The organism is Paenirhodobacter huangdaonensis, assembly GCF_004022465.1.
In the GTDB taxonomy this organism is placed as follows: domain Bacteria; phylum Pseudomonadota; class Alphaproteobacteria; order Rhodobacterales; family Rhodobacteraceae; genus Rhodobacter; species Rhodobacter huangdaonensis.
In genome coordinates, this window is sequence record NZ_SAVA01000002.1 from 1 (window position 1) to 56,640 (window position 56,640).

Consider the following 56,640-nt stretch of genomic DNA (forward strand, 5'->3'; position numbering starts at 1 on the left):
GCTCAGCTCAACGCCGATCCGGCGGTGCACGGCATCCTCGTGCAGCTGCCGCTGCCGGGGCATCTGAACAGCGATCTGGTGATCAACGCCATCGACCCCGCGAAGGACGTCGACGGCTTTCACATCTCGAATGTGGGGCTTCTGGGCACCGGGCAGAAGGCGATGGTGCCCTGCACGCCGCTCGGCTGCCTGATGATGCTGCGCGACCATCTGGGCAGCCTCAGCGGCCTCGATGCCGTGGTCGTCGGCCGCTCGAACATCGTCGGCAAGCCGATGGCGCAGCTGCTTCTGGGCGACAGCTGCACGGTGACGATCGCGCATTCGCGCACGCAGGATCTGGGCGCGGTCTGCCGCCGCGCCGACATTCTCGTCGCCGCCGTGGGCCGGCCCGAGATGATCCCGGGCGCTTGGGTGAAGCCGGGCGCCACGGTGATCGACGTCGGCATCAACCGCATCGAGCGCGACGGCAAGACGAAGCTGGTGGGCGATGTCGATTTCGCCTCTGCGTCGCAGGTCGCGGGGGCGATCACCCCGGTGCCGGGCGGCGTCGGGCCGATGACCATCGCCTGTCTGCTCGCCAATACGCTGACCGCCTGCTGCCGTGCCAACGGCCTGCCCGAACCCGAGGGGCTCACCGCCTGAGCTCCTTTCCCGCGCCCCGGCGCGCAACCGGCCACCGGCCGACCCAACAGACAAACCGACGGGAGACCGACATGACCAAATACTGCCTGACCGTGGCCTGCCCCACGACCCGCGGCATCGTCGCCGCGATCGCGACCTATCTCGCCGAGAACGGCTGCAACATCACCGACAGCTCGCAGTTCGACGATATCCAGACCGGCAAGTTCTTCATGCGGGTGAGCTTCGTCTCCGAGGCGGGGCTTGACCTCGGCGCGCTCGAGACCGGCTTTGGCCCGACCGCCAAGGCCTTCGGCATGGTGGCGAAATTCCATGACGAGGCCGAGAAGATGAAGGTCATCATCATGGTCAGCCGCTTTGGCCATTGCCTGAACGACCTGCTCTACCGCTGGCGCATCGGCGCGCTGCCGATCGACATCGTGGCGGTGATCTCGAACCACATGGACTATCAGAAGGTGGTGGTGAACCACGACATCCCGTTCCACTGCATCAAGGTGACGAAGGAGAACAAGGCGGCGGCCGAGGCCGAGCAGATGCGCGTCGTGCATGAGAGCGGCGCTGAGCTGATCGTTCTGGCGCGCTACATGCAGATCCTGTCGGACCAGATGTGCAAGGAGATGTCGGGGCGGATCATCAACATCCACCACTCGTTCCTGCCGAGCTTCAAGGGCGCCAACCCCTACAAGCAGGCCTATGAGCGCGGCGTGAAGCTGATCGGGGCGACCTCGCATTACGTGACCGCCGACCTCGACGAGGGCCCGATCATCGAGCAGGACACGATCCGCGTCACCCATGCGCAATCGGCCGATGACTATGTCTCGCTCGGCCGCGATGTCGAAAGCCAGGTGCTGGCGCGGGCGATCCACGCCCATATCCATCGCCGCGTGTTCCTCAATGGCAACAAGACCGTGGTGTTCCCGGCCAGCCCCGGCTCCTACGCCTCGGAACGGATGGGGTGAGCCGCGGTCCCGGCGCGCTGCGCCGGGATTGAACGCTCCGGTGGAACGTTCAAAGCGGCGAACGCCCGGAGCGCAAGCGCAGGGCCGGGTGTTTCGGGCGAACGCCGGATCTGCCGCAAGCCCAGCCTTTCGCTTCCAATTGCCCCAAATATCCCGGGGGTGAATGGCCGCAGGCCAGAGGGGGCAGCGCCCCCTTTCTCCGCCGGGCGAGGGGGCGGCCGGGGCGGGGGGGGGGGCCCCCCCCCCCCCGCGCCTTCGGCGCTCACCCCCGGGATATTTGAAGCAATTGGAAGCGGGGAGGTGTTGCGGGAGAGTTGCGGGGCGCGTTTCGCGTCTGGATTTTCCTTGGGCAAAGCGGCTATTCTTTGACCGTCCCGTGCGGGACTGTTCAAGGGAATTTGCAAGTGCCGCCTTCTTCCGGACGTCTTCTTTCCGCGCCGCAAAGCGAGCCTGTCGTCGGGGCGACGGTGCAATATGTCATCGACACGCTGACGACGCGGATCGTTTCGGGAGAATACGGGGTCGATGAACGTCTGCCGTCCGAACGGGCGCTGGCGCAGGATCTGGGGGTGGCGCGCAACACCGTGCGCGAGGCGCTCGATCAGCTCGAGGAGCGCGGCATGATCCGGCGCCGGGCAGGGTCGGGGTCTTTCGTCACCTGGGACCCCTCGGGCACGCAGGCGGCGGTCTCGACCGTCGCGGCCGAGACCGGGCCCTTGCAGCTGCAGGTGGTGCGCGGGATCTTCGAGCCCGAGATGGTGCGGCTTGCGATCATCAACATGCCGCCGCGCGCGATCGAGGCGCTTGGCGAGACGCTGTCGCAGATGGAGGCGGTGCAGGCCGATGCCGGCGCCTTCGTGCGGCTCGAGGAAGAATTCCACCGCCAGATCGCGGCGGGCACCGGCAACCCGCTGCTGATCGCCTGCTACAACCTGGTGATCGACGCGCGCCGGCAGAGCTTTCGCGGCGCGATGTATCGCCGGCATCTGACGCCCAATCGCATCGCCTCCTATCAGCGCGGCTACAATGCGCTGTTCAACGCCATCGCCGCGCGCGACATCGAGGCGGCGAGCGAGTTCATGAAGCTCACGCTGATCGAGGATCAGAAGCTGCTGATGCAGGAAGACTGATCTGCCGGCGCCGCGGCGCCGGGCGCAGGCGCTGGTGCCAGAGCTGGCCGAGCGCGCCAAGGTGATGCGTGAGACGGGGCCCATGCGCCTCGAGCCAGCCCAGAACCGAACCGAATTCGACGATCTTCGCGCGCCCGCCCGCGATCCGCACCACCGGCCAGTCGCCCACCAGCGCATTGTCGATGCCGAAGATCTCGGCCCCCCACCAGCGCGCCGGGCCGAAGGCGTGCGGCATGATCTGCGAGCGCTTCATCGCGGCGAGCACCGAGACCGGGGCGGTCGTCTCGGCGCTTTCGACGGCGGCGTGCCACAGATCGAGGATCGAGGCATATTCCCAGCTCACCGCCGACCAGCTGCCCGGAAAGCGCGCGTCATAGGCGGCGAAGAAGGCCTCGGGGCGGTGGAAGAAGAAGGCGGTGTCGGCCAGTGCCGGGTCGTCGAAATCCGGGAACTGGAAGGTATAGCGTGCCATGAAGGCGGCCGAGGTGCGCGCGATCATCCGCGGATAGTCGTCGGCGGTGCAGGCGAGGATCTCGCCGGTGAAGCCCTGGGCGTGGGCCGCCTCGGTCAGGGCATGGATCATCGGCGGCGCCGATGAGCACCAGCACAGCACGTCGGGCTCTTCGGCCAGCATCGCGCGCACGATGCCCGCGGCGTCGGTCTCGGCCGGCGCATAGTGCAGCTCCTTCACCCGGGCGTGGCCCGCGGCCTCGAAGGCGGCGCGATAGACAGCGAGCGAGGGCAGGCCGAGGCTGTCGGTCTGGCTGCACAGGGCGACGCGGCGTGCCGCGGGGCGGTTCTTCGCCAGCCACTCGACCCCGGTCACGTTGAAGAGGGGATGCACCTCGGCAGGCGCGATCAGATAGGGGGTGTCGGGCGAGAGGTCGGAGGGCAGCAGCGTCGCCACCAGCGTCCGCGCCTTCATCAGCCAGGGCAGGGCGGGGGCGAAGCTGTCGCCGCCAAGGGTCAGGATCAGCCGGCAGTCGAGCCGTTCGACAAGCTCATGCGCGGCGGCGCGGGTGGCGGCGGCGCCGGTCGCGCTGTCGCGTGCCACGATCTCGATCGGGTGCCGGCGCCCGCCCACCATCAGCCCGCCGCGCGCATTCAGCCCCTCGGCCCAGAGCCGGCAGCCGTCGAGCCCCGGCCGGCCCCAGGATTCCTCGGGGCCCGAGAGCGGCGTGAGGAAACCGATCCGCACCGGCGCGCGGGTCTTCACCCCGAGTCGGGGCAGGGAACCAGTTACCAGAAGGCGCTGCGCGAGTGTCGGGCTGCTCATAATTTGATCTATAGCCCTTTTTCGGCAGGCTGGAATGCGGAAAAATACGGTGAAGCAATATTCCACACAGGAAAAATTGTTGACCCAAAAGATTTTTGCCCGCCTCATTGGTCCATGCCGAAGGAACCAGTTTTGAAATCTGGTCCATACCGGATCGAACAGGGAGACTGACATGACCAAACGCGTTGCCATCATCGGCGCCGGACCCTCGGGCCTTGCCCAGCTCCGGGCCTTCCAATCCGCCGCGCAGAAGGGGGCCGAGATCCCCGAGATCGTCTGCTTCGAGAAGCAGGAGACCTGGGGGGGTTGTGGAACTACAGCTGGCGCACCGGCACCGACAAGAACGGCGAGCCGATCCACGGCTCGATGTATCGCTACCTCTGGACCAATGGTCCGAAGGAGGGGCTCGAATTCGCCGACTATTCCTTCGAGGAACATTTCGGCAAGCAGATCGCCTCCTACCCGCCGCGCGCCGTGATGGTCGACTATATCGAGGGCCGGGTGAACAAGGCCGGCGTGCGCGGCTGGATCCGCTTCAACTCGGTCGTGCGCTGGATCGAGTTCGACGAGGAGGCCGGGGATTTCACCGTCACCGTGCACGACATGGAGCGCGACCATGTCTACAAGGAGCGCTTCGACCATGTGATCGTCGCTTCGGGGCATTTCTCCTCGCCGAACGTGCCGGAATATCCCGGGTTCGACCAGTTCTACGGCCGCATCGTGCATGCCCATGACTTCCGCGATGCACGCGAATTCGAAGGGCAGGACGTGCTTGTCGTCGGCTCCTCCTACTCGGCCGAGGACATCGGCTCGCAATGCTGGAAATACGGCGCGAAGAGCGTCACCTCGTGCTACCGCAGCGCGCCGATGGGCTTCAAATGGCCGGCGAACTGGGAAGAGAAGCAGGGCCTTGTCCGGGTCGAGGGCAAGACCGCCTTCTTCAGGGACGGCTCGTCGAAGCATGTCGATGCGATCATCCTGTGCACCGGCTACCGGCACTATTTCCCGTTCCTGCCCGACAGCCTGCGGCTGAAGACGGCGAACCGGCTTGCCACCGCCGATCTCTACAAGGGCGTCGTCTACGTCAACAATCCGAAGATGTTCTACCTCGGCATGCAGGACCAGTGGTTCACCTTCAACATGTTCGACGCCCAGGCCTGGTATGTGCGCGACATCATCCTGGGCCGGATCGCGGTGCCCGCCGACAAGCAGGCGCTGATCGCCGATGTGGCCGAGCGCGAAGAGCGCGAGGAGGTCTCGGACGATGTCAAATATGCGATCAAATACCAGGGCGACTACGTCAAGGAACTGATCGCCGAGACGGATTATCCGAGCTTCGACGTCGACGGTGCCTGCGAGGCCTTCTTCGAGTGGAAGCACCACAAGGCCGACAACATCATGACCTTCCGCAACCATGCTTACAGGTCGGTGATCACCGGCACGATGGCGCCCACCCACCACACGCCGTGGAAAGATGCGCTCGACGATTCGATGGAAGCCTATCTCGCGAACTGAGTTGTGTCCCCCTGGGCGGGGGCTTCGGGCCTCCCGCCTCCTTTTCCTGACGACAAGGACAGACCATGGTGCTTCTGCCCGCCGACACGCTCTTCCGCCCCGGCCCGCCCGCGCCCTCGCGTGCGCGCCGGCCGCAGGCCTTTCGGACCGGCCCGGCCGAGGAACGGCACACCGTGCCCGGCCGTGGCGCGCTCGTGCTCGAGATCCGGGCGGGCGACCGGCTCGAGGTGATCAACGACGAGGGCGGGCAGCGCTGCGAGCTGCTGGCTGCGCATCCCGACGGGCGGGTCGATTGCGGCCTGCTGGGCTGGGCGGGCGATTGCGCGGCGGACGGGCTGCGCGACCTGCTCGCCTCGGGCGAGCCCTCGCTTGCCCGGCTGCGCCGCGCGCTTGTGCGCCGGGGCATCGACCTGAGCCTTGCCCGCGCCATCGGGCTGTTCGGCGCCGGTGCGCGGGCGGGCGAGGCCGTGGGCTTCATCGCGCAGGGGGAGGGCTTTGCGCTTGCCGCCGCCCCCGGCCCGGCGATGGATTTCGAGCGTCAGGACACGGCAACCCCGCTGACGGTGAAGATCACCCGCGCCACGCCGCGCGCTGCCGGCCGCTTCGCGCTGCCCGATCCGCTCGCCGATCCGCTCCTTGATCTGCGGGTGAAATCGGCGACCGCCGAGGCCTATGTGGTGAAGGCCGGCGAATTCCTCCAGATCCTCGACGTCGACGGCCGCCAATGCACCGATTTCCAGTGCTTTGACGCGCGCAAGCTCGACCGCGGCATCATCAACCCGCTCGATGTCACCACCACCCGCACGCTGATGGGGCATGCCTATCCGACCCCGGGGCTGCACGCGAAATACTACGATCAGGATTTCACCCCGCTCGTCGAGGTGATCCAGGACACCTGCGGGCGCCATGACGCCTTCGCTATGGCCTGTTCGTCGAAATATTACGACGACATCGGCTATCCGGGGCACGCGAACTGCTCGGACAATTTCAACACCGCGCTCGCTGGCCATGGCGTTCCCGCCCGCGCGGGCTGGATGGCGGCGAATTTCTTCTTCAACACCGGGATTGACGCACATGGCGTGCTCGTCGCCGACGAGCCCTGGTCGCGGCCCGGGGATTACGTGCTGATGCGCGCGCTCACCGATCTCGTCTGCGTTTCCTCGGCCTGCCCGGACGACACTTCCTCGGCCAATGGCTGGGATCTCACTGACATCCATGTGCGCAGCTATGGCGCGGGCGAGCGGTTCTCGCGCGCTTCGGCCTGGCGCGCCACCCCCGACGCGGAGCCGATCATGACGCGTGAAAGCGCCTTCCACGACAATTTCGCCGCGCTGACCCGCGATTTCGTCGACTATCGCGGCTTCTGGCTGCCGAATGCCTTCCCCGAATGCGATGCGGTCGAGAGCTACTGGGCCGCGCGCGAGGGCGTGGTCGCGATGGATCTGTCCGCGCTGCGCAAGTTCGAGGTGACCGGCCCCGATGCCGAGGCGCTGCTGAACTGGGTGCTCACCCGCGATGTGACGAAGCTCGGCCATGGTCAGGTCGTCTATTCGGCGATGTGCTATCCGCATGGCGGCATGATCGACGACGGCACGCTGTTCCGTCTGGGGGCGCAGAACTTCCGCTGGATCGGCGGCTCGGACGAGGGCGGGGTGTGGATGCGCGAGGAGGCGGCGCGGCTGGGCCTCAACGTGATGATCCGCTCTTCGACCGATCAGATGCACAATCTCGCGGTGCAGGGGCCGCGCTCGCGCGCGCTGATGTGCGAGATCATCTGGACCGCGCCGCATCAGCCCGCCTTGGCCGATCTCGGCTGGTTCCGCTTCACCGTGGGCCGCATCGGCGGGCCCGAGGGTGTGCCGGTCGTCGTCTCGCGCACCGGCTATACCGGCGAGCTTGGCTACGAGATCTTCTGTCATCCGAAGGACGGCAAGGCGGTGTTCGAGGCGGTCTTCGGTGCCGGCGCCAAATACGGCATCAAGCCGATGGGGCTTGCCGGGCTCGACCTGTGCCGGATCGAGGCGGGGCTCGTCTTTGCGGGCTACGACTTTTCCGATCAGACCGACCCGTTCGAGGCCGGCATCGGCTTCACCGTGCCCTTGAAATCGAAAACCGCCGATTTCGTCGGGCGCGAGGCGCTGATCCGGCGCAAGGAAACGCCCGCGCGCAAATTCGTCGGCCTCGAGATCGAGGGCCAGGACCCGGTCTTTCACGGCGATTGCCTGCGGATCGGGCGGGCGCAGGTGGGCGAGGTCTGCTCGGCGATGCACAGCCCGCGCACCAATCAGTGGATCGCGCTCGCCCGCCTCGACGTGGCGCATGCCGAGCCCGGCACAGCGGTCGAGGTCGGCAAGCTCGACGGCCATCTGAAGCGGATCGCGGCGCGCGTCGCGCCCTTCCCGCATTACGACCCGAAAAAGGAACGTCCGCGCTCGTGAGGGGGTGGCGGGCCGGGTGGGGAGACCCGGCCGAAGGCCCCGGGAAACCGGGTGGGGAGGCAAGAAAACGGGGCGAAAACAGCCCCCTTCCACTCAACAGGGAGTTTGGACGTGGAACAGAACATGGCTTCCGCAGCGCCGATGGCGCGCGGGGCGGAGGGAACACCCTCCGCGGGGACGCTCAAGCGTGCCCTTGACTGGAAAGGCGCCTTCTGGGTCGCGGCCGGTGTGCCGCCGCTCGTGCTCTTCTCGATCGGCGGCATCGCCGGCGTCGCGGGCAAGGCCGCCTTCGTCGTCTGGATGGTCTCGATGGTGATGGGCTTTCTGCAAAGCTTCACCTATGCCGAGATGGCCGGCATGTTCGGCAACAAGTCGGGCGGTGCCTCGGTCTATGGCGCGACCGCCTGGCTGCGCTATTCGAAACTGATCGCGCCGCTTTCGGTGTGGTGCAATTGGTTCGCCTGGTCGCCGGTGCTGTCGCTCGGCTGCGCGATCGCGGCGGGCTACATCCTGAACGCGCTCTTCCCGATCCCGCTCGCGGAAAGCCAGCCGGTGATCGACTGGGTCGCGGCGCATCTGTCGCAATACAGCGCCTCGACGCAGGCGGTCATCGACTACATCGCCGCCAACCCGGGCGTGGCACCCGAGGCCGCGATCCAGGCCGTCGCCTCGGCCGATGGCATCGCCGCGCTGACGCCCGCCTTCCGCGTCTGGGAAGCCTTCGGCATTCCGGTTCCGGGGCTTGGCACGCTGCATTTCAACTCGACCTTCGTGATCGGCGTGGTGCTGATGCTGATGATCTTCGCGATCCAGCACCGCGGCATCGCCTCGACGGCGAAATCGCAAAAGATCATGGCGGTGGTCGTGCTGATCCCGCTGCTTCTGGCGGGACTGGTGCCGATCCTGACCGGCGCCATCGACTGGATGAACGTCACCTCGATCGTGCCGCCGACCGCCGCCTATTCCGGCACCGATGGCAGCTGGTCGGTGGGCGGCTGGACGCTGATCCTCGGCGCGCTCTATATCGCGGCCTGGTCGACCTACGGGTTCGAGACGGCGGTGTGCTATACCGCCGAGTTCAAGAATCCCCATCGCGACACGTTCCGCGCGATCTTCTTCTCGGGCCTTCTCTGCGTCGTCTTCTTCTTCATCATCCCCTTCGCCTTCCAGGGCGTGCTGGGGCAGGAGGGCATGCTCGCTCCCGGGATCATCGACGGCACGGGCGTCGGCGAAGTGCTTGGCCAGATGGTCGGCGCGGGGCCGCTGGTCGCGCATCTCTTCGTGATCCTGATGATCATGGCGCTCTTCTTGGCGATCATGACCGCGATGGCGGGCTCGTCGCGCACGCTCTATCAGGGCGCCCGGGACGGCTGGCTGCCGAAATATCTGACGCATGTGAACGATCACGGCGCGCCGACCGGGGCGATGTGGACGGATCTCGTCTTCAACGTCTTCCTGCTGGCGCTCGCCTCGGACGCGACGGGCTACTTCTACGTCCTCGCGATCTCGAATGTCGGCTACATCATGTTCAACTTCCTGAACCTGAACGCCGGCTGGATCCACCGCATCGACAGCCCCCATCTGCCGCGGCCGTGGAAGGCGCCGACGGTGCTGATCGGGTTCAACACGCTGCTCGCCTTCGTCAATGCGCTCTTCCTCGGCGCCGGTGCCAAGGTCTGGGGCTATTCGAACGCGCTCTGGTCTGGGGTGATCTTCGCCGCGCTGATCCTGCCGGTCTTCGCCTTCCGCCATTACGTGCAGGACAAGGGCCACTTCCCGCGCGAGGCGATGGAAGACCTCGGCCTCACCGATCACGGCGATCTCGGGCCGCGTCGCGCCGGCATCTGGCCCTATCTCGCGCTGATCGCGGGCGTGGCGGTGGTGCTCTGGGCGAACTGGTTCTTCCAGCTGCCGGCCTGAGCCATGCAATCCCCTGCCGCGGCACTCGCGGCGGGGCCCTTCAACGACTGACGAACCCTCAGGGAGACAGGGAATGACCGCATCTTGGAGATTTTCGACGCTGGCCGACCGGCACCGCGCGCTGGGCTCGGCGCTGGAAGACTGGAGCGGCATGGGCACCGCCTGGTCCTATGACGGCGATCCGCTCACCGAATACATGGCGATCCGCACGAAGGCCGGGCTGATGGATGTCTCGGGGCTGAAGAAGGTCCATATCACCGGGCCGGCGGCCAGCCATGTGATCGACCGCGCCACCACGCGCAACGTCGAAAAGCTGATGCCGGGCCGCGCCGTTTATGCCTGCATGCTCAACGATGCGGGCAAGTTCGTCGATGACTGCGTGATCTACCGCACCGCGCCGAACGCCTTCATGGTGGTGCATGGCTCGGGCCAGGGCTTCGAGCAGCTGACCATGGCCGCGACCGGCCGCGACGTCTCGATCCGCTTTGACGACAATCTGCATGACCTGTCGCTGCAAGGCCCGCTCGCCGTCGATTTCCTCGAGAAATACGTGCCGGGCATCCGCAGCCTGAATTATTTCAGCCATATGCCGACCTCGCTTTTCGGCGTGCCGGCGCTGATCGCGCGCACCGGCTATACCGGCGAGCGCGGATACGAGCTTTTCGTGCGGGGCCAGGATGCGCCGATGATCTGGGACCGCATCCTCGAAGAGGGCGCGGCGATGGGCATCATCCCCTGCCGCTTCACCACGCTGGATCTCTTGCGGACGGAAAGCTATCTGCTGTTCTTCCCCTACGACAATTCCGAGATGTATCCGTTCGAGAACGAGCCCTGCGGCGACACGCTGTGGGAGCTGGGTCTCGATTTCACCGTCTCGCCCGGCAAGACCGGCTTCCGCGGCGCGGAAGAGCATTACCGTCTGAAGGGCAAGGAACGCTTCAAGATCTGGGGCCTCAAGCTCGAGGGCAAGGTGCCGCCCGAGAACGGCGCGCCGGTGCTGAAGGACGGGGTGAAGGTCGGCGTCGTGACGCAGGCGATGTATTCGCCGCTGAACGACTGGACCGTCGCCATCGCCCGCCTGCCGGTCGAGTGCGCGGTCGAGGGCATGCCCCTCACCGTCGCAAGCGCCGAGGCCGGCACGATCGGCGCCACCACCTCGCCGATGCCCTTCTTCGACATCGAGAAGAAGCGCCGCACCGCCAAGGGCTGAGATTGACCGGGGCAGGGGCGGCATCAGATCGCCCCGCCCAGACCCAACAGGAACCATGCCATGCCGCGCACCGAATTCTCCCCTTCGATCCTGTCGCGCCCGGTCTATCCCGGGCTCATCCCGCAGGGCGCCACCCCGGCGATCATGCTCGCCGAGGGGCAGGGCGCCGGGGCGATCCTTGACCTCGCCGCGCTCGATGCCTCGGTGATGGATCTTGCGCATCTGATCTACATTCCCGCCGGGTCCGATGCCGGGCCGCGCCTCGCCGCACTGGGTGCGAAGATGTATCGCGAGGCGCCAAGCTACCCCGCCGCGCTCGAACGCTATCGCAAGGCGCTGGCCGATGCCCGAATGGGCACGACGCTCTATCTGGCCGGCTCGGAAGGGATGATCGGTCAGGCGATGGCCGAGGCGCTTGCCGCCGGCCTGCCGCCCGAAGCGATCCAGACCGAGCATCGCGGCGCCGTCGCGCGGCGGATGCAATGCGTGCATTGCAAGGGCGTGACCGAGAATGTCACGACCGACCCCTTCCTGTGCAGCCATTGCGGGCTGACGCTTTATGTGCGCGACCATTTCTCGCGCCGCCTCGGCGCCTTTCAGGGCGTCTGCGTCGATGCCGAAACCCCCGGCATCGTGCCCGAAGTGCAGGAGATCAAACCATGACCAGCCGCATGCTGCGCGTGAGCGCGATCGAGACACTCTCCCCCCTCGTCACCCGGTTCCGGTTTGAGGACCCCGAGGGCGCCACGCTGCCGCTTTTCTCCGGCGGCGCGCATGTCGTGGTGGAGATGCCCGATGCGGGCGTGCTGCGCCGCAACGCCTATTCGCTGATCTCCGATCCGATGGACGGGAGCGGCTATGAGATCGCCGTGCGCCGCGAAGACGGCGGCCGCGGCGGCTCGAAGTTCATGCACACGCAGGTGGCGGAGGGCGATCTGATGCGCCTCTCCGCGCCGGTGAACCTCTTCTCGCTCGATCTGCGGGCGCGGAAACATGTGATGATCGCGGGCGGCATCGGCATCACGCCGTTTCTGGCGCAGCTCAAGCAGCTCGCCCGCCTGCAGCAGCCCTTCGAGCTGCATTATGCCGCGCGCTCGCGCGCCGAGGCGGCGGGGCTTGCGCTGCTGCCCGCCACGCCGCAGGTGCATGTGCATATCTCGGAAGAGGGCAACCGGATGGATCTGGGCGCCATTCTCGGCCTGCAGCCGCTCGGCACCCATGTCTATTGCTGCGGCCCCGAGGGGCTGATCGAGGCGGTGGCCGAGACCGGCGCGCGCCTTGGCTGGCCGAAGACGGCGCTGCATTCGGAGGTCTTCATGGCGCCGCCCCCTGGCGCGCCCTTCGCGGTCACGCTGGCGAAGTCCGGCAAGGTGGTCACCGTCGGCGCGCATCAAAGCCTGCTCGAGGCGCTCGAACAGGCCGAGGTCGAGGTGCAGTGGATGTGCCGCGGCGGCGCCTGCGGGCGCTGCGAGACCGGGGTGAGCGCCTGCCACGGCACGATCGAGCACCACGACCACTGGCTGAGCGACGACGAGCACGCGAGCCAGAAGAAAATCATGCCCTGCGTCTCGCGCTTCACCGGCGAAACCCTCGTTCTCGACCTCTAGGAGGCACGGATGACCATCCAGTTCCACGACGAAACCTTCCGCGACGACTACACCTTCCACAACTCGCCCGAGGGGATCCGGCGCTTTCCGTTCCCCTTCGATGCGGACAGCTACATGTATTCGGTCAACCTCGAACCCCACGCGGGCGGCAAGGCCGGATCGCCCTTCGAGAAGCGCTTCGACGTCGACGAGCACTACGTTGCCGAGATGCGCGACCGCGCGATCACCCTCGCCGAGGACCCGCTGCGCTGCCAGTCGCTGCCGCATATGGAGCTCGCCGGCTGGGATTTCCTCGAACTCGTGATGGTCTCGAAGGCCGAGGATTACCCCGAGCTTTTCACGCTCAACCGCGATGGCGACCGCTGGCACTGGATCAACCGCCCGCTGGGGATCGAGCAGCGCTTCACCTTCCTCGATGCGACAACGCTGCCCTGCGGGCCGATGGAATACATCACCCGCCAGACCCAGGGCGATCATGCGCTCCTCGATCAGCGCGACGGCAACCTCTGGATGGATGCCGGCATGGTGACGAGCCAGGCCGACTGGTCGCTCGATTTCGACATCGGCATGAACTTCTTCGAGTGGCACGCGCCGGTGCCGAAGGCGCATGAGATGGGCGTGTTCCAGCGCGCGCTGAAGTTCCTTCTGAACCTGCAGCAGGGCGCACCCTCGCGGCGGCTGAACTGGACGATGACGGTGAACCCGCGGCTCGACACGAGCCCTGAGAACTATCACAAATGGGGCCCGGAAAAGCGCACGATCACCCCGGCCACGGTGGGGGACAAGCAATATCTGCGCGTCGAGCTGCAGACGCTGTGGCGGCTGCCGCGCTCGAACGCGATCGCCTTCCCGATCCGCTGCTATCTGTGCGCGCTCGAGGATCTCGTGACGGTGCCGAAATGGGGCCGCCGGCTGCACCGGGTGCTGCGCGACCTGCCCGACGAGCTGGCCAATTACAAGGGCTTCGCGGTGAACCGGCCGGTGATCGTCGATTACCTCGCGCGGTTCGACGACGGCGCCGAGACATCGCCGGGCATCTTTCCCGACTGACAGGGCAGGGCCCCGCCGCCCGGCCGTGGAGTTTTTGCCACGCTCTTTCGCAACCGCAGAAAGAACCTCTCTGCGGTGCAGAAAAGCTCGGGCGGGCCGGCCGGAATCCTGCTATGACTTTGGCGCAGCTGAACTCATGGAGGCGCCATGTTCTCGCTCAAGGGACAGAAGATTCTCGTTGTCGGCATCGCCAACGACCATTCCATCGCCTATGGCTGTGCCCGGGCCTTCCGCGAGCAGGGCGCGGATCTTGCCATCACCTGGCTCAACGCCAAGGCCGAGCCGCATGTCCGGCCGCTCGCCGAATCGCTCGGCGCCGAGATCATGATGCCGCTCGACGTCACCGAGCCGGGCGAGCTGGAGGCGGTCTATGCCGAGATCGGCAGCCGCTGGGGCAGGATCGACACGATCCTGCACTCGATCGCCTTCGCGCCAAAGGCCGATCTGCATGGCCGCGTCATCGACTGCTCGGCCGAGGGCTTCGGCAAGGCGATGGACATCTCGGTGCATTCCTTCCTGCGGATGATCCGTCTGGCCGAGCCGCTGATGCCCGGGGGCGGCACCTGCCTGTCGGTGTCGTTCTTCGGCTCGTCGCGCGTCGTGCAGCATTACAACATCATGGGGCCGGTGAAGGCCGCGCTCGAAAGCACGGTGCGCTATGCCGCGGCGGAACTCGGCGAGAAGGGCATCCGCGTGCATGCGCTCTCGCCCGGGCCGCTGGCCACCCGCGCTGCCTCGGGCATCGACCAGTTCGACAGCCTGCTCGCCGAGGCGACGGCGCGCGCCCCGACCCATGTGCTGACCACGATCGACGACGTCGGCGCGATGGCGGCCTTCCTTGCCTCGGCCGAGGCGAAGAACCTCACCGGCGGCGTGCACGACATCGACGGCGGCTATTCGATCACCGCCTGAGGGCGGCGCCCCGGCCTCGACCGGCATCGGGCCTGCCCGGTGCCGGTTTTGCATTTCCGCCCCATCCCCGGGGTTGTCCCCAGATATCGTGGCGGGACGACGACTTATCCACGACAAATTGCTTTACAGGGGGCGGAACAGGCCGCACGATATCTTGTAGGGATCGTGCGCTGCCACGCCGATCCTTGTGGATAGATCGAGTCCTAGGGAAACATCCCGGGGTCTGCACGAAACGCGTGGGGGTATGGGCATGGCACTGATCGAGGACTATCTCGGCGTCGAGGACATCCACCCGATCGACGTGGTGGAAACGCTGGCCGAGGCCCATGCGTGGGATTTCGACCGCATCGCCGACGACCAGATCGCGATGATGGTCGAGGGGCAATGGCGCAGCTATTCGCTCACCCTCGCCTGGTCCGAGCAGGACGAGGTGCTGCGGCTGCTGAGCACCTTCGAGATCGACCCGCCGGCGGCGCGCGAGGGCGCGCTTTACGACCTGCTCAACCGCATCAACGACCAATGCTGGACCGGCGCCTTCACCTTCTGGCGCGAGCAGAAGCTGATGGTCTGGCGCTATGGCCTTGTCCTTGCCGGCGGCCAGATCGCCGGCCCGGCGCAGATCGACCGGATGATCGGCGCCGCAGTCAGCGTCTCGGAACGGTTCTACCCGGCGATGCAGCTTGCCTGCTGGGGCGACGAAACCCCCGAGGCGGCGCTGAAGGTCGCCATTGCAGAGGCTTACGGCCGCGCCTAAAGTTTCCGCCGCAAAGGGGAAACGCGATGGACTTTTCGACGATTGAGGCGCGCGGTCTGGTTCTTCTGGGCTGCGGCAAGATGGGCTCGGCGTTGCTCGCCGGCTGGCTGCGCGGCGGGCTGAGCCCGAGCGCGGTGCATGTGATCGACCCGCACCCGTCCGACTGGCTGATGGGCACGGGCGTGGCGGTGAACGGGCTGCTGCCCGAGGCGCCGGCGGTGGTGCTGGTCGCGGTCAAGCCGCAGATGATGGGGGCGGCGCTGCCGCAGCTGACGGCCATGGGCGGCGGGCGCACGCTCTTCGTCTCGATCGCCGCGGGCACCACGATCGCCACCTTCGAAGGGGTTCTGGGCGCCGGCACCCGGCTTGTCCGCGCGATGCCGAACACGCCCGCCGCGATCGGCCGCGGCATCACCGCGATCGTCGGTAATGCGCAGGCGAGTGCTGCCGATCTCGACATGGCCGAGGGGCTGTTGTCGGCGGTCGGTCAGGTGGTGCGGCTCGATGCCGAAAGCCAGATCGACGCGGTGACGGCGGTCTCGGGTTCGGGCCCGGCCTATGTCTTCCACCTGATCGAGGCGCTCGCCGCCGCGGCCGAGGCCGAGGGGCTGTCGCCCGAGCTGTCGCTGCGGCTGGCGAAAGCCACAGTCGGCGGCGCCGGCCAGCTGGCCGAAGATGCGGCCGAAAGCCCGGCGCAGCTGCGCATCAACGTGACGAGCCCCGGCGGCACCACCGCCGCCGCGCTCGCCGTGCTGATGGATGCCGAGACCGGCTTCCCGGCGCTTCTGAAACGCGCGGTCAAGGCCGCCGCCGACCGCGGACGGGAGCTTGGCAAGTGACGATCAGTTTCGACGAGTTTCTCAAGGTCGACATCCGTGTCGGCCGGATCACCGCCGCCGAGACCTTCCCGCAGGCGCGCAAGCCCGCCTACAAGCTGACCATCGACTTCGGCCCCGAGATCGGCACCAAGCGCTCCTCGGCGCAGATCACCACACATTACACGCCCGAGGAACTGATCGGCCGGCAGGTGATGGCGGTGGTGAACTTCCCGCCGCGCCAGATCGGCCCCTTCATGTCCGAGGTGCTGACGCTCGGCGTGCCCGACGCGAGTGGCGAGGTGGTGCTGATCGGCCCCGGTCAGGACGTGCCGGTGGGCGGGAGGCTCTTCTGATGAAGCTGCTCGTCACCCGTGCCCTCACCCCGGCTGTCGAGGCGCGGGTGCGCGCGGAGTTTCCCGACGCGACCTTCCGCAACGGCGCCGCGCCGATGACCGAGGCGGAGGCGGCCGAGGCGCTCGCCAGCTATGACGCACTGCTGGTGACGCTGGGCGATCAGGTCCGCGGTGCGGCCTTCGCCGGTCCGCTGCGCGCGAAGATCGTGGCGAATTTCGGCGTGGGCTACAACCATATCGACGCGGCGGCTGCGAAGGCGCATGGCATCACCGTGACGAATACCCCCGGTGCCGTCACCGACGCCACCGCCGACATCGCGCTGACGCTGCTCCTGATGAGTGCGCGCCGCGCCGGGGCAGGCGAGCGCTTCGTGCGCTCGGGCGCCTGGACCGGCTGGACGCCCACCCAGTTCCTCGGCCATCACGTCAGCGGCAAGCGCGTCGGCATCGTCGGGCTCGGGCGGATCGGCACCGCGATCGCGCGGCGCTGCCATTACGGCTTCGGCATGGAGGTGGTGTTCCACAACCGCTCGACCGTCGCCGATCCGGGGCTGCCGGCGCAGCAGGTGTCGCTTCACGAGCTGCTGGCAATCTCTGATTTCGTGGTGATCGCGGTGCCGGCGACGCCGCAGACGCATCACCTGATCGGCGCGGCGGAACTCGCGCGGATGCAGCCCCACGCGCATCTCGTCAACATCGCCCGCGGCGACATCGTCGACGAGGCGGCGCTGATCGCGGCGCTCGAGGCCGGCCAGATCGCCGGCGCGGGCCTTGATGTCTTCGAGCGCGAGCCTTTCGTGCCCGCGGCGCTGCGCGCGCTCGATTGCGTGACGCTGCTGCCGCATCTGGGCACCGCGGCGCTTGAGGTGCGCGATGCCATGGGCTTCATGGCGCTTGCCAACCTGACCGCCTTCCGTGACGGCAAGGTGCCGCCGAACGCGGTCTGACCCTTGACCCCCGGCGCGGTTCGAAAGACTGTGCCGCGACTTTCGAGAGGACCAGATGTTCACCCCTGCGATCACCGGAACCGGGGTCTTCACCCCGCCTGAGACCATCACCAACGACGAGCTGGTCGCCGCCTTCAACGCCTATGCCGACCGTTACAACGCCGAGCACGCGGCCGAGATCGCGGCGGGCACGCTTGCGGCCAAGGACCATTCCTCGTCCGAGTTCATCCACAAGGCCTCGGGCATCGAGAGCCGTTATGTGATGGACAAGACCGGCGTTCTCGATCCCGCGCGGATGTATCCGCAGCTGCGTCAGCGCAGCGACGACGAACCCGGGATCATGGCCGAGATCGCGCTCGAGGCCTGCGCCAGGGCCCTTGCCGCCGCCGGGCGCGAGGGGAGCGAGGTCGATCTGGTGATCTGCGCCGCCTCGAACATGGAGCGTGCCTATCCGGCGGTGGCGATCGAGATCCAGAAGCTTCTGGGCGCCTCGGGCTTTGCCTTCGACATGAACGTCGCCTGTTCCTCGGCCACCTTCGGCATTCAGGCCGCGGCCGACATGATCCGCACCGGCTCGGTGCGGCGCGCGCTGGTGGTGAACCCCGAGATCACCTCGGGCCATCTCGAATGGCGTGACCGCGACTGCCACTTCATCTTCGGCGATGTCTGCACGGCAACACTGATCGAGCGGCGCGCGGACGCGAAGGCCGGCGGCTTCGAGATCCGCTCGAGCCGCTGCGCCACGGAATTCTCGAACAACATCCGCAACAACAACGGCTTCCTGCGCCGCACCCGGCCCGACGGGCTCGCCGACCGGCGCGACATGCAGTTCATGCAGGAGGGCCGCAAGGTCTTCAAGGAAGTGCTGCCGATGGTCTGTGCCCATATCCTCGGCCATCTGGCGGAGGAAGGGCTCGCGCCCACCGCCCTGCGCCGGCTCTGGCTGCATCAGGCGAACAAGACGATGAACGATTTCATCGGCCGCAAGGTGCTTGGCCGCGAGCCTGAACCGGGCGAGCAGCCGAACATCTTGCAGGAATACGCCAATACCTCCTCGGCCGGCTCGATCATCGCCTTCGACCGCTTCTCGGGCGATTTCGCGCCGGGCGAGACGGGGCTGATCTGCTCCTTCGGGGCGGGCTATTCCGTCGGTTCGGTGATCGTCGAGAAGTTCTGAGACCGGCGCGCGGGCCGCGGGCGGGGATGCCTCCGGCGGGAGTATTTGCACCAGGAAAAGCCAGGGGCCAGAAACCGCCTCCCGGCTTTTTCTTGGTCCAAATACTCACTCTTCGGTGGGGCCGGGCGCTTCCTCCATCGCCGCGCGCCAATGCCGGCGGCACAGGCTGACATAGGTCTCGTTGCCGCCGATCTGCACTTGTGCGCCCTCGCGCAGCGCGCGCCCGTCGGGCCCGATGCGCATCACCATCGTCGCCTTCTTGCCGCAATGGCAGATCGTGCGCACCTCGCGCATCTCGTCGGCAAGGGCGAGGAGGGCGGCCGAGCCGGGGAAGAGCTCGCCGCGGAAGTCGACGCGCAGCCCGTAGCACATCACCGGCACAGCGAGATCGTCGACCACACGGGCCAGCTGCCAGACCTGATCCCGGGTCAGGAACTGCGCCTCGTCGACGAAGACGCAGGTGCAGGGGGCACGGGCCATCCGCGCCGCGATCAGCGCCGCCATGTCGGTCTCGGGGGTGAAGGTCTCGGCCTCGGCGCCGATGCCGATGCGGCTTGCGATCCGGCCTTCGCCCGCGCGCCGGTCGAGCCGGGCGGTGACGAGGAAGGTCTGCATGCCGCGCTCGATGTAGTTGTAGGACGCCTGCAGCAGCAGCGTGCTCTTGCCGGCGTTCATCGTCGAGTAATGGAAGTAGAGCTTGGCCATGCCGCCCCATAGCGCGCCGGACGGGCCCGGGCAAGACGAAGACCCCCGCGCGCGGTCCGCTCTTGCGCACCGTCGCGAGGGTCTCTCACCGTTTCTGACGTCACGATGTCAGCACTCTTACGCCCGCCGTGGCGGGTGCTTTCGGTGTGACAAATCCTCGCCCTCCGGGTAAGGGGGAAAGCACCAGCGGGGGTTCCCCCCGGGCATTCAGCGTAGAGAGGGATGGGCGGTTCTGGCCCGATTGTGATGACCGAGAAGATTGAAAGCTATCTGAAAAAACACACCGAGGCGCTGGTGAAGGACATCGGCATCGAGGCCGCGACCCAGGTCAGCGGCAAGTCGAAGGCGACGCTCGGGCGGTATTATTCCACCGATCCCGACCATAGCGACCGTTTCATGCCGATCGACGTGGTCGCCCGGATCGAGGCGGTGGCGAAATTCCCGCATGTGACCCAGGCGCTGGCCGAGCTCGGCGGTCTCGAGCTGTCCTTCGACGAGCGCCGGCGGAACCTGTCGGAAGGCGGGGTGAGTTCGGATGTGGTGGTGCTGAGCCAGCGCTTCGCGATGCTGATGGCGGAATATCACGCCTCGATCATGGACGGGAAGATCACCGCAACCGAGGCGCGGCGGCTGCTGGCCGAGACCCAGGCGCTGCAGAAGGTGCTGATCGAGATGAAGCTGCATCTCGAGGACGAGACCGTGCGCTGACACGGTCCCGTCCGGGAGCTTGCGGAGAGGGCGGTGCGGCTCAGGCCGCGGTGCCGCCCTTGCCCCCCGGAACGCGCCGGCGCGGGCGGGCGGCGCCGCCGGCCGCGGCCTTCGCGGGGTTCGCCCGGGCCGGGTTCGCCTTCGGTGCGCCGCCCTGCGCGGGTTTCGGGCCACGACCGCGATGCGGCTTCTTGCCGGCGCGGGCGGGGGCTGCGGCGGCAACCGGGGTATGCGGCTCGCCGCCGATCACCGGGATCCGCGCGCCCATGGCCTTCTCGATCGCGCGCAGCTCGTCCATCTCCATCGGCCCGCAGAAGGCGACGGCACGGCCGTTGCGGCCGGCGCGCGCGGTGCGGCCGATGCGGTGGACATAGTTCTCGGGCACGTTCGGCAGGTCGTAGTTGTAGACATGCGCGACCTCGGGGATGTCGAGCCCGCGGGCGGCGACATCGGTCGCGATCAGCAGCTTCACCTCGCCGGCGCGGAAGGCGCTCAGCGCCCGCTCGCGCGCGTTCTGCGATTTGTTGCCGTGGATCGCGGCGACCGAGAAGCCCCAGTTGTCCATCAGCTTCGCGAGCTTGTCCGAGCCGTGCTTGGTGCGGTTGAACACCACCGCAAGCTCGCCCGGGTGCTTGGCGACATATTCGGCCAGCAGCGCGGCCTTCTCGCCCTGGGTGGTGAAGTGCACGCCCTGGTCGATCTTCTCGGCGGCCTTGCCGGGCGGCGCGACCTCGACCCGCACCGGGTCCTGCAGATAGCTTTGCGCCAGCTCTTCCATCAGCTTCGGCATGGTGGCCGAGAACAGCATCGTCTGCCGGTCCGCGGGGATCAGCCGGGCGATGCGGCGCAGCGCGTGGATGAAGCCAATGTCGAGCATCTGGTCGGCCTCGTCGAGGACGAGGTATTTCGTTTCCGACAGCACCAGCGCGCGGCGCTCGAGCAGGTCGAGAAGCCGGCCGGGGGTGGCGATCAGCACGTCGGTGCCCTTGGCGAGCTTTTCCGACTGCACGTTGATCGAGGCGCCACCGACGACGCGCTGGATGCGCACCGGCGCGCCCGCGCCGAAGGCCGAGAGGTTGTCGTGGATCTGCGTTGCCAGCTCGCGCGTCGGCGCCAGCACGAGGGCGCGCACGGTCTTCGGCGCCGGGCGCTTGCCATAGGCGATGATGCGGGTCAGCATCGGCAGGCCGAAGGCCGCGGTTTTGCCGGTGCCGGTCTGGGCGATACCCAGCAGGTCACGGCCGCGCACGATGTGCGGAATGCCCTGTTCCTGGATCGGCGTCGGTTTCACCAGGCCGAGGCCGGCGAGGTTTTGCAGCAGGATCGGCGCAAGGCCGAGGTTTTCGAAGGTTTCCAAAAGTCTGTCTTTCCTGGCACCAATGGGTGCGAAAAATCGGTCTGGCCGGACGCGAGGTCCGGCGGGCGGGCGGGCGCGGACAGGTCTGTCCGCTGGCCCCCCGCGTGATTGTGAGGCCGGGTCTCCGCCCTTGCGCCGGCCGGGCGCGTGGCCCGGGGATGCGCGGCTGCTCACGCGGCAGCGGTTGCGGATGCTCGCCAGATGGGCGCTGCAGCGCGGAAAGTCAAGGAAAACCGTTCAGGCGCGGTCGGCGGTGTCGATCCAGATCGTCACCGGGCCGTCGTTGAGCAGGCTCACCGCCATGTCGGCGCCGAATTCTCCGTTTTCGACCGGCAGGCCAAGACCGCGCAGCGCGGCGCTGAAATGTTCATAAAGCCGATTGCCGATCTCGGGCGGGGCGGCGGTGGAAAATCCCGGCCGGTTGCCGCGCGAGGTGTCGGCGGCGAGGGTGAACTGGCTGACCACCAGGCAGGCGCCGCCGATATCGCTGACCGAGCGGTTCATCTTGTCGGCCTCGTCGCGGAAGATTCGCAGCTTGGCGACGCGCGCGGCCAGTTTCTCGGCCTCGGTCTCGCCGTCGCCCTGCATCGCGCAGATGAGGATCAGAAGCCCCGGGCCGATCTCGCCGGTGCTCCGGCCCTCGACCTCGACCTTGGCGTGGCGCACACGCTGGATCAGCGCTCTCATTCCAGATCCTCCTTCCAGGGTGGGTTCGCGCCCGCGCGCGCGACGGTAACGGCGGCGGCGGCGGTGCCGAGGCGCAGACAGGCCTCGAGCACGGCGCCATCGGCCGCGGCGACGGCCTGCTTCGACAAGAGCCCGGCGCGGTCGAGTGCCGCAAGGACGCCGGCGTTGAACGTGTCGCCGGCGCCGACCGTGTCGACGACCGCAACCCGGTGCGCCGGCACGAAGATCGCCCCGGTCGCGCTGAAGCCATGGGCGCCCTGTGCGCCTTCGGTGATGAAGACGAGCTTCGGGCCGCGGGCAAGGATCGCGCGGGCCCGCTGCTCGATCGCGCCGGGGCCCATGAGCCAGTCCAGATCCTCGTCCGAGAGCTTGACGATGTCGGCCGCGGCGATCATCCGCTCGATGCGGGCGCGATAGGCCGTCTCGTCGCGGATGAAGCCCGGGCGGATGTTCGGGTCGAGCATGGTCAGATGCCCGGGGGCCGCGCGGATCATCAGCGCCTCATAGGCCGCGGCGCAGGGCTCGACGGCGAGCGAGATGCCGCCGAAGAACAGCGCCCGCAGGGCAGCGGGCAGGGCGGGCAGATCGGCGGGCGACAGCATCCGCCCCGCCGTGCCCTCGTCATAGAAGGCATAGCGCGCCTGACCGTCATGGAGCGTCACGAAAGCGAGCGTCATGGGCCGGTCCGAACGCGCCGAAAGCCCGGTCTCGACGCCCGAGGCGGTGAGCGCGTCGGTCAGCATCTGCCCGAAGAGATCGGTCGAGAGGCCCGAGAAGAAGCCGGTCTTCACGCCCAGCCGGCCAAGCGCCAGCGCGGTGTTGAAGACCGCGCCGCCCGGGAAGGGGGCGAAGGCCGGCTCGCCGCGCGTGCTTTCGCGCGGCAGCATGTCGATCAGCGCCTCGCCGCAACACAGGATCATCGCGCCCTCTCCGTCAGCCGTTCTGCTTCTGATAGAGATAGGCCAGCGCCGCGGCAACGATCAGCCCGAAAACGACCGCAATCGCGATCTTCCACGGCGACCACGGCCGGTCGCCGCGCACCGCGCCGGTCTGGGCGTTGACGACGAAGCGGAAGGAGCGGCCCTGGAACTTGTAAGCCGCAGTCCAGACCGGCAGCAGGATGTGCTTGAAGGTCTCGGCCGAGAAGCTCGGGTCGAGGCTTGCCACGCGCTGCTCGTCGCCGCCGATGTCGCGGCGCACGTCGGACTGGATCACCCGCAGCATCTCGGCCTGGGCGAGGTGATGGCCCTCGATCAGCTCGACGGTGTAGCCCTCGGCCGACAGCCCGGCGAGGTAATCGGGGCTGTAGGGCACGAGGCCGGTCAGATCCCAGGGGCTGAGCCCGTCGACATGGGCGGCGGGCAGCGAGCGGGCGGCATAGATCAGCACGTCGTCGAAATCGCGCGCGACCTGGCCCGCGACCGGGGTCCAGCGGATGTGGCGGATCTGCTCGGTGCGGGTCTCGGGGCGGCCGTCGACCATCACCGTGACCTGCCGCGTCTCGTACCAGGCATCGCCGCGCGCGCCGGTGTAGCGGGTGCGGGTGGCGGCATCGAAGGTCCAGAACGGGGCATAGACCCCGGTCATCTTGCGCCCGCGCCGGGCGTATTGCGCCAGCCCCGAGGGCGCGAACCACAGGCTGCCGAGCCAGCGGCCAAGGGCCGCGCGCGCCTCCGCCTCGGTCAGCCGGAACGGGATCAGCCCCTGCGGCCGGATCTGTCGCTTGGTGCCGCTGTCGGTGACGACCGGGGTCGCGCAGAACGGGCATTGGGTGGCGTGTTCGGGCCCCGACAGCTCGATCGAGGCGCCGCAGTTCGGGCACGAAAGGGTGCGGTGCTCCTCGAGCTCCTCGATCGGCAGATCGGCGCGCAGCCCGGCCTCGAGCGGCAGCTCGTGCAGCGCGGCCGCGCCGCGGCCGGTGGCGCGGGGGATGTCCTGGACATGGCCGCAATGGTCGCACACCAGCCGCTCCTGCCCGGGGGCGAAGCGCAGGTCCGCGCCGCAGGCCTCGCAGGGGAAGTGCTGCTCGGCCTGCGTCTGCCGCAACGGGGCGGTCATCGACGCCTCACTGTGCCGGCGGCGGGGGCGGCGGCGCGATGGTGAAGAGCTGCGCAAGCTCGGTGATCTCGCCCGCGGGTTTCCAGCCGTCCTGCCCGGGGGTCCAGACCAGCGTGTCGCGGCTGAAGCCGCCCTCGCTCACCATCCGGCCGAGGTGGCCGCGGCCGTAGGGGCCCTGGGTCTGGCCGTTCACCGCGAGATGCCAGACCTTCTCGACGGGCGGCGGCGGGGGCGGCGGCACCATCGCGGCGGGCTGGGCCATCGGCTGCGCCGCGGCGTGCGCCGTGCCCCAGGGGCCCGCCATCGTCTGCCCCGCCATCGTCTGCCCCATCGCCATGCCCATGCCGGCGCCGAGGCCGGCGCCCATGGCCGCGCCCATACCCGCCGCCGCGGCCGAGCCCGGCTGTGCCATCGCCTCGGCCGCGTTGAACTGCATGTATCGGTTCAGATCGCCGACGATTCCCATCGAGGTGCGCTTGTCGAGCGCGGCCTCGACCGCCTCGGGCAGCGAGATGTTCTCGATGTAGAATTCGGGCGTCGAGAGGCCGTAATTCGCCACCACCGGCTCGATCGCCTGGACCACCAGCTTGCCCAGATCGGCGGTGTTCGCCGCCATGTCGAGCACCGGGATCGACGAGGCGGCGACGACGCGCGAGAATTCCTGCACGATCACGTTGCGGATCTGGAACGAGATCTCGTCCGAGGTGAACTCGCCATCGGTGCCGACGATCTCGGCCATGAATTTCGCCGGATCGGTGACGCGCATCGCATAGGTGCCGAAGGCGCGCAGCCGCACCGGGCCGAATTCCGGATCGCGGCAGATCACCGGGTTCTTCGTGCCCCATTTCAGGTCGTTGAAGCGGGTGGTGTTGACGAAATAGACCTCGGACTTGAACGGCGATTTGAAGCCGTGGTCCCAGTGCTGCAGCGTGGTCAGCACCGGCATGTTGTTGGTCTCGAGCTGATAGAGCCCGGGGCCGAAGACATCGGCGATCTGGCCCTCGTGCACGAAGACCGCGGCCTGGCCCTCGCGCACGGTCAGCTTGGCGCCGTATTTGATCGCATGGTCATAGCGCTCGAACCGCCACACCATGGTGTCGCGGGTGTCGTCGGTCCAGGCGATGACGTCGATGAATTCGCCGGTGAGAAAGTCGAGAATGCCCATCAGGCCCTCCTTGGTCAGGCGTCCGGTCCCATCAGCTCGGATGCAATGATTTCGACGATCGGCCGCGCCTCGGCCTCGGTCATGCCGGGGCGCAGGCGCGGGTCGTAAAGGATCTGCAACAGCAGTTCGTCATGGCGGGTGAGCAGCGCGAATTCCTCGTCGTCATTGAAGATCGAGGGCCGCGCGCGCGGATAGTCGTTGGCCAGGCCGAGGCCCTGGGCGAGCTCTTCGTGGATGCACGAGAGCTGCAGATCGCGCGGGTGCTCGGCGCGGATCACCGCCACCGCGCGCGAATAGTTCGGCGCCGCCCCTTCCGAGAAGGCGAAGACCACGCAGAAGGTCGAGGGCGAGAGCTCGGTGATTGCCGAGACCGAGGCCGCGTCGATGCCGGGCACCAGCGCGCGCAGCCGCGGGGCCAGGGCGCGGCGCTCGTCCTCGTTCACCACCAGCACCGAGAAGTTGCCGCCCGCGGGCACCATCCCCACCGGGTGGCGGCTGGCCCGGGCGAGCTGGCCGGCATAGGCCGAGATCCAGGCGTCATCGGTGATGCGCTGCTGCAGCGGCACCGAGGCGCCGTATTCGACCGACATCCGCACCGGCTCTTCCCAGCGGCGCAGCCGGCTTTCCGCCTGGCTGGCGACGAAGGCGCCGCCGCGCCGCGAATATTCGTCGTAAAGCGCGATGTGGATGAAATCGTCGACCAGCCGGCGCGCGCCGAAGGGGGCATCGCGCGGGGCGACGTCCTGACGCATCAGCCCGCGACTTTTCAGCGTCTTCTCGACCTTGACGTAATAGGCGTGCATCGCCCGGCTCTCGTCGGACTGCGGTGTCACCACCGTGCCTTCGCCCCAGCGGCCGGGGGCAGGCTGGGGTGCGGGCGTGCTTTCGGGGGCCAGCACCGGCGGCCGCGCGGCGGGCGCAGGGCTGTTCAGGCAGCCTGCGAGCGCCGCGCACAGTGCCATCGCGCCGCCGGCGCGCAGTGTCCATGCCTCCCGGTGACGCATCTCAGCCCTTGTCCGCCGTCGGTTTCGCCCGCGCCGAGGACAGCGTCTCGCGCAGCTGCGTTTCCATTTCCGCGAGGTCCTTCTCGGCCGTGGCGCGCTTGCGCTTGCCCTCGTCGGCGATCCGCAGGCTGTCCTCGATGGTGGCGATCAGCTCGCCATTCGCGGCCTTCACCGCCTCGATGTCGAAGATGCCGCGCTCCATCTCGGTGCGCACGGCCGCATTCGCCTCGCGCAGGTTCTTCGCATTCGCGGTGAGCAGCTCATTCGTCAGGTCGGAGGCCTGCTTGACCGCCCGTGCCGCCTCGGCCGAGCGCTGGATCGTCACCGCCTGGGCAAGCTGCGTTTCCCACAGCGGCACGGTGTTGACGAGGGTCGAATTGATCTTCGTCACCAGCGACTTGTCGTTTTCCTGCACGAGCCGGATCGAGGGCAGGGACTGCATCGTCACCTGCCGCGTCAGCTTCAGGTCATGCACCCGCCGCTCGAGATCGTCACGCGCGGCGCGCAGGTCGCGCAGCTCCTGCGCGCGCAGCACCTTCTGTTCCTCGGGGGCGGCGGCGACCTCGGCCTCCTTCGCCGGGATCACCGTCGCGTCGACCTCGCGCAGCTTCTCTTCGCCCGCGGCGATGAAAAGCGCGAGCTCGTCATAGAAGCCGAGCGTCTTCGCATAGAGCAGGTCGAGCGCCTTCACGTCCTTGAGCAGCTTCGTCTCGTGGCTGAGGAGGTCGTCGGTGATCCGGTCGATCTGGGTCTGCACTGCCTCGTAGCGGGCCAGGAACTGTGCGAAGGGCGCGGCGCGGCCGGTCAGCCGCTCCCACCAGCTCTGCTTGCGCCGCACGTCGAGCTCGGAGACGGAGAAGCCGCGGATGGTGGTGACGATCGCGCTCAGGCTGTCGCCCGCGGGGCCGACGTCCTTGTTCTTCACATCGGCCAGCATCTCCTGGCTGACCGCCTGCAGGTCGTTCTGGGCCCGCGATCCGAAATACATGATCGAGCTGCTGTCGCCGAGGTTGATCTCGGCCATGCGGGCGCGGATCTCCTCGGCCACCGGGGCCGGGGCCGCAGCAAGCGCCACCATCTCCTTGCCGGGATCGGCGAGCACGGCCTGCGCCACGGTCTCGATTTCGGCCACGGCCAGAGCGGCCTTCTCACGCACGGTCTCGGTCATACACACCCCCGGTTTGCGGGGGCGGGGTCAGCTGTGCCCCAACTCGCCCGCCAGTGACACCCCGGATTCGCCCGAGCGCCATGCCGTGCGAATCCCGTACACGCAAGCCAGCGCCTCGCCCGTCAGTCGTTCGAGCGTGTCGCAATAGCTGCCGAGCGCATATTCATCCGGCGCGCCGGCAAGGACAACCGAAAGTTTCCCGGTGGCGGTTTCCAGCGTGTCGAGGCCGCGGGTGAGATGCGGGCGGGCCAGCGCGTGGGCCTCGGGGCGGGCGGCCAGCTCGGATTGCAGCCGGTTCATCGCGGCGCCGTATTCGGCGAAGGCCGGCAGCAGCTCGGGGGCGCCGTCGCGCAGGAAGCGGTGCAGCGCGTCGAGGCGATGCTTGGTGGCCGCAAGCAGCATCGGCAGCTGCTCGGCGGGGTCCTCGGGCGCCGGTTGCGCCGCCGCCCGGCGCCGCGGCAGCCGGGCACGCAGATAGCGCGTGAGCCGGTCGAACTCTTCCCCGGCAAGGGGGGCAAGGCGCACGATCGCGCGGCGCGTGGGCTGGTGCAGCGCGATCGCGACGAGGGCGGCGGGCAGGGCGATGAAGAACAGCCCGGTCTTCAGGAAAGACCGCGCGGCCTCGGCGAAGGAAACCGGCTCGGCCGCGGAGGTGACATGGGCGAGCAGGAAAACAGCGCAAAGAAGGGCCGCGGCACGCAACAACAAAATCGGACGGAACTTGCGCATCGGTGGGACCTCGGCCTTCTGAGAGGCCTCAGGATTGCGGCGAAGCGGGGCGGATTTGTGACCCGGTCGTGACCGCGCGTGGAAATCCCCCGGTGTCGGCGAAACGCTGCGTTTCCGATCCGGGGTCAGTCCTTCGCGGTCCCGGTGACCGCCGGGCCCGTCACCCCCTCGCGCGCCAGCCGTTCGCGCAGCACCTCGATCTCGATATCGAGCCCCTCGCGCCCGCCGGCGATCAGGCTGCGGGTTCGGGCAGTGAAATTCGCCTCGAGATCGTCGAGCAGCGCCTCGTAATCGCTGCGCGCCTGCGCGTCGCGGGTGGCGGCCCAGAGGTCGGCGAATTTGACCGTCGCGTCGCGTGCCCCCTCAAGGTAGATGCCCATGTAGCGGCGCGCGGCGCCCAGATCGCCCGGGTCCTCCTCGACGGCGCGGAAGAGCTCGCGCGCGGTGGCGGCAAAGCGCTCGACGCGGGCGCTGAGCAGGGCGTCCTGCGCCCGCACGATCGCTTCGCGCATCGCGGCGAGGTGCTTTTCGCCCTCCGCGACGACGCGGGCGACGCGGTCTTGCTGGAACGGGTCGATGCCCTCCATCCCCTTGTCGCGCATCGGGTCGGGGCCGAAGGCCAGAAGCGCCAGCCCGGCGCCGATCACGCCGATCACCGCGGCGCCTGCGATTCCCGCGGCCACGGCGGCCAGTGCCAGACCGATGCCGCCGATGACGGCGCCAAGCGCCTTGCGCGGCAGGGCGGGGCGGCGGGCAACGCGGCGCGCCTGCCAGGCGGCCTCGGCGCGCAGCCCCTCGCGGATCAGCCAGGCGCCGCCGGCGATCAGCGCAAAGGCCGCCAGGTTGCGGGCCAGCACCTCGGGCCCGTCGCCGAAGGCGCGCGGCAGCAGTGGCGCGGCGGCGACGATCAGCCAGACCGGGCGACGCAGCAGCGGATGGCGGGGCTCGGATGGGTTTTGCGGCACGCGGTCGGGTGCGACGCCCGGATAGCCCTCGTCATTCCTGGGCTGCGGGCTGTACTTGCCGCCGAAACGCTGCGCCATCTCAGACCGTCCCTTTCAGCGCGACCAGGAAGGTCAGCACGACGAGCAGCCAGAAAGCGATGGTTTGCACGGTCTTGCGCGACATGGAACCCCCGGGGTCTTTGCGGCGGGAAAGGTCCCGCCCGGTCAGAGATTAGGCATTCGCGCGCCCCGCTTCCAGTGCCAAGCGGCAGGGCCGGGGCGGGGAAAAGCCGCGCGGGCTTTCCCCCTTTCGGTTCGGCGTGGCGTCTGCGCGCTCAGCCGCGCTTCGGACCGGGGCGGCCGAAGGGCTTGCCGCCGGGCTTGCCGGCGCTGCCGTCGCGGTGGCTCTTGAAGCCCTCGGCGCGCGGCTTGCCCTTGCCGCCCTGGCTCTTGAAGCCGTGCGACTTGAAGCCCGCGGGCTTGCCCTCGCTCCGCTCGCCGCCCTCGGGGCGCTTGCCGAAGCCGGGCTTGCCGCCGAAGCGCGGCTTGTCGCCATAGGCCGGACGCTCGCCCGAACGCGGCTTGTCGCCGTAGGCCGGACGATCCCCCGAGCGCGGCTTGTCACCATAGGCCGGCCGCTCGCCCGAGCGCGGCTTGTCGCCGTAGGCTGGGCGATCCCCCGAGCGCGGCTTGTCGCCATAGGACGGACGGTCCCCCGAACGGGGCTTGTCGCCGTAGGCCGGACGCTCGCCCGAACGGGGCTTGTCGCCATAGGACGGCCGGTCCCCCGAACGCGGCTTGTCACCATAGGCCGGACGCTCGCCTGAACGGGGCTTGTCGCCGTAGGACGGCCGGTCGCCCGAGCGCGGCTTGTCGCCGTAGGACGGCCGGTCCCCCGAACGGGGCTTGTCGCCGTAGGACGGCCGGTCCCCCGAACGCGGCTTGTCGCCATAGGACGGACGATCGCCCGAACGCGGCTTGTCGCCGTAGGACGGCCGGTCGCCCGAGCGCGGCTTGTCGCCATAGGACGGCCGGTCCCCCGAGCGCGGCTTGTCGCCGTAGGACGGCCGGTCCCCCGAACGGGGCTTGTCGCCGTAGGCCGGCCGGTCGCCTGAACGCGGCTTGTCGCCGTAGGACGGACGATCGCCCGAACGGGGCTTGTCGCCATAGGACGGGCGATCCCCCGAACGCGGCTTGTCGCCAAAGCGCGGTTTATCGCCATAGGACGGCTTGTCGCCGAAGCGCGGCTTGCCGCCGAAGCCGGGCTTGCCGCCGCGGCCCTCCTCGCCCGAGCGGGCGGCGTAGGGGCGCTTTTCGCCCTCGTCACGAGCCGGGCGCGGACCGCGGCCGAACTTGCTCTCCTCGTCGCGATGCGAGCGGAAACCCTCGCCGCGCGGCTTGAAACCACGGCCTTCCTCGCCCGAGCGCGGGCCGAAGGGGCGCTTGCCGCCTTCGGGGCGCGGGCCTCGGTCGTCGCCGTCGCGCCGCGGACGGAAGCCCTCGCGCTCCCCGTCACGGGGCCGGAACGGCTTGTCACCCTCGGGCCGGGGCCCACGCGGGGCGCCGCCCTGGGCGAAGTCCTTCTGCCGGCCGAAGCTCTTCTTCTCGGCCCCGTCCTCGCGGCGCGAAGCGAACGGGCGGCGCTCCCCGCCGTCCCCTTCTTCGCGGGCGCGGCGGGTGGCGCGGGACTGGGCGCGTTCGATCAGCTCGGCGCGCGGCGGGCGGCCATCCTCGATGCCCGAGAACAGCCGGTCGCCGAGCTGGTCGCGCAGGATCTTGCGCTTCACCTCGATCACCTCGCCGGGCTGCATCTCGTTCAGTCGGAACGGGCCATAGCTGACCCGGATCAGCCGGTTCACCGTCAGCCCGATCTCGGTCATGGCGCGGCGGATCTCGCGGTTGCGGCCCTCGCGGATGCCCACGGTCAGCCAGGCGTTCGCCCCCTGCTGGCGGTCGAGCGTCACTTCCATCGGCAGGAATTCCTCGCCCTCGATGGTGATGCCGCGGCGCAGCGGGTCGAAGGTGTCGTTCATCGGCCGGCCGTTGACGCGGACGCGATACTTGCGCAGCCAGGCGGTCTCGGGCAGCTCGAGGCGGCGCTTCAGCCCGCCGTCATTGGTCAGCAGCAAGAGCCCTTCCGAGTTGAGGTCGAGCCGGCCGACATTCAGCACCCGCGGCATGCCCTCGGGCATCTCGTCGAAGATCGTGCGCCGGCCCTGCTCGTCCTTCTCGGTGGTGACGAGGCCAAGCGGCTTGTAATAGAGCCACAGCCGGGTTTCCTGCGGTGCGTCGATCGGCTTGCCGTCGATCACCACCTTGTCGGTGAGGGCAACATCGAGCGCGGGCGAGGTGACGGGCTTGCCGTTCACCGTGACGCGGCCGGCAACGATCATCTTCTCGGCATCGCGGCGCGAGGCGACGCCGGAGCGGGCGATCACCTTGGCGATGCGTTCGGCTTCGCCGCGGGGCGCGGCGGGGGCTTCGGGGGTATCGGTCATCGGAGCAGTCCTTCAACGGGAAACGGGGCGCGGAAGCCGCGGCCAAGGCGGCGCTCTACACCTTTCCGTGGCCCTTGCAAAGCATCTTGCACGGGGCCGGTTTCGCGGCGATGAAGGGGCATGAGCTTCACCTCCTACATGGATCTCGCGCTCGAGGAGGCGCGCGCCGCCGCCGCCCGCGGCGAGGTTCCGGTGGGCGCGGTGATCGTCGCCCCGGGCGGGCGCGTCGTCGCCCGTGCCGGCAACCGCACCCGCGAACTCAGCGATCCGACTGCGCATGCCGAGATCCTCGCGCTGCGCATGGCCTGCGCCGCGGCCGGGTCCGAGCGGCTGCCGGGCCATGACCTCTATGTCACGCTCGAACCCTGCCCGATGTGCGCCTCGGCGCTCGGTCAGGCGCGGATCGCGCGGATCTATTATGGCGCGGCCGATCCGAAATCGGGCGGCGTGGCGCAGGGGCCGCGGATCTTCGCGCATCCGCAAAGCCACCATGTCCCCGAGGTCTACGACGGCATCGGGGCGCGCGCGGCCGAGGCGCTGCTCAAGGCCTTCTTCGCCGCAAGGCGCTGATCCGGAGGACGGAATGGACGAAACGGTGCAGGTGGCGGTCCACCTCGACGAGGGCGATGCGGCGCGGATGCGGATGGCGCTGAACAACATCGCGAACCTGTGCGCGCATTACGCGCAGGCGGGGCAGGCGGTCGCGGTCGAGCTGGTGGCAAACGGGCCGGGGCTCGCGCTGCTGCGCGCCGACCTCTCGCCATTGCCGGAAAAGGTGGCCGAGCTTGCCGCCGACGGCGTGCGCTTCTCGGCCTGCGCGAACACCCTGCGTGGCATCACCCGCGACGAGGGGGCGGCCCCCGCACTTCTCCCCGCAGCGCAGATCGTGCCCTCGGGCGTGGTCCGTCTCATCGAGCTGCAACGCGCCGGCTGGGCCTATCTGCGGCCCTGAGCGGCCCCCGCCCTCGCGGCAGCATGGCGCCTCTCGTCTTCCAATTGCCGCAAATATCCCGGGGGGTGAGGGGGGCAGCGCCCCCCTTCGGCGCCTCGGCTCAGAGCGCCCGCCAGCCGATGTCGCGCCGGCAGAACCCTTCGGGCCAGTCGATCCGGTCGACCATCGCATAGGCGCGCTCCTGCGCCTCCTTCAGCGTCGCGCCGCGGGCGGTGACGTTCAGCACGCGCCCGCCGGTCGCCAGCACCTTGCCGTCCTTCAGCACGGTGCCGGCATGGAAGACCATGTGCGCGCTGTCCTCGGGCAGATCGGCCAGACCGCGGATCTCGCTGCCCTTCACATAGGCGCCCGGATAGCCCTTCGCCGCCATCACCACGGTCAGCGCATGGTCGTCGGCCCATTGCGCCTCGACCTCGGCCAGACGCCCCTCGGCGCAGGCAAGCAGAAGATCGAGCGCCTGCGCGCCAAGGCGCAGCATCAGCACCTGGCATTCCGGGTCGCCGAAGCGGACGTTGTATTCGACAAGCCGGGCGCGGCCGTTCTCGATCATCAGCCCGGCGTAAAGCACGCCCTGGAACGGCGTGCCGCGCGCCGCCATCTCGGCGATCGTCGGGCGCACGATCTCGGACAGCACCTGTTCCTGGATCGCGGCACTCAGCACCGGGGCGGGGGAATAGGCGCCCATGCCGCCGGTGTTCGGCCCGGTGTCGCCATCGCCCACGCGCTTGTGGTCCTGCGCGGTGCCGACGGGCAGCACATCGGTGCCGTCCGACAGGATGAAGAAGCTTGCCTCTTCACCCGCCATGAATTCCTCGATCACCACCTCGGCGCCGGCCGCGCCGAAGGCGCCGCCGAAGATCTCGTCGATGCCGGCGAGCGCCTCGTCGAGCGTCATCGCCACGATCACGCCCTTGCCCGCGGCAAGCCCGTCGGCCTTGACCACGATCGGCGCGCCCTGCGCGCGGACATAGTCCTTTGCCGTCGTGGCGTCCGAGAACCGCGCCCAGGCGGCGGTCGGCGCGCCACAGGCGTCGCAGACCTCCTTGGTGAAGGCTTTCGAGGCCTCGAGCTTCGCCGCCGCCGCCGAGGGGCCGAAGGCCAGGATGTCGGCCGCGCGCAGCGCATCCGCCACGCCCGCGGCCAGCGGCGCCTCGGGCCCGATGATGACAAAGTCGATGGCGTTTTCCTCGACGCAGGCCAGCACCGCCGCCGCATCGGTCGGCTCGATCGCGGCCAGATCGGCGATTGCACCGATGCCCGCATTGCCCGGCGCGACGATCAGCCGGTCGCATTTCGGGTTCTGCTTCACCGCCCAGGCAAGGGCATGTTCGCGGCCGCCGCCGCCCAGGATCAGAATGTTCATCGGCGCACCCCCTTGGCCTTCGCTTTCCGGCCTTCTAAGGTCAGACCTGACATCAGGCAAGGCGCAGATGGACCTTCTCGACGACAGCCCGGGCAGCGGCAATGCCCATGAATACACGGTTTCCGAGATCTCGGGCGCGGTGAAGCGCGTGATCGAGGGCGAGTTCGGCCGCGTGCGCGTGCGCGGCGAGGTCGGCCGCGTCAGCCGCCCGTCCTCGGGCCACATGTATTTCGACCTCAAGGACGCAAGCGCGGTGATCGCCGCGGTGAGCTGGAAGGGGCAGGTGGCGCGGATGCAGATCCGCCCCGAGGAGGGGATGGAGGTGATCGCCACCGGCCGGATGACCACCTTCCCGGGCCAGTCGAAATACCAGCTCATCGTCGATGACGTCGAACCCGCGGGGGCGGGCGCGCTGATGGCGATGCTCGAGGCGCGGCGGCGCGCCCTTGCCGCCGAGGGCCTGTTTGATGAACACCGCAAGAAGCCGCTGCCGTGGTTGCCGGGCGTGATCGGCGTCGTCACCTCGCCCTCGGGCGCGGTCATTCGCGACATCCTGCACCGGCTGCGCGAGCGCTTCCCGCGCCGGGTGCTGATCTGGCCGGTGGCGGTGCAGGGGCAGGCCTGCGCACCCGAGGTGGCAGCGGCGATCCGCGGCTTCAACGCCCTGCCCGTGGGCGGCGCGATCCCGCGGCCCGATCTGCTCATCGTCGCCCGCGGCGGCGGTTCGCTCGAGGACCTGTGGGGCTTCAACGAAGAGGCGGTGGTGCGCGCGGCGGCGGCCAGCCGGATTCCGCTGATCTCGGCGGTGGGGCACGAGACCGATACCACGCTGATCGATTTCGCCGCCGACCGCCGTGCGCCGACGCCGACCGCGGCGGCCGAGATCGCGGTGCCGGTGCGCACCGATCTTGCCGCCTGGCTGGCCGAGACCGAGGCGCGGATGGCGCGCGCGGCGCGCGGCCGTGTCGAGGGCCACGGCCAGCGGCTGCGCGACCTCTCCCGCGCCCTTGGCCGGCCCGAGACGCTGATCGCCCCGGCGCGGCAGCGCTTCGACCTGATGTCGGACCGGCTCGCGCCGGCGCTGCGGATGGTGACGGTGCGCAAGCGCGCGGGCTTTGCGCCGCTCGAGGCGCGGATCGCGCCGGCGATCCTGCGCCGCTATCTCGCGCAGGAAGGGCGCCGGCTGGAAACGCTGGCGGCGCGCCTTGCCCCGGCGCTTGCCCGCACCCGGCTCGAGGCCGACCGGGCGAATGTGCGCAATCGCGCGGCACTCGCGGGGCTGACGGACCGGCTCGCGCGCGCCCCGCAGGCCCGGCTTGCGGCGCTCGCCGAGCGGCTCGACCGGCTCGACCGGATGCGCCAGACGCTTGGCTATCGCGAGACCCTGAAGCGCGGCTATGCGGTGGTGCGCACCGGCGAGACGCTCGTTACCCGCGCCGCCGAGGCCGCGGCCGCGATCGAGCTGGAAATCGAGTTCCACGACGGCCGCGTGCCCGCCCACCCGGGCGCCGCCGGCACGGCCCTGCCGCCGGGCCCCGCCGCCGCCGCGGCAGCCCCGCGCCGCCGGACGCGCAAGGACGAACCGCCGGAGCAGGGCAGCCTGTTCTGACCCCGCCGCGCCGGTGACGACGGTCGGATGAGTATTTGGGCCAAGAAAAAGCGCAAAGGGCTTTTTCCCGTGCCGGGGCGGCGCGGCGGTGACGTCGCGCGAACAGGCCCCTGGTTTTTTCTTGGCAAAAATACTCACGCCGCCCGCCGTCACCGGGCGCGCCGCCGGGCGGTTCAGACCCCCAGATCCGGCCCCGGGCAATTCAGCGGCGCCGCACTTTCCTTGAGCGAAATCAGCGGCTCGCCATCGTCGCGCCCCTCGAAACGGGCGACGAGGCCCTCGGGGCTGTCGTGGAAGGTCCAGCACTGCAGCGGCGTGTCGTCGTGATAGTCGAAGCAGATCTGCGCACCCTGCTGGAACCAGTCGCCCTCGTGGCAGTCGCCCTCGGCGAAGGCCCAGACGACCTTGTGGCCGGGGCGGTATTCCTCGATGCCATAGACCTGCCCACCGGCAGAATAGGTGATCGTCTTGCCAAGCGTGCGCGCATCGAAGTCTTCGGCGGTCATCGGCGGGCCGATGTCGGCGGCGCGAAGCGGCGCGGCGGCGAAGGCGAGGAGCAGGGGCAGGATCAGGCGGGCGCGCATCGCGGGGTCTCCGGTTCGGGTGCGCCAGCTTGCCCCGGATCGGCGCGCGGGAAAAGCCAAAGCGCCGTGAACGGGCTCAGACCCCGCGGGCGGGCCGGCGCAGGGCGCGGGCGCGGGGGTCCATCACCCGGTGCCACAGCGGCGGGATCAGCGCGAGCGTCGCCATCGCCGGGAGCGAGCGCGGCAGCACCGGCCGCCCCTCGGCGGTGATCGCGCCAAGCCGCAGCTCGGGGTAGGGGCGGGCGGGATGGGCGTGGTGGTCGGAATGGCGCGGCGCGTTCAGCATCCACAGCGAGGAGACCGGATCGGGCGCGTCCCAGCTGTGGCGGGCGCTGACGGGCTCGTACTGCCCGGTCGCGATGAGCGCGCGTTCCAGCCCGTAGTGCTGCACGTAATCTGCGAGCAGGATCTGCATCTGCGCGTAAAGGCACAGCGCGAGATAGGCGGCCACCCCGGCAAGACCGAAGAGCAGCCCGACGAGGATCAGGCACCAGATCGCGCCGAGGACATAGCTGACATAAGGGTTCATTGCGGCAAGCCGTGCCTTCCAGCCCTCGGGTGCAAGGCGCTTGCGCCGGGCTTCCTCCATCTCCCAGCCGGCGATGAAGGCGCCGGTCCAGGCCTGCGGCGCGAAGGCCCAGAAACTTTCGCCGAGCACGGCGCTGTTCGGGTCGTCGCGGGTGGCGACGAAGCGGTGGTGCACCAGCCGGTGCGCCGAGGCATGGTGGCCGTAAAGCAATGAGATATAGACCCATTTGCCCAGCACGAAGAGCCGCTTGTCGGCGCGGTGGATAAGCTCGTGCGCGTTCGAGTTCGAGACCTGCCCGAAGAACAGCCCGCAGGCGAAGAACAGCGCGATGCGGGCGGGGATCGACAGCCCCGTCACCCCGGACAGCGCCGCGACGCCCAGAAGCAGCAGGACGAAATGCGCGATCGCCAACGCCACCGACAGCCGGTCGGCGGCGGGAAACTCGCGGCCCTCGGGCGCGTCGGGCGCGGCGCGCGCGATCAGCCGGTCGAGCGCATAGACGAGCCCGCCGATCCAGGCGACGGCGAGCCAGGGCCAGATCCCGCCGAACAGCGCGCCGAGCACGATCAATGGCACCGGCGCGAAGGTCACCGTGGCGAAGACGTCGATCCCGGGCACGGCGCGCCCGATCATGCGCAGCCCCTGCGCAAGTCCGGCAAGGCGGGTGGAAAGGTCGGGGCGGTCTGACATGGCACTGCTTTCGGCGCGTCTTTGGCGTTTTGCGGCAGTCTAGCGCAAAATCGGGCCATGTCAGGGGGAAGGCTTGCCGCAGGGCGGATTTTCTGCGCGACTGTGGGCATGAGCCTGTTGACCGATCCGCTTTTCCTGATCGCGGCCGCCCTGGCGGCGTTGCACCTTCTGCGCTTTGCCGCGGCCGGGGAGAGCTGGCCAAAGACCGTGACCAAGACGCTGTCGGTGCTGTTGCTGGCCGTCATCGCGCTGCGCGCGGGGGCGCCGGTGCCGCTGTCGCTCGGGCTGCTCCTCGGTGCGCTTGGCGATTTCTGCCTGTCGCGGCCGGGGCAGAGGATGTTCCTTGCCGGCATGGCGGCCTTTGCGGCGGGGCATCTGGCCTATCTTGCGCTGTTCCTCGGTCTCGGCGCCGGGCCGCCGCCGCTGCTGCCGGCGCTTGCGCTTCTGATCGGCGGCGTGGCGGCGGCGCTGTGGATCGCACCGCGGGCCGAGGGGATGGTGGCGCCGGTGCGCGGCTATATCGCAGTGATCGCGGCGATGACGCTTGCCGCGCTCGGGTTGCGGGGGGCGCCCATGCTCGTCTCGGGCGCGCTTGTCTTCGTCGCCTCGGATTTCGTTCTGGCGCTGCAGCGCTTCGTGCTGGCGCCCGGGCGGGCGGCACGGGCGGCGGCCTATCTCGTCTGGGCGCTCTACTGGCCGGCACAGGCGCTGATCCTTGCGGGCGGGCTTCTGCCCTGAGCCCTTCCATCGCGCGCCCGCATCCATTAGGTGAAAGGAAACGGAGGTCCCCCGATGTCGTTCTTTTCCAAGCTCAAGTCGCGCCTGACCCGGTCCTCCTCGAGGCTTGAGGAGGGGCTCGAGGCGATCGTCGCCGAGACGGCCGAGACCGAAGCGCCCGAGACCCCGGCGCCCGAAGCGCCGGCGCCGGCGCCGGCCGCCCCGGCCGAAGAGGCGCGCAAGCCCGGTCTCTTTGGCCGGCTGCTTGGCCGCACGGGCGAGGAGGCGCCGCGCCGCGTTCTCGACGACGCGATGCTCGAAAGCCTCGAAGAGCTGCTGATCGCCTCGGACATGGGGGTGGACACGGCGCTGCGGGTGACGGCGAACCTTGCCGAGGGGCGGATGGGGCGCCGCCTTTCGGTGCCCGAGATCAAGGCGCTTCTGGCCGAGGAAATCGCCCGGATCATGGAGCCGGTGGCCCGGCCGATGCCGCTTTATGCCAAGCGCCCGCAGGTGGTGCTGGTCGTCGGCGTGAACGGCTCGGGCAAGACCACGACGATCGGCAAGCTTGCCGCGCAGTTCCGCGCCGCCGGCAAGACCGTGGTGATCGCCGCGGGCGACACCTTCCGCGCTGCCGCGGTCGAACAGCTGAAGGTCTGGGGCGAGCGCGCGGGCGTGCCGGTGCTGACCGCGCCCGAGGGCTCGGACCCGGCCTCGCTGGCCTTCGACGCGATGACGAAGGCGCAGGAGGATGGCGCCGATCTGCTGATGATCGACACCGCGGGGCGGTTGCAGAACCGCGCCGACCTGATGGAGGAGCTGGCGAAGATCGTCCGGGTGATCCGCAAGAAGGACCCCGACGCGCCGCACAACACGCTTTTGGTGCTTGATGCCACCACCGGGCAGAACGCGCTGAACCAGGTCGAGATCTTCTCGAAGATCGCCGATGTCTCGGGGCTGGTGATGACCAAGCTCGACGGCACGGCGAAGGGCGGCGTGCTGGTGGCGCTGGCCGACAAGTTTGGCCTGCCGATCCATGCGATCGGCGTGGGCGAGCAGATCGACGACCTCGCCCCCTTCGATCCCGAGGATTTCGCCCGCGCCCTGGTGGGGATGGCGGACTGAACCGGCGATGCGCGCGCCTCAGGCCATCGGATCGGTGGGCGTGTGCCGGTGCCGCGCCTCGTCGTCGGGCGCCATCGGCACGTCGGCATCCTCGTTCATCGCGCGCACCGCGGGGCTTTCCAGCCGTTCCTCGATCCGGCGGAACACCCACAGCACGATCACCGTGATGCCGGTCGCGAGTGCGCCAAGCCCGACCCGCCCGGTGCCGCAGGCAAGCCCCACCGCGCCCGCAAGCCACATGCTTGCCCCGGTCGTCAGCCCGCGCACCCGCCCGCCCGAGGTGATGATCGTGCCCGCGGCCAGGAAGGCGACGCCCGAGGTGACCGCGCCGATCAGTCGCACGATGTCCGACCGCGCCCCGCTTGCCGCGCCCTCGGCGCGCGAGATGTCGACGAGTTCGAGCGCGATCAGGGCAAAGAGCGAGGCGGCGACGGCGATCAGCATGTGGGTGCGCAGGCCCGCGGGCTTGTGGTGCCATTCGCGCTCGAAGCCGATCGCGCCGCCAAGCGCGAGTGCGGCCAGCAGCCGCATCGTCGCGACCGAGGGCGGCGTGGCGGTGAAGGAGCCGGACAGGTCGGTCCAGAGCTGCGACAGGATCTGCATGGATGAACTCCGCGGAGGGATGGCATGAGCGACCTTATCGCCTCGCTCGAGGGCACGCCAGCGGGGCACCACGCGGCGCTCGCGCTCGCGCTGATGGCGGCCTTCCTGCACGCGCTCTTCGGCGCCTTGCAGAAGGGCCGGCACGATCCCTGGATCAGCCGCGCCGCGATCGACGCGAGCTATGGCCTGATCGCGGCGCCCTTCGCGCTGTTTGTCGTGCCCTGGCCCGAGCCGCACATGTGGCCGATCTTCGCCACGGTGGTGGTGATCCATATCGCCTACAAGGTTGCGCAGGCGATGACCTATGTGCGCGGCGCCTATACCGTGGTCTATCCGGTGGTGCGCGGCACCGCGCCGCTCTTCGCGGTGATCGGGGCGGGGCTGCTCTTCGGCGAGCATTTCACCCTGGGCCAATGGGCAGGCGTCGGGGTGCTGCTCGCCGGGATCTACGGGCTGGCGCTCTACAACCTGCACCACGTCAGCGCCGACCGCGAGACGATGGTGCCGGCACTGGCGCTGGCGGTGCTGACCGGCGGGTTCGTCGCGCTTTATACTACCTATGATGCCTATGGCATCCGCGCCACGGCCGACCCCTTCACCTTCCTCGCGTGGTTTTTCTTCCTCGACGGCTGGTTCATGCCGCTTGTCACCCTGCGGCGCTGGCGCCACGTTCCGGGCTCGGAACTGCTGCCCTTGCTGAAAAGGGGTGTCACCGGCGCGATTGTCGCCTATTTCTCCTTCGGCGCGATCATGCTGGCCACGCGGCTCGACCGGGTGGGAGAGGCTGCGGTGCTGCGCGAGACCTCGACGGTCTTCGCGGCGCTGATCGGCTGGCTCGTGCTGGGCGAGAAGGTCGGACCGCGGCGCACGGCGCTGATGGCGCTGATCGCCGCCGGCGCGGTGATCGTGGAATTCGCGGGCAACCGCTGAGAACGGATGACGAGATGAGCGGCAAACGCAAGATCAATCCCTGGCTGAAGGCCGCGCTCGATTTCGGGCCGCTGCTGGTCTTCTTCATCGCCTTCAACCGGCTCAAGGACGCCCATGTCGCGCTTGGCGGGCAGACCTATTCGGGCTTCGTGCTGGCCACGGCGATCTTCGTGCCGCTGCTCGTCGTCTCGACGCTGGTGCTGTGGCGCCTCACCGGCCGGCTCTCGCCGATGCAGGTGGCGACGCTCGTCCTCGTCGTGGTCTTCGGCGGGCTCTCGGTGTGGTTCAACGACCCGCATTTCTTCAAGATGAAGCCGACGCTGATCTATCTGCTGTTCGCGGCGCTGCTGGGCTTCGGGCTGGCGCGCGGCAAGCCCTGGCTGCAGCTGGTGATGGAAGACGCGATCCCGATGCGGCACGAGGGCTGGATGATCCTGACGAAGCGGCTGGTGATCCTGTTTCTCGGTCTCGCCGTCGCCAACGAGGTGATCTGGCGCACCATGTCCGACGCCGCTTGGGTCAACTTCAAGACCTTCGGCCTGACGCTGCTGATGTTCGGCTTCTTCATCGGGCAGGGGAAGCTGTTTTCCCGCTACGCCGTTGAAAAGCCCGACGAAGATGGCGCCGGGGAGAACGGCGAGGGCTGATCTCGCACCCCTTGTACGTTATTCAAACCCTTGAATACATGACTGAATTGCCGCCCCCTGCCGCTGCGGCAGGTTGACGCGCCCGGCCCGCGGCGTTAGGCCGTGTCACCTTTTCAGGAGAGGGCCGATGACGAAAGACTGGAACACCCGGACGAAGCTCGTGCATGACGGCATCCGCCGCTCGCAATACGGCGAGATGGCCGAGGCGCTGTTCCTGACCCAGGGCTTCGTCTATCCCTCGGCCGAGGTTGCCGAGGCGCGCTTCATCTCCTCGGGCCCGGACGAGTTCATCTATGCCCGCTACGGCAACCCGACGACGCGGATGTTCGAGGACCGGATGGCGGCGATCGAGGGCACCGAGGACGGTTTTGCCTGCGCCTCGGGGATGGCCGCGATCAACGGCGCGCTGATGGCGCTGGTGACACCGGGCGACCATGTCGTCGCGGCGCGGCAGATGTTCGGCTCGTGCCTGCATGTGCTCAAGGTGCTTGCGACCTTCGGCGTCGAGGTGACGCTGATCGACGGCGCCGATCTGGCGAACTGGCGCGCCGCGGTGCGGCCCGACACCAAGGTGTGCTTCTTCGAGAGCGTGTCGAACCCCGGGCTCGAGGTGATCGACATCAGGGGCGTGGCCGAGATCGCCCATGCCGTCGGCGCCGTGGTGGTGGTGGACAACGCCTTCGCCTCGCCGATCTTCTCGCGTGCGGTGGCGCTTGGCGCCGATGTCATCGTCTATTCCGCGACCAAACACATCGACGGCGGCGGCCGGGTGCTGGGCGGCATCGTGCTGGGCACGCGCGACTTCATCCGCGGCCCGCTTGAGACCTACGTCAAGCATACCGGCGGCGCGATGAGCCCGTTCCACGCCTGGATCCTGCTCTCGGGGCTGCAGACGCTCGATCTGCGGGTGCGGGCGCAGGCGGCGAGTGCGGCGGCGGTGGCCGCGGCGGTGGCGGGGCATGCGAAACTGGCCCGCACCATCTATCCCGGGCTGGCCGGGCATCCGCAACATGCGCTGGCGATGGCGCAGATGGGGGCGGGCGGCACCATGCTGTGTCTCGATCTCGCCGGTGGCAAGGAGGCGGCCTTCCGCTTCCTCGACGCGCTGAAGATCGTCTCGATCTCGAACAACCTCGGCGATGCGAAGTCGATCGCGACCCATCCGGCGACGACGACGCACAAGAACCTGAGCGCGGAAGACCGCGCCACGATCGGTATCACGGCGGGGCTCGTGCGGATCTCGTTGGGGATCGAGGACACCGCCGATCTGGTCGCGGACATCCGCGCCGCGCTGGACGCGGCCTGAGTTTCCCTTGGACTTTCGCGGCCCCCGTCCCATATGGTCCGGGGCCGCGACGGACCGGAGGGACAGATGAAAATGCACGAGCGCAGCAACAGCCCCGATACCGAGGCCGCGAAGGCCGCGCTGGCCACGCTGCGGGACTGGGCCTTGCGCGCCGACCCGGTCGAGATCGCCCGGCTCGACCCGGCAATCGCGCGGCTGCTGCCGGGGCATGCGCTCTCGAACTATCCCGATCTGGTGCGCAGCTATGACACCGGGTTCCAGCCCGATGCCGCCTACAAGGACGGCATGCCCGACCTGCAGAACGGCCCTGCCTCGCTGATCACCGGGGCGCATGCGCCGATCGCCCATGTCGGGATCTCGAACTTCCGCCTGCCGATCCGCTACCGGCTGCGCCCGGGCACCGACAACCCGGCGGGCGAGGTCACGCTCGAGACCTCGGTCACCGGCACGGTCAGCCTCGATGCCGAGAAGAAGGGCATCAACATGAGCCGGATCATCCGCTCCTTCTATGGCCATGCCGAGCGCGAGTTCTCCTTCGAGGTGATGGCGGCGGCGCTCGACGGCTACAAGGACCACCTCGACAGTTTCGACGCCCGGCTGATGATGCGCTTTTCTTACCCGGTGCGGGTTGAGAGTCTGCGCTCGGGCCTGTCGGGCTGGCAGTATTACGACATCGCGCTCGAGATGGCCGACCAGGGCGGACGCCGGCTGAAGGCGATCCATCTCGACTATGTCTATTCCTCGACCTGCCCCTGTTCGCTTGAACTGAGCGAGCACGCGCGCCGCGACCGCGGCCGGCTGGCGACGCCGCATTCGCAACGCTCGGTGGCGCGGATCTCGGTCGCGGTCGAGCCGGGCGCGCCGCTCTGGTTCGAGGATCTGATCGACATCGCCCGCGCCGCGGTGCCGACCGAGACCCAGGTGATGGTGAAGCGCGAGGACGAGCAGGCCTTTGCCGAGCTGAACGCGGCGCATCCGATCTTCGTCGAGGATGCGGTGCGGGTCTTCGCCGCGGGCTTGCTCGCCGAGCCGCGGGTGGGCGATTTCCGGGTGGTGGCAAGCCATCAGGAAAGCCTGCACAGCCACGATGCGGTGGCCGTGCTGACCGAGGGGCCGACCTTTGCGGCCGCCAGCCTCGATCCGCGGTTCTTCGCCTCGCTTGTGCATTCGGGCTGAGACCGGGCAGGGGGGCGCTGCCCCCCGGCTTCGCCTCCCCCCGGAGTATTTCGGCCAAGAAAAAGACGGTGGTTTTTTCTTGGAGAAAATACTCCGGGGGAGTCCGCAGGACGGGGGCAGCGCCCCCCCTCCGCCGGTTCAGTTCACGTGCCGCGCCTCCCGCTCGATCCGCCGCGCCGCCTCGCGCGCGAGGATCGCGCGGGCCGGGTGGGCGGCGATCGGCACGGCGAGGTCGGCCGAGATCTCGCCGGCCGCGATCAGCGCGTGATAGCGCGCGCAGCAGACCCGGAGGAACGAGGTGAAATTGCCGAGGTCATGGTCGGCGTCCATCGCCTCGTGCCAGAGCCGGGTGATCAGCTGCGCCACGCTCATCCCGTCGCGCGCACCGATCTCCTCGAGCGTCGCCCAGAAGGCGTTCTCGATCCGGATCGAGGTGGCGACCCCGTCGATGCGCAGGCTGTGCGTGCGGCTTTGCCATTGCCCGGCATCGGCCTTGATGAAGAGTTCGCACATCGCGGGGCCTCCCTCCCGTTGATGTCAGAGCAGCGCCATGAACTGCCGCAGCCAGCTCGGATGTGCGGGCCAGGCGGGCGCGGTCACCAGCTTGCCATCGGTGACCGCCTCTGTCACCGCAATATCGGCATAGGTGCCGCCCGCCGCCGTCACCTCGTAGGAGCAGGCGGGATAGGCCGAGCAGGTGCGCCCGGCAAGCACGCCCGCCGCGGACAGAAGCTGCGCGCCGTGGCAGATTGCGGCGACGGGTTTGTCGGCGTCGAAGAAGTGGCGCACCATCGCCCGCACCTTTGGGTCGAGGCGCAGATATTCCGGCGCGCGGCCGCCCGGCACGACGAGCGCGTCATAGTCCGCCGGATCGGTTGCGGCGAAATCGGCATTGAGCGCGAAATTGTGACCGGGCTTTTCGGAATAGGTCTGATCGCCCTCGAAATCGTGGATCGCGGTCTTCACCGTTTCGCCCGCGGTCTTGCCCGGGCAGACCGCATCCACCGTGTGGCCGCAGGCCAGCAGGCACTGGAACGGCACCATCGTCTCGTAATCCTCGGTGAAATCGCCGGTGATCATCAGGATCTTTGCCATGTTTTCCTCCCTTGGCTCTCCTCCGTGCCCAGCCTAGGCGAGGGGGGAGGGGCGCGGGTGGTGCGGGGATACTACCGGCGTGGACGTGGGCGCGAACGGATGCGGAACAACTCTTGGCCTTGCCGGCGCGGGCGGCTAGATTGGCGCCATGAGCAGGTATGACGACGATGATCCGTTCGAGGGGGCGCTGAGTCTCTCGCAGCGCGCGCTGCAGGGAATGCAGGGCGGCCCCGCGCCCTATCTTGAGGGGCTGAACCCCGCGCAGCGCGCCGCGGTCGAGGCGCTTGACGGCCCGGTGCTGATGCTGGCGGGCGCCGGCACCGGCAAGACCAAGGCCCTGACCACGCGCATCGCGCATCTGATCCATTCGGGCCGTTGCCGCCCGAACGAGATCCTCGCCGTGACCTTCACCAACAAGGCCGCGCGCGAGATGAAGGAGCGCGTGGGCCGGCTTCTGGGCGGTGCGATCGAGGGGATGCCGTGGCTTGGCACCTTCCACTCGGTCTGCGTCAAGCTGCTGCGCCGCCATGCCGAACTCGTCGGGCTGAAGTCGAACTTCACCATCCTCGACACCGACGACCAGATCCGGTTGCTGAAGCAGCTGATCCTCGCCGCGAACATGGACGAGAAGCGCTGGCCGGCGCGGCAGCTCGCCGGCATCATCGACGGCTGGAAGAACCGCGCGCTGACGCCCGAGCGGGTGAAGGGCGCCGAGACCGCGGCCTTCAACAACCGCGGCTCCGAGCTCTATGCCGCCTATCAGGACCGGCTGCGCACGCTGAATGCCGTCGATTTCGGCGATCTGCTGCTGCACATGGTGACGATCTTCCAGACCCATGCCGACATTCTGGCGCAGTATCAGCGCTGGTTCCGCTACATCCTCGTCGACGAGTATCAGGACACCAACGTCGCGCAATACCTGTGGCTGCGACTGCTGGCGCAGGGCCATCGCAACATCTGCTGTGTCGGCGATGATGACCAGTCGATCTATGGCTGGCGCGGTGCCGAGGTCGGCAACATCCTGCGCTTCGAGAAGGATTTCCCGGGCGCGGTGGTGATCCGGCTCGAGCAGAATTACCGCTCGACCGAGCATATCCTGGCCGCCGCCTCGCGGCTGATCGCCGCGAACGAGGGGCGGCTTGGCAAGACGCTCTGGACCGAGGCGAAGGGCGGCGAGAAGGTGCGGTTGATCGGCCATTGGGATGGCGAGGAAGAGGCGCGCTGGATCGGCGAGGAGATCGAGGCGATCGCCGCGGGACGGCGCCCGGTCGGGCCGGTGCGGCTGTCCGATCAGGCGATTCTGGTGCGCGCCAGCCACCAGATGCGCGCCTTCGAGGACCGTTTCCTGACCATCGGCCTGCCCTATCGGGTGATCGGCGGGCCGCGGTTCTATGAACGGCTCGAGATCCGCGACGCGATGGCCTATTTCCGCCTCGCCGTCTCGCCCGACGACGACCTTGCCTTCGAACGCATCATCAACACGCCGAAGCGCGGGCTGGGCGAGAAGGCGCAGGCGCGCATCCAGGTGCTGGCGCGCGAGACGGGGCTCGGCCTCTTCGATGCCGCGCGCCGGCTGGTGGCGGCGGGCGAGATCGGCGGCAAGGCAGGCGGGCAGCTGCGGCTTTTCGTCGAGAATGTCGCGCGCTGGAACGCCGAGATCCGCGCCGCCTCGCCCGCCACGGCGACGAGCCCGGCCGAGGATGACGACGCGCTGATCGAGCTCGACGAGGCCGCGGTGCCGCCGGCGAACGATCACTCCCACATCCGTCTGGTCGAGCGCATCCTCGAGGAATCGGGCTATGTCGCGATGTGGCAGAACGACAAGACCCCCGAGGCGCCGGGCCGGCTCGAGAACCTGAAGGAACTGGTGAAGGCGCTCGAGCAGTTCGAGAACCTGCAGGGCTTCCTCGAGCACGTCGCGCTGATCATGGACAATGACAGTGCCGAGGGCGAGGACAAGGTCTCGATCATGACGCTGCATGCGGCGAAGGGGCTGGAATTTCCGGTCGTCTTCCTGCCGGGCTGGGAGGACGGGCTGTTCCCGAGCCAGCGCGCGATGGACGAGACCGGGCAGAAGGGGCTCGAGGAGGAACGCCGGCTGGCCTATGTCGGCATCACCCGCGCCGAGCGGCTGTGCACGATCTCCTTCGCCGGCAACCGCCGGGTCTATGGCCAGTGGCAATCGCAGCTGCCGTCGCGTTTCATCGACGAGCTGCCCGCCGCCGATGTCGAGGTGCTGACGCCGCCCGGGCTCTATGGCGGCGGTTTCGGTGCTGCAGGTGCCTTCGGCGGCGCGGGCAGCGGCTATGGTGCCGGCTCGCGGATGGAAGAGCGGGCGAGCCGCGCCGATGTCTACAATTCGCCGGGCTGGAAGCGGCTGCAAAGCCATGGCGCCCCCGCGCCGCGCCCGACCACCGTCACCACCGTCGACCACGTTGCCTTCGGCATCGGCGCGCGCGTCTTCCACAAGAAGTTCGGCTATGGCGAGGTGATGGAGATCGAGGGCGACACCCTGGTGATCGAGTTCGACAAGGCGGGCGCCAAGCACGTCAAGGCGGGCTTCGTGACGGCGGCCGAGGCGGCGGGCGACGTGCCGTTCTGAGCCGCCGCCGTGTCCCCGGATGCGGGGACATTGGCCGAGATCAAAGACAAGTGCCCTGAAAAGTGGGATTATTAACCTCGAACTGGGGGGAGGGTCTCATGCGTGTTCTTCATATGCCGCCGTTAATCGCCACGGTGTCGGTTGCGGCAATCCTGGGAATATCTGCTTATCCTGCGGGGTTTGCGGTGGCGCAGCAGCAGCCTGCGCCGCCGGCTCCGGCACAGGCGGCAAGCGATTCGCCGCAGGCGATGCGCGATCGCGGGCTTGCCCTGATCTACGGGCTCGACGGGGCGGCGGCGGATGTGCCGGCGGGTGCCGAGCTCTTGGGGCAGGCCGCGGCAAAGGGCGATGTCAAGGCGCAGGCCGAGTTCGGCCGGATGCTGGTCGATGGCTATTACCTGAAGGCCGATCCCGCGCGCGGGCTGGCGCTGCTCGAGGCGGCGGCGAAGGCGGGCGATGCGCGGGCGATGACGGCGCTTGGTGGTGCGCTGCTGTGGGGCAAGGCCGCCCCGGCCGATCCGGCGCGCGCGAAAGCGCTGCTGGAAAAGGCCGCTGCGGCGGGCGACGGCGAGGCGCGCGCGCTTCTGGGCGAGCAACTCGTCGGTGGCTGGATCCTGCCGCGCGACGTTGCCGCCGGCAAGGCGCTGCTTGAGGCGGGGGTGACCGCCGGCGACGCGCGCGCGCAGACCGCGCTCTCGGGCCTTTATCTCTACGGCATCGGCCTGCCGAAGGATGCCGCGAAGGCGCGCGATCTCGCCGAGGCTGCGGCGGCGCAGGGCAAGCCCAAGGCGCTGCGTCAGGTCGGCGAGATGCTGATGTGGAGCCAGCGCGATGCGGCGGGCGCCGAGGCGCTTCTGCGCCGCGCCGGCGAGATGGGCGATGGCGAGGCCTGGGCGGTTCTCGCCGAGGGGGCGATGTATGGCTATCTCGGCGGCGGTTCGGCCTCGCGCGCGAAATTCGCGGGCTTTGCCGAGCGGGCGCGGGCGGCGGGCAACGAGCGGATCGAAGTGCTCGACGCCACCCGGCAGATGTGGGGCATCTCGATGATCGCGAGCGGGCCGAAGACGATCGAGCGGTTGCAGACGGCGGCGGATGCCGGCAATGGCACGGCGGCGCGCTTCCTCGTGGGGCTGTTGCGCGACGGCAACGGGATGAACGTGCACCGCCATCTCGACAATGCCGATACGGCGCTGGCGAAATACGGCGCAACGATCGGGCCCGACGACAGCTGGCGGCTTGGCGAGACGATCGCGGCGGCGCGCGCCCGCGCGCCCGTGGCCTGGGCGAAGCTGGCCACGCAGGTGGCGAGCCGGCCCGAGCTTGCGACGAAGGATTTCGGGCGTGACCTCTACAAGGCCAATCCGAACGCGACCATCTATCTGCTGCAGAAGAAGCTTGCGGGCGAGGGGCTCTATCGCGGCGCCCTCGACGGCATTGCCGGGCGGCAGACGCTCAGGGCGTTGTACCGGGCCTGCAGCCGGTTGCCGGACGATCCGCCCTGCAATGACAGCGTGATGCGTCCCGATGTGCTCGGGGCGGTCTTCGCGGCCCGGTAGGCCGAAGGGGGAGGCCCATCTTGGACGAAAAACCGCTGGGCGCGCGCGCTCCGAACGAGGTTCGCTCGGCGCGCGTGCTGTGGACCGGGGCACTTCTGGGGCTGGTGCTTCTGGGGGTGCGGATCGTGGCCTTGCGCGGCGACCTCGCGGGGCTTTCGGTCGGGGCCGGGGCCGAGCTGGTGTTGCGCGGCATGTGGCAGGACTGGCTCATCCTGCTGGCGCTGACCTATGCCACGATCACCGTGCTGCGCGGCGAGGGAACGCGGGCGGGGCGTGCCGCCGCGGCGCTCTATGGCGTGCTCGCGAGCCTCCTGATGCTGTGGGGGATCGGCAATCTCGTCGCCCTCGACATGCTGGGCGCGCCGGTGACGATGGACTGGGTCGCCTATTCCGACATTGCCCATACCGACGTGATCTTCGACAGCATCTGGCATCTGGTCTCGCCGCTCGCCTTCTTTGGCGTGGCGGCACTGGTCGCGGCGCTGGTGCTGGGGGCGCGGGGCCTCGCTGGCTGGCGCGCGCCGGGGGCGGCGCTGCTGCTCGGCCTCTTCGGGCTCGGCATCGTCTCGGGTGCGGCGCTTGACACCGCACCCACCGGCGTCGCACGGGCGCGGCTGGTGAACCCGGCCTGGGCCTTCCTGCGCTCGATCGGCGGCAGCGATGGCGACGCCGCGGTTGCCGCACTCGGGCCCGGCGACGCGCGCAGCGCCTTTGCCACCGTGCCCGGCCTGCCGCGTCCGGCCGATCCGCCGAAGCGGATCCGCAACGTCCTGCTCTATGCCTATGAATCGACGCCCGCGCGCCGTGCCGAGGGCTGGGAGGGCACGGTGCCCGTCACCCCGCACCTGAAGGCCGAGCTGGCGCATGCGCTGGCCTTCGATCGCGCCTATGCGCATGTGCCGGCCTCGAACTATTTCCTCGTCTCCGCGCTTGCCGGGCTGATCCCCGAGCTTTCGACCACCTCGATGACCGAGACCGGGGTGCTGGCGGGCTTTCCGAGCCTTGCGCGCGAGATGCAGAAGGCGGGCGCCCGCACGGCCTTCTTCAATTCCTCAGACAACCGGTTCCAGAACACCGGCGGTTTCGTCACCGAGATGGGCTTCGAGCATGTCGTCGATTATCGCGACTGGACCTGCGATCAGGGCGTGTTCGAGGTGCAAAGCGTCACCGACCGCTTTCTGAACACCTCGTCGGATCTGTGCACCGCCGACCGGATCAACGCATGGATCGACGCCGCACCGGAGCAGCCCTTCTTCGTCACCTTCCGCACCGGGATGACGCATCACCCCTATTTCCCCGGCCCGGACCTGCAGCCCTATTCCGACGATCCGGACCTGAACCGCTATCTGAACGCGCTGCGGGTGGGCGACAGCGCCTTCGGGCGGCTGATGGATCACCTGCGCGCGACGGGGCTTGCCGACCAGACGCTGGTCGTCGTGCTCGGCGATCACGGCGAGGCCTTTGGCGAGCATGGCACCTATGTGCACGCCTCGGGGCTGTTCGAGGAGAACGTCCACATCCCCTTCGCCTTCATCAACCCGCAGCTCTTCTCCGGCAGTCGCAGCGACCTGATCGTCGGCATCACCGATGTCGCGCCGACGGTGGCCGATCTGCTCGGCCTGCCGCGGCCCTGGCAATGGGAGGGGCATTCGGTCTTTGCGCCCGCGCGCCCCGATGGGGTGATGTTCTTCGCGCCGTGGAACGGGTTCCAGCTCGGTTTCCGCGAGGGCGCGCGCAAGTACATCTACAACGCCAGCACCGGCGAGAAGCGGCTCTTCGATCTGTCCGCCGATCCGCTCGAGGCGGCGGATAGGGCGGGCGAGGACCCCGAGGCGGCCGGGGCCGCACAGGCGACGCTGGCCGCCGCCGTCTCGGTCCATGACGCCCATCTTGCCGCGGTGCTGTCGGGGAAGAAGCCGGCGGCGCCCGCCGCGCTGCCGACCGAGGTGGTGCTGACCGTCTCCGGCACGCGCTTCGACGCCCCGCCGAAGGGCTGGGTGATGCTCGACGGCAAGGATGTCGGCGGCTTCGAGGTGCCGGCGGCGGCCGATACCACCCACGCCGTCGCAAGCGCTGCGGCGATCTCGGCGGCGATGACCGAGGTGCGGCTGCCGCTGGCCGCCGGCGCCTGCGCGCGCCGCCTCGATATCTGGTTCCTGAACGACGACTGGGCGGGGGCCGGCAAGACCGGCGACACCGATCTGGTGATCCGCAAGGTGACGGTCGGGGCGACGACCTACTTCGCCAACCGATTCCGTCTGCTCACCGCGAATGCCGGCAAGATGGATGGCGAGGACTTCCGACTCTGGCGCAAGGGCGGCGTCGCAATCGACCTTGACCTGCCGGCTGAATGTGTTAACGCAGCATTGTCGGAAAAATAGGCGAGGACTCTCGCCTTGCGTGCGCCAATATCCAAAAATTCAATCTAAGGTTTTGTGTGTGCACGATTTTTACACATGCAAAAGTTGATATGGCTCAACAATAGAAAGATTAAAAAGTATATAATAGGCCCTAGCTCCGGTAACCAGATGTTCACCGGAGTTACCGAAAAGGCGCGGAGGAAACGCTTTTTGGGGACAAAGGGGGGATATTATCATGACGAAGCGCAAGGCATTTCCGATCCGCTTCGACCCGCGGGGCGACAAGCCCTCCGGGCGGAGTGGAAGGACAGTTCTGGTGGCGGGCGGGGCCGGTTTCATCGGTTCCAACCTGATCCGAAGGTTGCTCGATCAGGGTGACAGGGTGATCTGCGTCGACAATCTCTCGACCGGGCGGTTCGAGAACATCGGCACGCTGATCAGCCATCCGCGGTTCTGCTGGGTCCAGCATGACGTGATCGTGCCGTTCACCGTCAGCGGGCCGGTCGACCGGATCTACAACCTGGCCTGCCCGGCCTCGCCGCCGAAATACCAGGCCGATCCGCTGCACACGTTCAAGACCTCGGTTCTCGGCGCGCTCAACCTGCTCGACATCGCCGAGGAGAAGGGGGCGCGCATCCTGCAAAGCTCGACCTCCGAGGTCTATGGCGATCCCGACTGCAGCCCGCAGCCGGAGAGCTACCGCGGCAACGTCAATACCGTGGGGCCGCGCTCCTGCTATGACGAGGGCAAGCGTGCTGCCGAAACGCTGTTCTACGAAACCCATCGCACGAAGCGGGTGGACATCCGCATCGCCCGGATTTTCAATACCTACGGTCCGCGGATGGACCCGGAGGACGGGCGCGTGGTGTCGAACTTCATCGTGCAGGCGATCAGTGGCGAGCCGCTGACGGTCTATGGCGATGGCCTGCAGACGCGGTCCTTCTGCTACGTCTCGGATATGGTCGACGCGCTGCAGATGCTGATGGAGGCGCCGGAGGGGCAGCATTCGATCTTCGCCCCGGTGAACCTCGGCAATCCGGGCGAGTTCACCATGCTCGAGCTGGCGCGGATGGTGCTCGAGCTGACCGGCGCGCGCGGCCCGCTCGTGCATATGCCGCTGCCGAAGGACGACCCGCTGCAGCGTCGCCCCGACATCACCCGGGCGCATGACCTGCTTGGCTGGGAACCGAAGGTGGCGCTGCGCGAGGGGCTGGTGCCGACGATCGCCTATTTCCGTCAGGAACTGCAGGCGCAGCAGCGGCTTGCCGCGGGTGGCGTGGCATGACCTTGCCGAAGACAGTGCTGGTGACCGGCGGTGCGGGCTATATCGGCTCGCATTGCTGCAAGGCGCTGGCCGAGGCGGGCTGTACGCCGGTCACCTTCGACAACCTCTCGCGCGGCCATGCCGATGCGGTGAAATGGGGGCCGCTGGTGCGCGGCGACCTGCGTGACAGGGCGGCGGTTCTCGCCGCCCTGCGCGCGCACCGGGCCGAGGCGGTGATCCATTTCGCCGCCCTTGCCTATGTCGGCGAGAGCGTGACCGACCCGCAGGCCTATTACGACAACAACCTCGGCGGCATGATCGGGCTTCTGGGCGCGATGCAGGCGGCGGGGCTGACGCAGATCGTGTTTTCCTCGAGCTGCGCCACCTACGGCACGCCCGACCGGCTGCCGATCTCGGAAGACATGCCGCAGGCGCCGATCAACCCCTATGGCCGCACCAAGCTCGTGTGCGAATGGATGCTGCGCGATGCGGGCGTGGCCTGGGGGCTGCGCCATGTTGCGCTGCGCTACTTCAACGCGGCGGGGGCCGATCCCGCGGGCGAGGCCGGCGAGCGGCACGACCCCGAGACGCATCTGCTGCCGCTGGCGCTGCTCGCCGCCTCGGGCAAGGGCGGGCCGCTGCGGATCTTCGGCACCGATTACCCGACGCCCGACGGCACCTGCATCCGCGACTACATCCATGTCACCGATCTGGCACGGGCGCATGTCCAGGCGCTTGCCTATCTCGCGGAGGCGGGCGAGAGTGTGGCCCTGAACCTCGGGACAGGGCAGGGGGCATCGGTGCGCGAGGTGGTGGCGATGATCGAGCGGGTGACCGGACGCGCTGTCCCGGTCCTTGAGGAGCCGCGCCGTCCGGGCGACCCGGCGGCGCTTTACGCCGAGATCGCGCGTGCCGGGGCGGTGCTCGGCTTCCGGCCCGAGTTCGGGCTCGAACGGATCGTCGCCGACGCCGCGCCCTGGTTCGGCCATGGGGATATCAAGGCCGGGCCATGAGCCGTCATCCCGCACTGGAGCCGCGTCCGATGCTTGCGCCGGTGGTGACGGGGGCGAAGGCGCTGCGCTATCGGCTGGTGATTGCGCTCTGGCTCGTGGTGGCGGGCTGGTTCTGGGCGTGGTGGCTGCAGCCTGCACATGTCATCGGCTTCTGGCGCTACTGGCTGGTGACCGCGGCGATGATCTGGATCTGGGGGATGCAGCTCTATTTCGTGCTGATCTTCCTCTTTGCCCGGCACTCGGTCGCGCCCGATCCGGTGCCGGGGCGCTGGCGCGTCGCGATGGTGACGACCAAGACCCCGTCCGAGCCGTTCTCGGTGGTGCGCAAGACGCTCGAGGCGATGCTGGCGCAGGACTATCCGCATGACACCTGGCTTGCCGACGAGGACCCGTCCGAGGAGACGCGCGCCTGGTGTGCAGCGCATCGGGTGATGATCTCGACCCGCAAGGGGGTGGCCGAGTATCACCGCGCCGAATGGCCGCGCCGGACCCGCTGCAAGGAAGGCAACCTTGCGTATTTCTACGACACCTGGGGCTATCGGGACTATGACATCGTCAGCCAGCTTGATGCCGACCATGTGCCGCAGCCCGGCTATCTGCGCGAGATGCTGCGCCCCTTCGCCGATCCCGAGGTGGGCTATGTCAGCGCGCCCTCGATCTGTGCCGCCAATGCTGCCGAAAGCTGGGCGGCCCGGACCCGGCTTTACGCCGAGGCGGCCTTCCATGGCGTGTTTCAGGCGGGCTACACCGGGGTTCTGACGCCGATGTGCATCGGCTCGCATTACGCGGTGCGCACGGTGGCGCTGAAGGCGGCGGGCGGGCTTGGCCCGGAGCTTGCCGAGGACCATTCCACCACCATGCTGATCGCCGCGGCGGGCTGGCGGGGCGTGCATGCGATCGACGCGATCGCGGTCGGAGACGGGCCGGCGACGCTGCCCGATCTGGTGACGCAGGAATTCCAGTGGTCGCGCTCGCTGATGAGCCTGCTGCTGCGCTACACGCCGTCCTATCTCGGCAAGCTGCCGCTGCGGCTCAAGCTGCTCTTCCTGCTGTGCCAGAGCTGGTATGCGTTCTTCGCGATCACCATGGCCTCGATGTATGTGCTGCCGATCCTGGCGGTGTGCTTCGACATCCGCTTCGCCGACGTCACCTATCCCGCCTTCCTCGGCCATTCGCTGCCCTCGGTCGCGGTGATGATCGTCTTTGCCTACATGATGCGCCACGACGGGTTGTTCCGGCCGCGCGATGCCAAGGTGATCGCCTGGGAGAAGGCGCTGTTCGTCATCCTGCAATGGCCCTGGGTGCTGTGGGGCTGCCTGATGGCGGTCTGGGACCGGGTGACCGGGCGCTTCGTCGACTTCCGCATCACCCCCAAGGGCGAGGCCGCCGCCGCGGTGCTGCCGCCGCGGATCTTCTGGCTCTATCTGCTGCTTGCCACCGGGGCGATCGTGCCGGTGCTGACGGTCTCGGCAGTGACCGAGGCGCGGGGCTTCTACCTGCTGTCGATCATCAATGCGCTGCTCTATGTGACGCTGCTCGTGGTCATCTTGCGGCATCACCGCAGCGAGGCGCGGGCGAAGGGGCAGACGCTGCGCGACGGTGCGGAATTCGCACGATATGTCTTCGGTTTGACCCTTGTCATGGCGCTCTGTGTGGGGGGCATTATACTTCGGGGCGATGCGAGCCTGCGTGCGCTCGCCGTTGGCCTTGTGCCGTTGAAACTGACCCGAGTCGAATACATCGTCTCGGGGGCTGGCAAGGGGCAGAGCGGAGACGTGCATGTTCGTTTCGCACCCGATCTGTCCATTTGGTTCTCGAAGGAGAATGGGGAGGGGGAAAAATGAAGTATTCTTTCGTGAAGGGCATTGCCGCATGCGCCGCGGTGCTCTGTCTGGCGGGGCCGGCTCTGGCGGCTCCCGTCGAGGTGCCGCCGGGAGACGTCCCGTTCGGGGTCTATGACCCGGACGGCGATTTCACCGACAAGAATCCGGTGGTGATCGAGCATCTGTTCCTGCCGTGGGAGGACGTCTACCTGCCATCGCTGAACGATGCCGACCAATATGCGCTGGAACGGCACCGGGCGCTTCTGGTCACGGTCGAGCCCTGGACCTGGTCGCGCAGCGAGCGCAACACCGCGAAATACCTGCGCCGGGGCATCGCACGCGGTGAATACGACCCGAACATGGCCGCCATCTGCGACGTGCTGGCCACGCTGAAAAGCCCGGTCACGCTGCGTTTCGCCCATGAGATGGACGACACCTCGGGCCAGTTCATCTGGGCGGGGTGGAATCCCAAGGACTACATCTCTGCCTATCGCCACATGATCGACCTGTGCCGTGCGCATGCGCCCAACATCACCGTGATGTGGTCGCCGCTTGGCGAGCCGAACATGGCCGAGTACTACCCGGGCGACGATTACGTCGATCTGGTCGGGCTCTCGATCTTCGGGCTGCAGGCGTGGGACGAGGCGAAATACGGCCATGACCGCACCTTCGACGAGATCTTCGCGCCGCGCTACGAGCGGGCCGCGAAGTTCGGCAAGCCGGTCGTCGTCGCCGAACTCGGCTATGTCGGCGATGCCAAATATGTCCAGATGTGGAAGGACAGCGTGCGGGTCGAGAAGAAGGACTACCCGAGTCTCGTCGGCGTGGTCTACTTCAACCAGCACGAGGTTTATCCCTGGCCGGAGAACTTCGGCACGCCCGACTGGCGCATGAAGAACCAGATCCTGCAATAGGGTTTCTGACGGCGAAAAATCGCCGATCCGGCGCCCTGAGGGCAATGACATGAA

Annotated in this window: 50 protein-coding genes and 1 pseudogene; 33 read left to right on the plus strand and 18 right to left on the minus strand. The window is 68.6% G+C overall.

From position 1 onward, the window contains the following. The 3 genes from EOW66_RS03090 to EOW66_RS03100 all read left to right on the plus strand — a co-directional run. On the plus strand, window positions 1-642 hold a 642-nt coding region (locus tag EOW66_RS03090; RefSeq protein WP_128154784.1), incomplete at its 5' end, for a tetrahydrofolate dehydrogenase/cyclohydrolase catalytic domain-containing protein. Between the two features lie 71 nt (window positions 643-713). Beyond that, complete coding sequence (gene purU, locus EOW66_RS03095; RefSeq protein WP_128154785.1) at window positions 714-1,598, plus strand: formyltetrahydrofolate deformylase; 885 nt, start codon at window positions 714-716, stop codon at window positions 1,596-1,598. 404 nt (window positions 1,599-2,002) lie between these two features. Next, window positions 2,003-2,728 carry a FadR/GntR family transcriptional regulator gene (locus EOW66_RS03100; protein WP_113900136.1) on the plus strand — a complete coding sequence of 242 codons (726 nt, stop codon included), beginning with the start codon at window positions 2,003-2,005 and terminating at the stop codon, window positions 2,726-2,728. On the opposite strand, the gene EOW66_RS03105 is transcribed toward EOW66_RS03100, so the two are convergent. After that, window positions 2,685-4,004, minus strand: a complete 1,320-nt coding sequence (locus EOW66_RS03105; protein ID WP_128154787.1) for an ABC transporter substrate-binding protein — start codon at window positions 4,002-4,004, stop codon at window positions 2,685-2,687. The genes EOW66_RS03100 and EOW66_RS03105 overlap by 44 nt on opposite strands. A gap of 172 nt (window positions 4,005-4,176) precedes the next feature. Here EOW66_RS03105 and EOW66_RS03110 point away from each other — a divergent pair. The 13 genes and pseudogenes from EOW66_RS03110 to EOW66_RS03170 all read left to right on the plus strand — a co-directional run bounded on the left by EOW66_RS03110 (window position 4,177) and on the right by EOW66_RS03170 (window position 18,705). Beyond that, window positions 4,177-5,519, plus strand: a pseudogene (locus EOW66_RS03110) (NAD(P)-binding domain-containing protein). A 65-nt stretch (window positions 5,520-5,584) separates the two neighbouring features. Next, on the plus strand, window positions 5,585-7,957 hold the full coding sequence (locus EOW66_RS03115; RefSeq protein WP_128154788.1) for a DUF1989 domain-containing protein: 2,373 nt from the start codon (window positions 5,585-5,587) through the stop codon (window positions 7,955-7,957). A 123-nt stretch (window positions 7,958-8,080) separates the two neighbouring features. Next, complete coding sequence (locus EOW66_RS03120) at window positions 8,081-9,877, plus strand: APC family permease (protein ID WP_206363664.1); 1,797 nt, start codon at window positions 8,081-8,083, stop codon at window positions 9,875-9,877. Between the two features lie 73 nt (window positions 9,878-9,950). Beyond that, complete coding sequence (locus EOW66_RS03125) at window positions 9,951-11,087, plus strand: aminomethyltransferase family protein (RefSeq protein ID WP_128154790.1); 1,137 nt, start codon at window positions 9,951-9,953, stop codon at window positions 11,085-11,087. 60 nt (window positions 11,088-11,147) lie between these two features. Then, the gene (locus EOW66_RS03130; RefSeq protein WP_128154791.1) at window positions 11,148-11,750 is read left to right on the plus strand and encodes a dimethylamine monooxygenase subunit DmmA family protein; all 603 of its coding nucleotides are present in this window, start codon (window positions 11,148-11,150) and stop codon (window positions 11,748-11,750) included. Further along, window positions 11,747-12,694, plus strand: coding sequence for a PDR/VanB family oxidoreductase (locus EOW66_RS03135; protein ID WP_128154793.1), 948 nt, complete (start codon window positions 11,747-11,749; stop codon window positions 12,692-12,694). The genes EOW66_RS03130 and EOW66_RS03135 overlap by 4 nt, the downstream gene beginning before the upstream one ends. 9 nt (window positions 12,695-12,703) lie before the next feature. Continuing rightward, complete coding sequence (locus EOW66_RS03140) at window positions 12,704-13,744, plus strand: heme-dependent oxidative N-demethylase family protein (RefSeq protein ID WP_128154794.1); 1,041 nt, start codon at window positions 12,704-12,706, stop codon at window positions 13,742-13,744. Window positions 13,745-13,891: 147 nt separating this feature from the next. Continuing rightward, the gene (fabI, locus tag EOW66_RS03145; protein WP_128154796.1) at window positions 13,892-14,656 is read left to right on the plus strand and encodes an enoyl-ACP reductase FabI; all 765 of its coding nucleotides are present in this window, start codon (window positions 13,892-13,894) and stop codon (window positions 14,654-14,656) included. A 250-nt stretch (window positions 14,657-14,906) separates the two neighbouring features. Beyond that, window positions 14,907-15,410 (plus strand): type III secretion system chaperone family protein, encoded by a 504-nt coding sequence (locus EOW66_RS03150; RefSeq protein WP_128154797.1) that lies wholly within the window; start codon window positions 14,907-14,909, stop codon window positions 15,408-15,410. A 26-nt stretch (window positions 15,411-15,436) separates the two neighbouring features. Then, window positions 15,437-16,249 (plus strand): pyrroline-5-carboxylate reductase, encoded by an 813-nt coding sequence (gene proC / locus EOW66_RS03155; protein ID WP_128154799.1) that lies wholly within the window; start codon window positions 15,437-15,439, stop codon window positions 16,247-16,249. Continuing rightward, window positions 16,246-16,581 (plus strand): tRNA-binding protein, encoded by a 336-nt coding sequence (locus tag EOW66_RS03160; RefSeq protein WP_128154801.1) that lies wholly within the window; start codon window positions 16,246-16,248, stop codon window positions 16,579-16,581. The genes proC and EOW66_RS03160 overlap by 4 nt, the downstream gene beginning before the upstream one ends. Beyond that, entirely contained in the window at window positions 16,581-17,528 is a 948-nt protein-coding gene (locus EOW66_RS03165; protein WP_128154802.1) for a 2-hydroxyacid dehydrogenase, read from the plus strand. Before EOW66_RS03160 ends, EOW66_RS03165 begins: the two co-directional genes overlap by 1 nt. Before the next feature lie 55 nt (window positions 17,529-17,583). Then, a complete protein-coding gene (locus tag EOW66_RS03170; RefSeq protein WP_128154804.1) occupies window positions 17,584-18,705 on the plus strand; it encodes a beta-ketoacyl-ACP synthase III in 1,122 nt (373 codons plus the stop codon). Window positions 18,706-18,810: 105 nt separating this feature from the next. Here the strand turns inward: EOW66_RS03170 and EOW66_RS03175 are convergent, their stop codons facing one another. Next, entirely contained in the window at window positions 18,811-19,410 is a 600-nt protein-coding gene (locus EOW66_RS03175; RefSeq protein ID WP_128154805.1) for a thymidine kinase, read from the minus strand. 246 nt (window positions 19,411-19,656) lie between these two features. Here EOW66_RS03175 and EOW66_RS03180 point away from each other — a divergent pair, with 246 nt between their 5' ends. Then, complete coding sequence (locus EOW66_RS03180) at window positions 19,657-20,118, plus strand: hypothetical protein (protein ID WP_113900121.1); 462 nt, start codon at window positions 19,657-19,659, stop codon at window positions 20,116-20,118. Between the two features lie 40 nt (window positions 20,119-20,158). Here EOW66_RS03180 and EOW66_RS03185 read toward each other — a convergent pair whose 3' ends face one another. The 10 genes from EOW66_RS03185 to EOW66_RS03230 all read right to left on the minus strand — a co-directional run bounded on the left by EOW66_RS03185 (window position 20,159) and on the right by EOW66_RS03230 (window position 31,728). Next, the gene (locus tag EOW66_RS03185) at window positions 20,159-21,475 is read right to left on the minus strand and encodes a DEAD/DEAH box helicase (RefSeq protein ID WP_128154807.1); all 1,317 of its coding nucleotides are present in this window, start codon (window positions 21,473-21,475) and stop codon (window positions 20,159-20,161) included. Between the two features lie 237 nt (window positions 21,476-21,712). Next, on the minus strand, window positions 21,713-22,162 hold the full coding sequence (gene dtd / locus EOW66_RS03190; protein ID WP_128154808.1) for a D-aminoacyl-tRNA deacylase: 450 nt from the start codon (window positions 22,160-22,162) through the stop codon (window positions 21,713-21,715). Then, the gene (locus EOW66_RS03195) at window positions 22,159-23,082 is read right to left on the minus strand and encodes a carbohydrate kinase family protein (RefSeq protein ID WP_128154810.1); all 924 of its coding nucleotides are present in this window, start codon (window positions 23,080-23,082) and stop codon (window positions 22,159-22,161) included. The genes dtd and EOW66_RS03195 overlap by 4 nt, the downstream gene beginning before the upstream one ends. Before the next feature lie 13 nt (window positions 23,083-23,095). Then, window positions 23,096-24,220: a zinc ribbon domain-containing protein gene (locus EOW66_RS03200; RefSeq protein ID WP_128154811.1), complete on the minus strand. Its 1,125-nt coding sequence runs from the start codon at window positions 24,218-24,220 to the stop codon at window positions 23,096-23,098. Window positions 24,221-24,227: 7 nt separating this feature from the next. Continuing rightward, a complete protein-coding gene (locus EOW66_RS03205; RefSeq protein WP_128154813.1) occupies window positions 24,228-25,385 on the minus strand; it encodes an SPFH domain-containing protein in 1,158 nt (385 codons plus the stop codon). Between the two features lie 14 nt (window positions 25,386-25,399). Continuing rightward, window positions 25,400-26,389, minus strand: a complete 990-nt coding sequence (locus tag EOW66_RS03210) for a DUF2927 domain-containing protein (protein WP_164881014.1) — start codon at window positions 26,387-26,389, stop codon at window positions 25,400-25,402. A gap of 1 nt (window position 26,390) precedes the next feature. After that, complete coding sequence (locus EOW66_RS03215; protein WP_128154815.1) at window positions 26,391-27,557, minus strand: toxic anion resistance protein; 1,167 nt, start codon at window positions 27,555-27,557, stop codon at window positions 26,391-26,393. A gap of 27 nt (window positions 27,558-27,584) precedes the next feature. Beyond that, on the minus strand, window positions 27,585-28,286 hold the full coding sequence (locus EOW66_RS03220) for a hypothetical protein (RefSeq protein ID WP_128154817.1): 702 nt from the start codon (window positions 28,284-28,286) through the stop codon (window positions 27,585-27,587). A 125-nt stretch (window positions 28,287-28,411) separates the two neighbouring features. Beyond that, window positions 28,412-29,329 carry a 5-bromo-4-chloroindolyl phosphate hydrolysis family protein gene (locus EOW66_RS03225; RefSeq protein WP_128154819.1) on the minus strand — a complete coding sequence of 306 codons (918 nt, stop codon included), beginning with the start codon at window positions 29,327-29,329 and terminating at the stop codon, window positions 28,412-28,414. Window positions 29,330-29,565: 236 nt separating this feature from the next. Beyond that, on the minus strand, window positions 29,566-31,728 hold the full coding sequence (locus EOW66_RS03230) for a pseudouridine synthase (protein WP_128154821.1): 2,163 nt from the start codon (window positions 31,726-31,728) through the stop codon (window positions 29,566-29,568). A gap of 120 nt (window positions 31,729-31,848) precedes the next feature. Here EOW66_RS03230 and EOW66_RS03235 point away from each other — a divergent pair, with 120 nt between their 5' ends. Next, window positions 31,849-32,298 carry a nucleoside deaminase gene (locus EOW66_RS03235; protein WP_128154823.1) on the plus strand — a complete coding sequence of 150 codons (450 nt, stop codon included), beginning with the start codon at window positions 31,849-31,851 and terminating at the stop codon, window positions 32,296-32,298. Window positions 32,299-32,311: 13 nt separating this feature from the next. Beyond that, on the plus strand, window positions 32,312-32,680 hold the full coding sequence (locus EOW66_RS03240; protein WP_164881015.1) for a DsrE family protein: 369 nt from the start codon (window positions 32,312-32,314) through the stop codon (window positions 32,678-32,680). Window positions 32,681-32,780: 100 nt separating this feature from the next. Here the strand turns inward: EOW66_RS03240 and purD are convergent, their stop codons facing one another. After that, the gene (gene purD / locus EOW66_RS03245) at window positions 32,781-34,043 is read right to left on the minus strand and encodes a phosphoribosylamine--glycine ligase (RefSeq protein ID WP_128154827.1); all 1,263 of its coding nucleotides are present in this window, start codon (window positions 34,041-34,043) and stop codon (window positions 32,781-32,783) included. 67 nt (window positions 34,044-34,110) lie between these two features. Between purD and xseA the strand changes: the two genes are divergently transcribed. Beyond that, entirely contained in the window at window positions 34,111-35,652 is a 1,542-nt protein-coding gene (gene xseA, locus EOW66_RS03250) for an exodeoxyribonuclease VII large subunit (protein WP_128154829.1), read from the plus strand. 173 nt (window positions 35,653-35,825) lie between these two features. Here the strand turns inward: xseA and EOW66_RS03255 are convergent, their stop codons facing one another. Beyond that, entirely contained in the window at window positions 35,826-36,236 is a 411-nt protein-coding gene (locus EOW66_RS03255) for a hypothetical protein (protein ID WP_128154831.1), read from the minus strand. 76 nt (window positions 36,237-36,312) lie between these two features. Then, window positions 36,313-37,455 carry an alkane 1-monooxygenase gene (locus EOW66_RS03260; RefSeq protein ID WP_239017481.1) on the minus strand — a complete coding sequence of 381 codons (1,143 nt, stop codon included), beginning with the start codon at window positions 37,453-37,455 and terminating at the stop codon, window positions 36,313-36,315. A gap of 108 nt (window positions 37,456-37,563) precedes the next feature. On the opposite strand from EOW66_RS03260, the gene EOW66_RS03265 reads away from it, so the two are divergent. Beyond that, window positions 37,564-38,193 (plus strand): lysoplasmalogenase, encoded by a 630-nt coding sequence (locus tag EOW66_RS03265; RefSeq protein WP_164881016.1) that lies wholly within the window; start codon window positions 37,564-37,566, stop codon window positions 38,191-38,193. Window positions 38,194-38,247: 54 nt separating this feature from the next. Then, a complete protein-coding gene (ftsY, locus tag EOW66_RS03270) occupies window positions 38,248-39,297 on the plus strand; it encodes a signal recognition particle-docking protein FtsY (protein ID WP_128154834.1) in 1,050 nt (349 codons plus the stop codon). Window positions 39,298-39,315: 18 nt separating this feature from the next. Here the strand turns inward: ftsY and EOW66_RS03275 are convergent, their stop codons facing one another. Continuing rightward, window positions 39,316-39,900, minus strand: coding sequence for an MgtC/SapB family protein (locus tag EOW66_RS03275; RefSeq protein WP_128154836.1), 585 nt, complete (start codon window positions 39,898-39,900; stop codon window positions 39,316-39,318). A gap of 24 nt (window positions 39,901-39,924) precedes the next feature. On the opposite strand from EOW66_RS03275, the gene EOW66_RS03280 reads away from it, so the two are divergent. From EOW66_RS03280 to folE2, 4 genes are all read left to right on the plus strand, one after another. Beyond that, complete coding sequence (locus EOW66_RS03280; RefSeq protein ID WP_128154838.1) at window positions 39,925-40,830, plus strand: EamA family transporter; 906 nt, start codon at window positions 39,925-39,927, stop codon at window positions 40,828-40,830. Window positions 40,831-40,844: 14 nt separating this feature from the next. Continuing rightward, complete coding sequence (locus tag EOW66_RS03285; RefSeq protein WP_128154840.1) at window positions 40,845-41,477, plus strand: inner membrane-spanning protein YciB; 633 nt, start codon at window positions 40,845-40,847, stop codon at window positions 41,475-41,477. A gap of 127 nt (window positions 41,478-41,604) precedes the next feature. Further along, on the plus strand, window positions 41,605-42,783 hold the full coding sequence (locus EOW66_RS03290) for an aminotransferase class I/II-fold pyridoxal phosphate-dependent enzyme (protein WP_128154842.1): 1,179 nt from the start codon (window positions 41,605-41,607) through the stop codon (window positions 42,781-42,783). Window positions 42,784-42,849: 66 nt separating this feature from the next. Continuing rightward, window positions 42,850-43,959 (plus strand): GTP cyclohydrolase FolE2, encoded by a 1,110-nt coding sequence (folE2, locus tag EOW66_RS03295; RefSeq protein ID WP_128154844.1) that lies wholly within the window; start codon window positions 42,850-42,852, stop codon window positions 43,957-43,959. A gap of 138 nt (window positions 43,960-44,097) precedes the next feature. Here the strand turns inward: folE2 and EOW66_RS03300 are convergent, their stop codons facing one another. Together EOW66_RS03300 and EOW66_RS03305 are read right to left on the minus strand one after the other, a co-directional pair. Beyond that, on the minus strand, window positions 44,098-44,472 hold the full coding sequence (locus EOW66_RS03300) for a ribbon-helix-helix domain-containing protein (protein WP_128154846.1): 375 nt from the start codon (window positions 44,470-44,472) through the stop codon (window positions 44,098-44,100). Between the two features lie 24 nt (window positions 44,473-44,496). Then, the gene (locus EOW66_RS03305) at window positions 44,497-45,054 is read right to left on the minus strand and encodes a DJ-1/PfpI family protein (RefSeq protein WP_128154848.1); all 558 of its coding nucleotides are present in this window, start codon (window positions 45,052-45,054) and stop codon (window positions 44,497-44,499) included. Between the two features lie 148 nt (window positions 45,055-45,202). Between EOW66_RS03305 and EOW66_RS03310 the strand changes: the two genes are divergently transcribed. The 7 genes from EOW66_RS03310 to EOW66_RS03340 all read left to right on the plus strand — a co-directional run bounded on the left by EOW66_RS03310 (window position 45,203) and on the right by EOW66_RS03340 (window position 56,586). Then, the gene (locus tag EOW66_RS03310; protein WP_128154850.1) at window positions 45,203-47,656 is read left to right on the plus strand and encodes an ATP-dependent helicase; all 2,454 of its coding nucleotides are present in this window, start codon (window positions 45,203-45,205) and stop codon (window positions 47,654-47,656) included. Between the two features lie 98 nt (window positions 47,657-47,754). Then, window positions 47,755-49,212: a tetratricopeptide repeat protein gene (locus EOW66_RS03315; RefSeq protein ID WP_128154852.1), complete on the plus strand. Its 1,458-nt coding sequence runs from the start codon at window positions 47,755-47,757 to the stop codon at window positions 49,210-49,212. A 20-nt stretch (window positions 49,213-49,232) separates the two neighbouring features. Continuing rightward, entirely contained in the window at window positions 49,233-51,593 is a 2,361-nt protein-coding gene (locus EOW66_RS03320; protein ID WP_128154854.1) for a sulfatase-like hydrolase/transferase, read from the plus strand. A gap of 214 nt (window positions 51,594-51,807) precedes the next feature. Further along, the gene (locus EOW66_RS03325) at window positions 51,808-52,857 is read left to right on the plus strand and encodes a UDP-glucuronic acid decarboxylase family protein (protein WP_113900093.1); all 1,050 of its coding nucleotides are present in this window, start codon (window positions 51,808-51,810) and stop codon (window positions 52,855-52,857) included. Window positions 52,858-52,859: 2 nt separating this feature from the next. Next, window positions 52,860-53,849, plus strand: a complete 990-nt coding sequence (galE, locus tag EOW66_RS03330; RefSeq protein ID WP_128149999.1) for a UDP-glucose 4-epimerase GalE — start codon at window positions 52,860-52,862, stop codon at window positions 53,847-53,849. Continuing rightward, a complete protein-coding gene (locus EOW66_RS03335; protein ID WP_128154856.1) occupies window positions 53,846-55,693 on the plus strand; it encodes a glycosyltransferase in 1,848 nt (615 codons plus the stop codon). Before galE ends, EOW66_RS03335 begins: the two co-directional genes overlap by 4 nt. Further along, a complete protein-coding gene (locus tag EOW66_RS03340) occupies window positions 55,690-56,586 on the plus strand; it encodes a glycoside hydrolase family 26 protein (RefSeq protein WP_128154858.1) in 897 nt (298 codons plus the stop codon). Before EOW66_RS03335 ends, EOW66_RS03340 begins: the two co-directional genes overlap by 4 nt. Window positions 56,587-56,640: the final 54 nt, after the last annotated feature.

Bases quoted from the DNA above. Each gene is read 5' to 3' on its own strand.
- EOW66_RS03210 (WP_164881014.1), bottom strand. From the start codon at position 26,389: ATGCGTCACCGGGAGGCATGGACACTGCGCGCCGGCGGCGCGATGGCA.
- EOW66_RS03280 (WP_128154838.1), top strand. From the start codon at position 39,925: ATGAGCGACCTTATCGCCTCGCTCGAGGGCACGCCAGCGGGGCACCAC.
- EOW66_RS03265 (WP_164881016.1), top strand. From the start codon at position 37,564: ATGAGCCTGTTGACCGATCCGCTTTTCCTGATCGCGGCCGCCCTGGCG.
- EOW66_RS03310 (WP_128154850.1), top strand. From the start codon at position 45,203: ATGAGCAGGTATGACGACGATGATCCGTTCGAGGGGGCGCTGAGTCTC.
- proC (WP_128154799.1), top strand. From the start codon at position 15,437: ATGGACTTTTCGACGATTGAGGCGCGCGGTCTGGTTCTTCTGGGCTGC.
- EOW66_RS03285 (WP_128154840.1), top strand. From the start codon at position 40,845: ATGAGCGGCAAACGCAAGATCAATCCCTGGCTGAAGGCCGCGCTCGAT.
- fabI (WP_128154796.1), top strand. From the start codon at position 13,892: ATGTTCTCGCTCAAGGGACAGAAGATTCTCGTTGTCGGCATCGCCAAC.
- xseA (WP_128154829.1), top strand. From the start codon at position 34,111: ATGGACCTTCTCGACGACAGCCCGGGCAGCGGCAATGCCCATGAATAC.
- dtd (WP_128154808.1), bottom strand. From the start codon at position 22,162: ATGAGAGCGCTGATCCAGCGTGTGCGCCACGCCAAGGTCGAGGTCGAG.
- EOW66_RS03290 (WP_128154842.1), top strand. From the start codon at position 41,605: ATGACGAAAGACTGGAACACCCGGACGAAGCTCGTGCATGACGGCATC.
- EOW66_RS03200 (WP_128154811.1), bottom strand. From the start codon at position 24,220: ATGACCGCCCCGTTGCGGCAGACGCAGGCCGAGCAGCACTTCCCCTGC.
- EOW66_RS03120 (WP_206363664.1), top strand. From the start codon at position 8,081: ATGGCTTCCGCAGCGCCGATGGCGCGCGGGGCGGAGGGAACACCCTCC.
- ftsY (WP_128154834.1), top strand. From the start codon at position 38,248: ATGTCGTTCTTTTCCAAGCTCAAGTCGCGCCTGACCCGGTCCTCCTCG.
- EOW66_RS03260 (WP_239017481.1), bottom strand. From the start codon at position 37,455: ATGTCAGACCGCCCCGACCTTTCCACCCGCCTTGCCGGACTTGCGCAG.
- EOW66_RS03340 (WP_128154858.1), top strand. From the start codon at position 55,690: ATGAAGTATTCTTTCGTGAAGGGCATTGCCGCATGCGCCGCGGTGCTC.
- EOW66_RS03225 (WP_128154819.1), bottom strand. From the start codon at position 29,329: ATGGCGCAGCGTTTCGGCGGCAAGTACAGCCCGCAGCCCAGGAATGAC.
- EOW66_RS03215 (WP_128154815.1), bottom strand. From the start codon at position 27,557: ATGACCGAGACCGTGCGTGAGAAGGCCGCTCTGGCCGTGGCCGAAATC.
- EOW66_RS03165 (WP_128154802.1), top strand. From the start codon at position 16,581: ATGAAGCTGCTCGTCACCCGTGCCCTCACCCCGGCTGTCGAGGCGCGG.
- EOW66_RS03335 (WP_128154856.1), top strand. From the start codon at position 53,846: ATGAGCCGTCATCCCGCACTGGAGCCGCGTCCGATGCTTGCGCCGGTG.
- EOW66_RS03195 (WP_128154810.1), bottom strand. From the start codon at position 23,082: ATGATCCTGTGTTGCGGCGAGGCGCTGATCGACATGCTGCCGCGCGAA.
- EOW66_RS03220 (WP_128154817.1), bottom strand. From the start codon at position 28,286: ATGCGCAAGTTCCGTCCGATTTTGTTGTTGCGTGCCGCGGCCCTTCTT.
- EOW66_RS03135 (WP_128154793.1), top strand. From the start codon at position 11,747: ATGACCAGCCGCATGCTGCGCGTGAGCGCGATCGAGACACTCTCCCCC.
- EOW66_RS03230 (WP_128154821.1), bottom strand. From the start codon at position 31,728: ATGACCGATACCCCCGAAGCCCCCGCCGCGCCCCGCGGCGAAGCCGAA.
- EOW66_RS03105 (WP_128154787.1), bottom strand. From the start codon at position 4,004: ATGAGCAGCCCGACACTCGCGCAGCGCCTTCTGGTAACTGGTTCCCTG.
- EOW66_RS03240 (WP_164881015.1), top strand. From the start codon at position 32,312: ATGGACGAAACGGTGCAGGTGGCGGTCCACCTCGACGAGGGCGATGCG.
- EOW66_RS03300 (WP_128154846.1), bottom strand. From the start codon at position 44,472: ATGTGCGAACTCTTCATCAAGGCCGATGCCGGGCAATGGCAAAGCCGC.
- EOW66_RS03205 (WP_128154813.1), bottom strand. From the start codon at position 25,385: ATGGGCATTCTCGACTTTCTCACCGGCGAATTCATCGACGTCATCGCC.
- EOW66_RS03150 (WP_128154797.1), top strand. From the start codon at position 14,907: ATGGCACTGATCGAGGACTATCTCGGCGTCGAGGACATCCACCCGATC.
- EOW66_RS03175 (WP_128154805.1), bottom strand. From the start codon at position 19,410: ATGGCCAAGCTCTACTTCCATTACTCGACGATGAACGCCGGCAAGAGC.
- EOW66_RS03170 (WP_128154804.1), top strand. From the start codon at position 17,584: ATGTTCACCCCTGCGATCACCGGAACCGGGGTCTTCACCCCGCCTGAG.
- EOW66_RS03275 (WP_128154836.1), bottom strand. From the start codon at position 39,900: ATGCAGATCCTGTCGCAGCTCTGGACCGACCTGTCCGGCTCCTTCACC.
- folE2 (WP_128154844.1), top strand. From the start codon at position 42,850: ATGAAAATGCACGAGCGCAGCAACAGCCCCGATACCGAGGCCGCGAAG.
- EOW66_RS03140 (WP_128154794.1), top strand. From the start codon at position 12,704: ATGACCATCCAGTTCCACGACGAAACCTTCCGCGACGACTACACCTTC.
- EOW66_RS03115 (WP_128154788.1), top strand. From the start codon at position 5,585: ATGGTGCTTCTGCCCGCCGACACGCTCTTCCGCCCCGGCCCGCCCGCG.
- EOW66_RS03130 (WP_128154791.1), top strand. From the start codon at position 11,148: ATGCCGCGCACCGAATTCTCCCCTTCGATCCTGTCGCGCCCGGTCTAT.
- EOW66_RS03180 (WP_113900121.1), top strand. From the start codon at position 19,657: ATGACCGAGAAGATTGAAAGCTATCTGAAAAAACACACCGAGGCGCTG.
- EOW66_RS03315 (WP_128154852.1), top strand. From the start codon at position 47,755: ATGCGTGTTCTTCATATGCCGCCGTTAATCGCCACGGTGTCGGTTGCG.
- purU (WP_128154785.1), top strand. From the start codon at position 714: ATGACCAAATACTGCCTGACCGTGGCCTGCCCCACGACCCGCGGCATC.
- EOW66_RS03325 (WP_113900093.1), top strand. From the start codon at position 51,808: ATGACGAAGCGCAAGGCATTTCCGATCCGCTTCGACCCGCGGGGCGAC.
- EOW66_RS03305 (WP_128154848.1), bottom strand. From the start codon at position 45,054: ATGGCAAAGATCCTGATGATCACCGGCGATTTCACCGAGGATTACGAG.
- EOW66_RS03255 (WP_128154831.1), bottom strand. From the start codon at position 36,236: ATGCGCGCCCGCCTGATCCTGCCCCTGCTCCTCGCCTTCGCCGCCGCG.
- purD (WP_128154827.1), bottom strand. From the start codon at position 34,043: ATGAACATTCTGATCCTGGGCGGCGGCGGCCGCGAACATGCCCTTGCC.
- EOW66_RS03125 (WP_128154790.1), top strand. From the start codon at position 9,951: ATGACCGCATCTTGGAGATTTTCGACGCTGGCCGACCGGCACCGCGCG.
- EOW66_RS03235 (WP_128154823.1), top strand. From the start codon at position 31,849: ATGAGCTTCACCTCCTACATGGATCTCGCGCTCGAGGAGGCGCGCGCC.